The organism is Isoptericola halotolerans, assembly GCF_013149785.1.
In the GTDB taxonomy this organism is placed as follows: Bacteria; Actinomycetota; Actinomycetes; order Actinomycetales; family Cellulomonadaceae; genus Isoptericola; species Isoptericola halotolerans.
This window is the reverse complement of record NZ_JABEZU010000004.1, coordinates 1-56,727: the sequence shown is the minus strand read 5'-3', so window position 1 is coordinate 56,727 and position 56,727 is coordinate 1. Positions and strand designations below refer to the sequence as shown.

Below are 56,727 nucleotides of genomic sequence, written 5' to 3'. Positions count from 1 at the left end.
CCGAACGCCGCCAGCGCCGCGTCGAAGGCCAGCACGTAGCCGAGCGACATGATGAGGTTGCCGCCGACGCCGAGGACCAGCCGCTGCGGCTGACCGAGCATCTGCGACAGACGGGGCCACACCTGTTCCAGGGTCGGGCGGGTCTTCTCCCACGCCCATCGCCGGGCCGCCGGGATCAGCAGGGTCGTCACCACGGCCACGGCGACCCCGGCGATGGCGAGCAGCACGGTGATCGACGGCAGCTCGATGAGACCGCCCGACCCGGTGAAGATCGACAGCACCACGAGCAGGACGACGGTCACCACGAACTGCGACGCCTGGACCAGGGCCACGGTCGCCACCGCCATCGGCACCGCGACCCCGCGCCGCGTGAGCATCCGCAGGTTCAGCGCCGCGGGACCGATCCCCGCGGGCGCGGCGAGCGCGACGAACGAGCCCGCCATCTGCGTCAGCGTCGCCCGCCACAGCGGAAGCCGCTTCGGTGAGAACGCCACGAACGTCAGCGCCGCACCGAACCAGGTCACCGCACCGAGGCAGAACGCCACCACGATCCACCACGGGTTCGCCTGGCCGACGGCCTCGGTGATCTCGTCGAGGTTCATCGTGGTGACCAGCGCGGTGATCACCACGAGGAACAGGGTGACCATCACGACCGTGCGGGTCCCGAACCGCGTGATGTTCTGCGGCTGGACGTCGACCTGGGGGAGGCGCTCGACGAGCGCCTGGCGCAGCGCGTCCAGCAGCCCCTTGTGCTGGCGGACGGCCACCCGGGTGGGCGGCGGCAGGGCGACGGACTGCAGCAACGGTCCGACGGCGGTCACGTCGGCGTCGGGCAGCGCGCGCACCGCGGAGGCCACGGCGCGGGCGGGTCCGACGTGCAGCGCGAGCAGGGCGAGCATCTGGGTGAGGTCCAGGCGACGACCCAGCGCGGTGGAGGCGATCTCGCCCTGCTCCCAGCCGGTGAGCCAGACCTGCACGGTCCCGTCGTCGGCCCGTCCCACCAGCAGCACGTCGGGGGTGAGCGCGTGGTGCGTGAGCCCGGCGGTGTGGGCGCGGCGGAGCTGTTCCCAGGCCGCGGCGAGGACCTCGTCGCCGGCGGGGCCCTCGAGGTCCTCGTCGGTCAGGTCGCGCCAGGAGACGGCGCCCTCGGCGTGCTCGGTGACGAGGACGATCGAGTCGGCGGCCTCCCCGACGCCCAGCAGGCGGGGCGTGCGCACGCCGGCGGCGGTCGCCGCGTAGGTCAGCAGCGCGGTGCGCTCGGCCACGGCCTTCAGCGACACCTGGGCGCGGCCCTCCAGCCCTCGCAGCCGCAGCGCCCGCCAGGCACGGGTCAGCATCCCCACCACGTGCCGGTCGCCGTCGAGGACGACGACGTCGCGGCGGTCGGCGCCGGGCGCGAACATGGCGTAGACCCGCGTGTCGCCGGCGCGGGTGAGCGCGACGGTGGCGGGGTCGGCCAGGGCGCCCGACGAGGGGAGCTCCGGGTCGTTGCGCCAGCCTCCCCGCGAGCCGGGTCGCGACCGGTGGCGCAGCATCGCCCGCAGCGTGGTGCGCCCGGTGACCTCGCCGGCGGCGTCGACGTGGGTGACGGTGTCGTCGGGCAGCGACCCGCCACGGGTGTCCGGCACGCTCGTGCCGTCGCCGGTGCCGTCGTCGTCGACCTGTGCGGAGACTCCCCGGACCCGGACGAGGGCCGTGGGACGGAAGCCGGCGTGCCGGACCGCGGTGACGAGGTCGCCGCCGTAGGCGCGTTCCGAGCGCACGCCGGAGGCGTACTGGACGGTCTGGCCGGCGATACGGCCCAGGAGGAGGGCCACGAGCACGCCCGGCAGCGCCGCCTGCCCGGTGATGAGGGCGACGACGAGGGCCACGTAGAGCAGGTTCCAGGACCAGCGGACCGTCCGACGGCGGGTGCGCGGCCCGGCGGTGGTGAGCAGGCCGGCGATGGCGGCCACGTAGCCCGGGATCGTGATCGTCCACGACCCGTCGCGGAAGACGGAGAGGGTGCGGACGAGCTCGTCGCTACCGAGCCAGGAGAGGGTCAGGAGGGCCGCCACGCCGAGGACGAGCCCGAGCATCGCCGCCAGGATCGACTCGACGACCTGCCGACCGAGCCGCCGCATGCCGAGCTCGAGGAGCACCGCGACCGGCACGATGAGGGTGACGAGACCCTCGAGCACCGCCACGGGGAAGACGAGCAGCTCGCCGAGCAGCGTGTTGAAGGCGCGCACGTCCTGCGTGACCCCTTCGGTGGTGCCGTGCGCGACCACCGAGAGCACCAGCACCAGGGCGACACCGAGCGCGCTGAGCACGAGTCCGAGCAGGTCGGAGGGGTTGCGGACCCGTTGCTCGGGGTTGTCGACGACGCGGACGAGCCCGGCGTCGCGGTCGGTCGCGCTCTCGACGGAGAACAGGGCCCGCAGGGCACCGGTCGGCGGGTTCGGCTCGTCCGCGGCGAAGGTGCCGACCTCGTGCACCACGGGGCGTGGTGCGCCGTGACCCGCAGGGGCCTCCTCTCGCGCTCGGGACATGCTCGCGAGTCTAGGTCGCGGAGCCTCGCTGAGCCGGTCGAAACGCTCGGGTGCCGGACGCCGCCACCCTCGGGGCCAGGGGGTGTGGCTGACGTCACGATGCGGTCACGGTCTCGCCCGGTACGTCGATATGTGATCTGGGCGACTTATTGCCGTGCTAGAAACGTCCACACTGTGGACAGGCCGGGGTCGACCCGCTGGCCGAATCGAGAAGGGAACCACCATGAGGACGAATCGCTCCTCCCGACGGCTCGCGGCCGTCGCATCGACGGCGGGCCTCGCGCTCGTGCTGACGGCCTGCTCCGGCGGGTCCGGCAGCTCGGAGAACGGCTCGGGCAACGGCGGTGGGGGCGGTGACGCCGGCTCGGTCACCGTCGGCACCACCGAGCAGATCACCTCGATCGACCCGGCCGGCTCGTACGACAACGGGTCGTTCGCCGTGATGAACCAGGTCTACCCGTTCCTCCTCAACTCTCCCTACGGGACCTCCGACGTCGAGCCCGACATCGCCGAGTCCGCGGAGTTCACCGCGCCGACCGAGTACACCGTCGTGCTGAAGGAGGGCCTGACGTTCGCCAACGGCAACGACCTCACGGCCTCCGACGTGAAGTTCTCCTTCGACCGCCAGGTCGAGATCGCCCACCCGGACGGTCCGTCGAGCCTGCTGTACAACCTCGACTCCGTCGAGGCCGTCGACGACCGCACCGTCGTCTTCAACCTGCTGGAGGAGAACGACCAGATCTTCCCGCAGATCCTGTCCTCGCCCGCCGGCGTCATCGTCGACGAGGAGGTGTTCTCGGCCGACGACGTCACCGCGGACTCGGACATCGTGGACGGCAACGCCTTCGCCGGGCAGTACACGATCACGCAGTACTCGATCAACGACCTGATCCAGTACCAGGCCAACCCGGACTACGCCGGCGTGCTCGAGGCGCCGCGCACCGAGACGGTGAACGTCCGCTACTACACCGACTCCTCCAACCTCAAGCTGGACGTGGAGCAGGGCAACATCGACGTCGCCTTCCGCACGCTGTCCGCGACGGACGTCGAGGACCTGCGCGGCAAGGACACCGTCCAGGTCGTCGACGGGCCCGGCGGCGAGATCCGCTACCTCGTCTTCAACTTCGACACCATGCCCTTCGGTGCCACGACCGACGACGCCGACGAGGACAAGGCGCTCGCCGTCCGGCAGGCGGTGGCGCACCTCATCGACCGCGACGCGATCTCCGAGGACGTCTACAAGGGGACCTTCACGCCGCTGTACTCCTACGTCCCCGAGGGCGTGACCGGCGCGACCGAGTCCCTCAAGGAGATGTACGGCGACGGCGCCGGGGCCCCCGACGCGGCCGCGGCCGCCGACGTGCTCGACGCCGCGGGCGTCGAGACCCCGGTCGACCTCAGCATCCAGTACGTGGCCGAGCGGTACGGCCCGTCGTCGGGTGACGAGTACGCCGTGATCCAGGAGGCGCTGCAGGCCGACGGGCTGTTCGAGGTGGACCTGCAGTCCACCGAGTGGGTCACCTACGCCTCGGACTTCTCGGCGGACGCCTACCCGATCTTCCAGCTCGGCTGGTTCCCGGACTACTCGGACGCGGAGAACTACCTGTCGCCGTTCTTCCTGACCGACAACTTCCTCGCCAACCACTACTCGAAGCCTGAGGTGGACGAGAAGCTGCTCGCCCAGGCCACCGAGACCGACCCGGACGCGCGCACCGCGCTGCTCGAGGAGATCCAGGACCTCGTCGCGGCCGACCTGTCGACCATCCCGTACATGCAGGGTGCGCAGGTCGCGGTCACCGGGCTGGACGTCTCCGGGGCCGAGGACACCCTCGACGGCTCGTTCAAGTTCCGCTACGGCGCGCTGAGCAAGGGCTGAGCGCAGCACTCGTGGCCGCAACACCCACGGCAGGAAGCGCACTGGGACGCTACATCCTGGTGCGCTTCCTGCTCATCATCCCGACCGTGTTCATCCTGGTCACCACCGTGTTCGTGCTCATGCGAGCCACCGGTGACCCCATCACCGCCTCGCAGGGAGGTCGCCTCTCCGCCGACGAGCTGCAGCGCCGGATCACGGAGGCCGGGTACGACCGGCCCGTGCTGGTCCAGTACTGGGAGTACCTGACCGGCATCGTCCGCGGCGACTTCGGCACCACCATCAGCGACAACCAGCCCGTCATCGAGGTGCTCGGCCTGTACGGCGGGGCGACGCTCGAGCTCACCGCGTACGCCGTGGCGATCGCCGTGGTGCTCGGGCTGCCGCTGGGCATGCTCGCCGCCTACTTCCGCGACAGGTGGCCCGACGCCGGGCTGCGCGTGCTCGCCATCCTGGCCTACGCCACCCCGGTGTTCTTCGCCGGCCTGCTGCTCAAGCTGATCTTCGCGGTCGGGCTGGGCTGGTTCCCCGTGGCCGGCCGGGCCTCGACCGCCGCGCAGATCGAGATGCGGTTCGCCGGGGAGTCCTCCGGGTTCTACCTGGTGGACGCGATCCGCACCGGCCAGTGGTGGGTGGTGCAGGACGTGCTCTCCCACGCCGTGCTGCCCTCCGTCGCGCTCGGTCTGCTCACGGCCGGGGTGTTCCTGCGGCTCGTGCGGACCAACATGATCGCCACCCTCGGCACCGACTACGTCGACGCCGCCCGTTCGCGCGGGGTGCGCGAACGCCGGCTCGTCACCGCCCACGCCACCCGGCCCGCGCTCATCCCGGTCATCACCGTGGCCGGGATGCAGGTGGCGATGCTGCTGGTGGGAGCCGTGCTGACCGAGACGACCTTCGAGTGGCGCGGTCTGGGCTTCCAGCTCGCCCAGTACCTCACCGTGCGGGACTTCGTCGCGGTGCAGGGCATCGTCGTGCTGATGGCGGTGATCGTGGCGGTGACGAACTTCCTGGTGGACGTGATCGCCGCGCTGATCGACCCGAGAGTGAGGTACTGATGAGCGTCCCCATCTCGTCCGTCGGCACCGCCGGCGCGGCGCCCGAGCACCTGGGGGGCCGGTGGGCCTGGCTGCGGCGGGCGCCGGTGGTGCGCCAGGTGCGCCAGAGCGTCGGCCTGCAGCGCGGCATGCTCCTGGCGGGCATCGGCCTCACCACGGCGTTCGTCCTGCTCGCCGCGCTCGCACCGCTGCTCGCGCCGTACGGACCGTCGCAGCGTTCCGACGCGGCCGGCAGCTTCGGCACGCAGCAGCCCCCCAGCGCCGAGCACTGGTTCGGCACGACCGTGGGTGGGTACGACGTGCTCTCCCGGGTGATCTGGGGTGCGCAGACCGCCGTCCTCGTCGTCGTCGTGGCGGTGGCGGCCTCGCTGGTCATCGGTGTGCTCCTGGGACTGGTCTCCGGGTACTTCGGCGGGTGGCTGGACCGGGTGCTGGTGCTGGTGGCCGACGCGATCTACGCGTTCCCCTCGCTGCTGCTGGCGATCCTGCTGGCGATCGTGATCTCCGGGGGGCAGTCGAGCATGTGGGGCGGCATCCTGGCCGCCGCGCTGTCGATCACCGTGGTGTTCATCCCGCAGTACTTCCGCGTGGTGCGGTCCGAGGTGGTGCGGGTCAAGTCCGAGGCGTTCGTCGACGCCGCCCGGGTGCTGGGCACCCCGCACCGGCGGATCATGACCCGCCACGTGCTGCGCAACTCGGTGCGCACGCTGCCCCTCATCGTCACGCTCAACGCCTCGGAGGCGATCCTCACCCTGGCGGGCCTCGGCTTCCTCGGGTTCGGCATCGAGCCGACGGCGGCCGCGGAGTGGGGCTACGACCTGCAGCGTGCGGTCGCGGACGTCACCTCCGGCATCTGGTGGACGGCGATGTTCCCGGGGCTGGCGATCGTGATCGCCGCGATGGGCATGACGCTCATGGGCGAGTCGTTGAACGACCTCGCCGACCCGCGGCTGCGGTCCCGTACCGCGTCCGCGGAGGTGGCGGGGGACGTCGCCGAGACGTCGGTGCAGGCCGACACGACGAAGGAGGACGAGCGATGAGCGAGCCGGTCGCACAGATCACCGACCTGGCCGTGTCGTTCGCCACCGACCAGGGGTCGGTGCGCGCGGTGGACGGCGTCAGCCTGCAGGTGGCGCCGGGCGAGGTGCTCGCCGTCGTCGGCGAGTCCGGGTCCGGCAAGACGGTCACGGCCAAGACGCTGCTCGGTCTGCTGCCGGAGACGGCCACGGCGCGGGGCGCCGTGGTGCTGACGTCGCCCCAGGGTGTCCGCACGGACGTGGTGCAGGTCTCCGCGGCCCGGATGCGGCAGCTGCGCGGCACCGAGGTGGCGATGGTCTTCCAGGAGCCGTCCACCGTCCTCAACCCGGTGTACACGGTCGGCTGGCAGATCGCCGAGAGCGTCCGCGCGCACGAGAGGATCTCGCGCCGCGCGGCCCGGTCCCGGGCGGTCGAGGCGTTGCGGCAGGTGGGGATCCCGGATCCCGAGGAGCGGGTGGACCACTACCCGCACCAGTTCTCCGGGGGCCAGAAGCAGCGGGTCGTCATCGCGATGGCGCTGGTGCTGGGGCCGGACCTCATCGTCGCGGACGAGCCGACCACCGCCCTCGACGTCACCGTCCAGGCGGAGATCCTGGACCTGCTGCGCCGGTTGCGGGACGAGACCGGCACCGCGATCGTCCTCATCACCCACAACATGGGCGTCGTCGCCGACCTCGCGGACCGCGTCGCGGTGATGTACCAGGGGCGTCTCGTGGAGCAGGCTCCGGTCACCGAGCTGTTCGCGGACCCGCAGGCCGAGTACACGCGCGCCCTGCTCGGGTCGGTGCCGCGGCTGGGCGAGGGGCGGGTACGGGCGGAGGCCCGGGCGGCCGGCCGACCTGACGGGTGGGCCGAGAGCGCCCCCGTGGTCAGTGCGACGGACCTGACGATCACCTACCCGGGCCGGTTCCGTCGCCCGGGCTTCACCGCTGTCGACCAGGTCTCGTTGAGCATCCGTCCTGGCGAGGTGCTGGGGCTGGTGGGGGAGTCGGGATCGGGCAAGACGACGATCGCGCGGGCCATCGCCGGCCTGCAGCCCGTCTCCGACGGGTCGCTGAGGGTCTTCGGCACCGAGATGCGCGGGGCGCGCGGCAAGGCCCTCGCCGGGGTGCGGCCGCGCCTCGGGTTCGTCTTCCAGGACCCGGCCGCGTCGTTCAACCCCCTGCTGACGATTGCGGAGTGCGTGGCGGAGCCGCTCGTCGTGCACGGTCGGGCGCGCAGCCCGGAGGCTGCGCGCGGGCGGGTGGACGAGCTGCTCGAGGCCGTCCAGCTCCCGCGCTCGTACGGCAGCCGGTACCCGCACGAGCTCTCGGGCGGTCAGCGCCAGCGCGCGTCGCTGGCGCGGGCGCTCGCCCTCGACCCGGAGCTGCTGGTGGCCGACGAGCCGACGTCGGCGCTCGACGTCTCGGTGCAGGCGCGCGTCCTGGAGCTGTTCGCCGAGCTGCAGGCCGAGCTCGGGTTCGCCTGCCTGTTCGTCTCCCACGACCTGGCGGTGGTGGACCTGCTCGCCGACCGGATCGCGGTGCTCTACCGCGGGCGGCTCGTCGAGGAGGGGCCGGGCAGCGAGGTGCTGGACCAGCCGCGGGACGCGTACACCCGCCGGCTGCTGGCCTCCCTGCCGGTGCCGGACCCCGAGCTGCAGGCCGAGCGGCGCGAGGCCCTGCGCAGTCTGTGACCCGCAGGGGGCGCGGGGCGGGGGTGAACGTCAGGTGATCCCCAGGCCCGCGCGCCACTCGGCGGGCACCAGCGCGTACCCGACGAAGGCGACGACGTCGAGCACCGTGTGCGCGACGACGAGCGGCAGGACGCGGTGGCGCCCCCAGCGCGAGGTGTAGAACCACGCGAAGAGGATGCCCATGACCACGTTGCCGAGGAACGGCCCGATGCCCTGGTACAGGTGGTACGAGCCGCGCAGCAGGGCGCTGGTGGCGATGATCTTGAGGCGTGTCCAGCCCAGGTCCGTGGTGCGCTCGGTGAGGTAGGCGACGGCGATCACCTCCTCGACCAGGCCGTTCTGCAGCGCGGCGAGGATCAGGACCGGCACGGTCCACCAGTGCGCGTCGAGCGCGCTCGCCTGCACGCTGACGGTGATGCCGAGGGCCCGGCCCAGGGCGTAGAACGCCAGCCCGGGGAGCCCGATCGCGGCCGCCAGCGCGACGCCCCACGCGGTGTCGCGACCGGGCCGGGCGGCGTCGAACCCGATGCGGCGCAGCGTCCCGGGGCCGCGGGCGCTGAGCAGGTAGATCGCCAGGACGACGGGGACGAGGGCGAACCCGATCCCGAGGAGCTGGTACGTCAGGTCGAGCCAGGGGCGCGGGGACCTCGAGGCGTTGAGGGTGGCGCTCTGGTCGGCGAGCGAGGTCTCGGCGGTCAGGCGCGCCACGATGTTCACCAGGGCGTAGACGGCGCTCTGACCGAGGCTCAGGCCGAGGACGATCCAGATCTCTGCGCCGGTGCGACGCCGTTCGCGCGGCGTGCGCGCCGGTGCGGCGGGTGCGGGCGGGCTCCACGGGGTGGCGGGCCGGGATGGTGCGGTGTCGGGCACGGCGTCCAGCGTAGGGGTTGTGCGCGAGGTGCGGACGTGGCACGCTACAAACTAGTTTGTATTGCAAACCTGAATGCCACCGGAGGAACCACGATGTCGAGCTCCCCACGCGACCACCCGGAGCCCAGGAAACCGGAGGTTCTCGACCCTGCCGAGACGCTCCGACTGATCGAGGAGTCGCAGCGCCGTGCCCGTGCGGGGACCGAACCGGACGGGCGCCTGCTCTACCTGGTGTGGGGGATCGCCTGGGGGGTCGGCTACCTCGTGCTGTGGACGAACGCGCGCGACCAGGGTGGACCCCCCACGGGACCCGCCTTCCCGATCTTCGGCACCCTGCTGATCGCGGCGATCGTCATCACGATCGTGCACAGCGTCCGCCGGGGCTCAGGGACCAGGGGGCCGAGCCGCCGCGTCGGTGCGCTGTACGGGTGGTCCTGGATGCTGGGCTTCCTCGCCTATCCGTTCATCATCGCCGGCATCGCTCGCGCCGGGGCCTCCGACGACGTCATCGCGCTGGTCGCCAACGCCCTCGCCTGCGTCGTCGTCGGTCTGATGTACCTCGCGGGCGGCACGTTCTTCCCGGACAACCGCCTCTTCGTCCTCGGGCTGTGGATCCTGCTCACCGGAGGTGTCGCGACGATCGCCGGGATGCCCGGCACCTACCTCGTGATGGCGATCGCGGGCGGTGGCGGCTTCCTCGTCATGTGCGGGATCGAGGCGGTGCTGACCGCCCGACGACGACGCACCGCAGCCTGCGAACCCGGCGGGCGCGGCGCCGTCGGCCAGGAGCCCGTCGATGGATGAGCTCGACACCGTCATCCACGCCCCGGCGCGGCTGCGGGTCGTGTCCACGCTGGCCACGCTCGCCCCCGCCGAGGAGATCGCGTTCCCCAAGCTGCAGCAGCTTCTGGAGATGACGGCGGGCAACCTGTCCACCCACCTGCGCAAGCTCGAGGACGCGGGCTACGTGCGCGTGTCCAAGACGCACACCGGCCGCAAGCCGGTCACCTACCTCGCGCTGACCACGGCCGGCCGGCGCGCCTTCGAGGACTACACGGCCACCCTGACCGCTCTGCTGAAGGGAGCAGGAACATGAGTGTCATCGAGGTCGACGGGGTGACGCGTCGCTTCGGCGAGGTCGTCGCGCTCGACGACGTCTCCCTCGACGTGGGGGCCGGTGAGCTCGTCGGGCTGCTCGGCCCCAACGGCGCCGGGAAGTCCACGCTGCTGTCGCTGATCAGCGGCCAGCGCAGGCCCGACGTCGGGACGGTCCGTCTGATGGGCGGCGACCCGCGGGACGCGCTCAGCCGGATCAGTCTCGGCATCACGCCGCAGGAGACCGGTCTGCCCGCCACGCTGAAGGTGCGGGAGGTCGTCGACTTCGTCGCCGGGCACTTCCCCCGCCCGGTCCCGACCGGGGAGCTGCTGGACCAGTTCGGGCTCACCGAGATGGCGCGCAAGCAGACCGGGGCGCTCTCCGGCGGGCAGAAGCGGCGGCTCGCGGTCGCCCTGTCGCTCGTCGGCAACCCGCGCGTCGTCCTGCTCGACGAGCCCACCACGGGCCTCGACGTCGGCGCTCGGCAGGCCCTGTGGGACGCGATCCGCCGGTACCACGCGGGCGGCGGCACGGTGCTGCTGACGAGCCACTACCTGGAGGAGGTCCAGGCGCTCGCCGAGCGCGTCGTCGTCATCGACCACGGCGTGGTGCGTGCCGACGACTCGCTGGACGCGATCCTGCGCCGGGTGGCGCTGCGCCGGGTCGTCCTGACCGTCGCGGACGACCTGTCCACCTGGCCGGGCGTCGTGCGCGTCGAGCAGGTCGGCGGCACGGGGGCCGACGGCGGCACGCGCCAGGAGCTGTTCACCCCCGACGCCGACGCGCTGGTCCGCGACCTGGTGCGCGCCGACGTCGACTTCCGTGACCTCGAGATCCGGGGCGCGAGCCTCGAGGAGGCGTTCGCCGAGATGGTCGCGGCCGAGAGCCCCCTGGAAGGAGCGACCCGATGACCGCCGCACGCCCGACCACCCGACCGCCCGTGCCGCCGTCGGGCACCACCGGGACCACCGTCAGCCCGGTCCGCCTGGCGTGGCTGCACCTGCGCTACCAGTTCCTCGAGACCGTCCGGGTCCCGATCGCGGTCATCGGGAACGCGGTGTTCCCCTCGCTGGCGATGCTCTTCTTCGTCGTGCCGCAGTCCGAGGTGGCCGGTGACTCGCAGATCGCCACGATGGCGGTGGCCGGTCTCGGGCTGTTCGCCGTCTGCTCGGCGAGCCTGTTCACGTACGGACTCGGGGTCGCCGAGGACCGGGCACTGCCCTTCGACCCGTTCCTGCGCTCGCTGCCGGCGGGGCCAGGGCCGCGCATGGTGGCGCGGGTGGGCAACGGCGCGGCCTTCGCGCTGATCGGGCTGATCCCGCTCATCGTCGTGGCGTGGCTGTTCACCGCAGCCTCGGTCACCGTCCCGGAGCTGGTCGCGGGCATCGGGACGATCCTGCTGACGTCGGTGCCGTTCGTTCTCCTGGGCATGGGCATCGGCTACTCGTTGACGGCCAAGGCCGCGTTGCCGGTCGTGCAGGTGATCCTGTTCCCGCTGGCGTTCGCGGGCGGGCTGTTCCTGCCGCCGATGATGTTCCCCGACTGGATGGACACCCTGTCCCAGGCGACCCCGACGCGTGCCGGCCGGGACCTGCTGGTCCAGGCGCTCACGGGTATGGAGGCGAACCCGTGGGCGTGGCCGGTGCTGCTCGGATGGACGGTGCTCTTCGCGGGCCTCGCCGTCTGGGCGTACCGCCGCGACGAGGGCCGCCGCTTCCGCTGAGCAAGCGTTGTGGGCGCGAATTCTGTGCTTTCGTATCCCCACAAAAGGGATTGAACGGGCCAGAATTCGCGCCCACGACGTGGGTCAGGCGGCGCGGCGCAGGCGCAGGGAGTTGGTCACCACGATCACCGACGACGCCGCCATCGCCGCGCCCGCGATCATCGGGTTGAGCAGCCCGGCGGCCGCCAGCGGGATCGCCGCCACGTTGTAGGCGAACGCCCAGAACAGGTTCTGCTTGATCACCCGCAGGGTGTGCCGGGACAGCCGCACCGCGGTGGCAGCCGCTCGCAGGTCACCGCGCACGAGGGTGATGTCGCTCGCCTCGATCGCCACGTCCGTCCCGGTGCCCATCGCGAGCCCCAGGTCCGCGGTGGCCAGCGCCGCGGCGTCGTTCACACCGTCGCCGACCATCGCGACCGTCCGGCCCTCGCCCTGCAGGCGCGAGATCGTCGCCGCCTTGTCCGCCGGCAGGACGCGGGCGATCACGTCGTCGATCCCGACCTCGGCGGCCGCGGCACGCGCCGCGCCCTCGGAGTCCCCCGTGAGCAGCACGGGGCGCAGCCCGAGGGACTTCAGCTCGGCGACGGCCTCGGCGGAGGTCGGCTTCACCGGGTCGCGCAGCACGAGCGCGGCCCGGGCGGAGCCGTCCCAGGCGACGACGACGGCGGTCGCTCCGTCGTCCTCGGCCCGCCCGACGGCGTCGCGCACCTCGTCCGGCACGTGCACCCCGGCCTCGTCGAGCCAGCTCGTCCTGCCGACCATGACCCGGCGTGCGCCCAGGCCGCCGGACCCGCCGGAGCCGGAGCCGCCGTCGGACGAGCCGCCCAGCCCGGAGTGCGCCGTGCGCACGACGGCCTCGACTCCGCCGCCCGCCGTGGAGCGGAAGTCGAAGACCTGGAGCGTCCCGATCGTGACGCCGTCGGCCCCCGTGGACGCCGGGCCGGGGGCGTCGGTGGCCGGTCGCCCGCGTCCGTCGGCGATCGCCCGCGCGACGGGGTGCTCGCTGCGGTCCTCGACCGCTGCCGCGAGGCGCAGCGCCTCGTCCGCGTCGACGCCGGGCGCCGGCACCACGCTCTCGAGCGCCATCGCTCCGGCGGTCACCGTGCCGGTCTTGTCCAGCACGACGGTGTCGATGCGGCGGGTGGACTCCAGGATCTCGGGTCCCTTGATGAGGATGCCGAGCTGCGCTCCGCGGCCGGTCCCCACGAGCAGGGCGGTCGGTGTGGCGAGCCCGAGCGCGCAGGGGCAGGCGATGATCAGCACCGCGACGGCCGCGGTGAACGCGAACTGCACCCCGGCCCCCGCGACCAGCCAGCCGGCCAGCGCCAGGACGGCGATCGCGAAGGCGATGGGAACGAAGACCGCCGAGATGCGGTCCGCGAGACGTTGCACCGGAGCCTTGCCGGTCTGCGCCCGCGAGACCAGGCGCCCGATCTGGGCCAGCGTGGTCTCCTCGCCCACCCGGGTGGCGCGCACCAGCAGGTGGCCGGAGGTGTTCACCGTGGCTCCGGTGACGGCATCACCCGGGGCCACGTCCACGGGGACGGGCTCGCCGGTCAGGAGCGAGGTGTCGATGGCGGAAGCACCCTCGACGACCTCGCCGTCGGTGGCGACCTTCTCGCCCGGGCGCACGGTGAACAGGTCGCCGGCGCGCAGCGCGGACACCGGGACCGTCTCCGTCACGCGACCGCCGTCCTGCCTGGTCAGGGGACTGCCGTCCGGACCGGTGACGACACGTTCCGCCTCCTTGGCGCTGAGCTCCAGCAGCGAGCGCAGCGCGTCGCCCGCCCGCCGCTTGGACCGGTGCTCGGCGTAGCGACCGGCCAGCAGGAAGGTCGCCACCACGGCGGCGACCTCGAAGTACAGCTCCGGCATCCCGGCGTGGTCGCGGCTGGGCACCAGCGAGGCGCGCATCGTCATGCCGATCTCGCCGGCACCCCCGAGCAGCAGCGCCCACAGCGACCAGAGCGTCGCCGCGGTCACACCGGTGGAGACCAGCGTGTCCATGGTGGAGGCGCCGTGGCGTGCGGCCCGAGCTGCCGCGACGTGGAACGGCCACGCCCCCCACGTGACCACGGGCAGCGACAGGGCCGCCACGACCCACTGCCAGCCGGGGAACTGCCAGGCCGGGATCATCGACAGCAGCACGACGGGCACGGTGAGGACGGCGGCGACGCGCAGGCGCCGGCGCAGGTCGTCGCCGCGATACTCGGTGTGGACGTGGCCGCCGGCGTGCTCTGGTTGCCCGGAGTGCTCTGCGTGCTTCGCGTGGTCGTCCGTGTGCCCGGCGTGCGGGTCGGGGGCCGTGGGGGAACCGCCGCCGTCCGGTGCCGCCGCCCGCGACCGGGTGACGGTCGCGGTGTAGCCGGCGGTGGCGACGGCCTGCACGAGGTCGGCGTCGGTCACGCCCTCGGGGAGCCGCACGTGGGCGCTCTCCAGGGGAAGGTTCACGGTGGCGTCGACGCCGGGGAGCCGGGTCAGCTTCTTCTCGACGCGGGCGACGCACGAGGCGCAGGTCATGCCCTGGATCGCGAGGTCGACCTCGCGATCGGGGGTGGGGGTGGTCATGGGTGACTCCTGGGACGGTGCGGGGTGGAGATCACCGGCGACGGACCGTGGCGGCGGTCGTCGGAGGTCGGGGCGTCGGGCGGGCTGCCGTGCGGCGCGGCGCGGAGGGCCTGCACGGACGACGGCGGTGCGTCGGGTCCGTGGGTCGGCAGGCGGTCCGCGGTGTGGTGCGGCGGGTCAGCGCCGCGGCGGGACCTGGGGGTCGTAGGTCTTCGTGGCGGGCTGTGCGTCGTGACCGCAGGCGCAGTCGTGGGCCTCCTGCCGCGCGGGGGCCTGTGCGGCCTGCTGAGCGGCGAGGGCGTCGGTCTGCAGGTCGTAGGAGGTGACGGCGTACCCGGCCTCGTCGACCGCGTGGCGCAATGCCTGCTCCTCGAGGGGCTCCTTCGAGAAGACGGTGGCCTCGGACTCGCCGCCGACGTTCAGCACGATGCTGACGTGCTCGACGCCGTCGACCTGCTGCAGGTCGTCGGTGACGTGGGCGACGCAGTTGGCGCACGTCATGCCGGTGACGCCCAGGGTGGTGACGGTGCTCATGGGTGCTCCTTCTCAGCTGCGGACGAGGCGCCCGATCGCAGCGGACGCCTCCTTGACCTTCGAGGCGCCGGCCTCGTCGGACTCGCGGGCCGCGTCGACGACGCAGTGGCCCAGGTGGTCCTCGACCAGTGCCAGGCTGACCGACTGCAGGGCCTTCGTCACGGCGGAGACCTGCGTGAGGATGTCGATGCAGTAGACGTCCTCGTCGATCATGCGGGCGATCCCTCGCACCTGACCCTCGATCCGGCGCATCCGCTTGAGGTAGGCGGCCTTGTCCGAGGCGTAGCCGTGGGGCCCGTCGTGCCCGGACTGCCCGGAGGCGGGGTCGGGGAGGGGTGCCGGGTGCTCGCTCATCTCTTCACCATACCCCCAGGGGGTATCTTGTCAACAGCGCTAGCCTGGGTGGTGGACGAGAGAACCGGACGAGAGGGGCCCACGATGGCCGAGGACGACGCCGGCCCCGTGTTCGACGGTGTGAAGATCGGTCGGCCCGCGACGGGCGCGCTGCTGCACGCCGGCTACCGCTCGCTCGACGAGCTTCCCGCCGAGCTCGCCGAGCTGCTGGCCCTGCACGGCGTCGGCCCGAAGGCCGTCCGGTTGCTGACCGAGGCGATCGCCGAGCGCTGACGGGCGGGCGTCACTTCTTCTTCGACTTCTTGCCCTTCTTGCTCTTCTTGGCGGAAGTCTTCGTGCCCGAGCCCTTCGTCGAGTCCTTCTTCTTCGAGCCGGACTTCGAGCCGGCGCCCGCGGACTTCTTGCCCTTCTTCGTCGCCGACCTGCCCGCAGGTTCGTTCTCGCTCGCCGTGGCCCGTGCCGGTGAGACCTTCGTGCTCGCCGACGGCGTCGCGTCGCCCTCGGTCACCCGAGCCTTGAACCCCGCGCCGACGCGGAACCGCGGGACCACGGCGGCGGGCACCTCGACGGCGGCACCCGTGCGCGGGTTGCGCGCGGTCCGGGCCGGTCGTGCCACCCCGGCGAACGTGCCGAACCCGAGCAGGGACACCCGCTCCCCGGCCGCCACGCCGTCGATGATCGAGGCCAGGACGGCGTCGACGTGCCGCCGGGCCTCGGCGGGCGTGCTGCCCGCCCGCTGAGCCACCGCTTCCACGAGCTGCGCCTTGTTCATGTGCACCCACTCCTCGTCGCCGGCGTCCCGGCGTCGTCGCGCGATCCGGTCGTGCTGCCGTGCTGCGGTCAGGACGGCACCGTGCCCGCCATTCAAGCGGTGACGGGCGCTCGCACCCGGCAGGAATCGCCGCCCGGCGGTCAGCCCGCCACCGAGATCCGCAGCGCGGCCACCAGGTCGCGGTAGAGCTCGTCGCTCGCGGTCAGCTCGTCGTGGGTTCCCGAGGCGCGCACCGTGCCGTTCTCCATGACGACGATCTGGTCGGCATCGAGCACCGTGGACAGCCGGTGCGCGACCGTGACCACGGCCCCGTGACGGGCCTGGGCGCGGATCGCGTCGTGGATGGCTGCCTCGGTGAGGCCGTCGACCTGCGAGGTCGCCTCGTCCAGGAGGAGCACGGCGGGGCGGCGCAGCAGGGCGCGGGCCAGGGCGATCCGCTGGCGCTGGCCGCCGGAGACGGCGCTGGAGACCAGCGAGGTGTCGAGCCCGTCGGGGAGCCGGTCGATCTCGCCGTCGAGCCGGACGGCGCGCAGGGCGTCGGCGAGGGCCTCGTCGGAGGCGTCGGGGTGGCTGAACAGCAGGTTCTCGCGGATGGTCCCGGGGACCACGGGTGTCTCCTGCTCCACGTAGGCGAACCGGCCCCGGACGGCGGCGTGGGACAGCTCGGGGTAGGGCGTGCCGTCCAGCAGGATCCGGCCGGACTCGGGCTCGAGGAACCGCAGCAGCAGCGACAGCAGCGTGGACTTCCCCGCCCCGGACGGCCCGACGACCGCCACGTGCCCGTGCCGGGGCACGGCGATGCTGACGTCCCGCACCGCGGGCTCGGCGGTGGGGGAGTAGCGGGCGGTGACGCCCTCGAGGAGCAGCACGGCAGGTGCGGTGGCTCCCACGGCGAGCGCGGGTGACGGCGTCGGCCGCTCGCCCGTCGCGGCCGTCGGGTCCTCCTCCTCGGACTCGACCTCCATGGCCTGGACCTCGCTGATCCGTGCGGCGGCGGCGATGCCGGACTGCAGGTTGGTGAAGGCCTGCGTGAGCTCGCCGATCGGCCCGACGATGTTGAACGCGTAGAGCAGGAACGCCACGAGGCTGGACACGGCGAGCAGGTCCTCGGACACCCGCCAGGCGCCGATGCCGAGGATGGCGATGATGGCGAGCTGGATGCCTCCCCACGAGATGGTCCAGGCGACGGCCTCGGTGCGCACGGCGGTGATGGCGTGGCGTCGGGCGGACCGGGCGTCGTCGAGGATGGCGGCGCTCTGGCGCGCCTCGGCGCGGCTGACCTTGACCGTGCGCACGGCGCGCACGGTGCCCTCCAGGGTGCCGCCGAGGCGGCCGACGGCGTCCTGGGTGCGCTTCTGGGCCGTCCCGATGCCCGGCAGGAGCAGGCCCATCGCGATCCCGACGACGATGATCGCCACGACGGTGGAGCCCAGCAGGACGACGTCGAGCACGGCCATGAGCACGAGGGTGCCGATGAGGCCGATCGCGCCGTTGACCAGGCTCACGAGGCTCGACGAGGTGGCCTCGCGCAGCAGCAGGGTGTCGGAGGTGACCCGGGTGACCAGCTCGCCGGGGGGCCGGGAGGTGATGGCGCCGATGCGGGCGCGGAGGTACCGCCGCACCAGCGACTCTCGCGCGTCGTAGACGACGTCCTCCGCGAGCGTGCCGAGCAGGATCCACTGGACGAGCCCGACGGCGGAGCCCACCAGCAGCAGTGCGAGCAGCCAGAGCACCGGGGCGGCCAGGGACTGCCCCGAGCCGAGGGAGTCGAGCACCCACTTGGTCACCATGGGGGTGGCCAGCCCCATGGCGGTGGCCGCGATGCCGAGCGCCATGCCGAGGACCAGGGTGCGGCGGTGCGGACGGATGAAGCCGAGCAGGATGCGCAGCCGCTCGAAACGAGGAGGGGACGTGGCGGTGGGGGTGTCGGGCATGACCACAGTGGAACATGCATGTTCCACTGTGGTCAATAGTTGATCCTTGACAGTGAAGCCAGGTACCGTGCACGCATGGTCGTCACGCAGGAACCTGCCCACCGCGGCGCGCGGGCCCGCACCCGCGCCGCCATCGTCGACGCCGCGTTCGCCCAGCTCGCGCTCGACCCCTCCGCGACCCTCGGCACGATCGCCGACGCCGCCGGGGTGGGGCGCACGACGCTGCACCGCTACTTCCCCGAGCGTTCCGACCTGCTCGACGCACTGCTGGAGCATGCCGGTCACCGGCTCGAGGAGGCGACGCGGTGCGCGCGGCCGGAGGACGGCACCGCCCGGTCCGCCGTCGTGCGGCTCTCGCAGGAGTACCTGGAGCTCGGGGACCTGCTGACCGTCATCTTCAGCGGGACCATCGACGCCACCTGCATCCCCGACCCGGACGGCCAGGACCCGATCCTGGCCCTCGTCCGGAAGGGGCACGCCGACGGATCCATCGACCCCGAGCTCACCGACGACTGGGTGCTGGGGATCGTGTGGTCCCAGCTCTACAACGCTTGGGAGATCCTGCGCGGCAGGCAGGTCTCCCGGCACGACGTCGTGCGGCAGCTCGTACGCACGATCGACAAGGCGATCGCGGCCTGAGGTCCACCCGGCCCAAGGCCCGCGGGAGCCGGGGCTACCCCGCCGTCGCCGCCGCAGCGGCCCGAGCGCCGGCCGGCAGCGCCTCGAGGATGCGGTGCACCGCGTCGTCGTCGTGGGCGGCCGAGCAGAACCACGCCTCGAAGACGGACGGCGGCAGGTTGACGCCGGCGTCGAGCATCGCGTGGAAGAACGGCCCGTGCCGGAACACGTCCTGCGCCTGCGCGTCGGCGTAGGAGGTCACGCCGTCGCGGGCCGCCGACTCCCCGAAGAACACCGAGAACAGCGACCCGGCACGCTGGATGCGGTGCGGCACCCCCTCGGCGTCGAGCGCCTCGCCCAGCCCGTGCGACACGGCGTCGGCCGCCTCGGCGACCCGCGCGTACACGGCGTCGTCCGCCAGGCGCAGCGTGGTCAGGCCCGCCGCCACCGCCACCGGGTTCCCGGAGAGGGTGCCCGCCTGGTACACCGGGCCGGTCGGTGCGAGCTGGTCCATGATCGCGGCCGGTCCGCCGAGCGCGGCCACCGGCATGCCTCCGCCGACCACCTTGCCGAAGGTGAACAGGTCCGGGGTCCAGACGTCCTCGGCTGCCTGGCCGGCGTTCTCGAAGCCCCAGTACCCGGCCTCGGACACCCGGAACCCGGTGAGGACCTCGTCGAGGACCAGCAGCGCCCCGTGCGCGGCGGTGATCCGGCGCAGCCCGGCGTTGAACCCGTCCGACGGCGGCACCACGCCCATGTTCGCGGGTGCGGCCTCGGTGATGACTGCGGCGATCCGCTCACCGTGGGTCGCGAAGGCCGCCTCGACGGCCTCCAGGTCGTTGTACGGCAGCACGAGCGTCTCCGCGGCGGAGGCCTCGGTCACGCCCGCGGTGCCCGGCATCGCGAGGGTCGCGAGCCCGGAGCCCGCCTCGGCGAGCAGGGCGTCGACGTGCCCGTGGTAGCAGCCGGCGAACTTGACGACCAGAGGTCGGCCGGTGACGCCGCGGGCGAGGCGGATCGCCGTCATCGTCGCCTCGGTGCCGGTGGAGACCAGGCGGACCCGCTCGGCGGCGGGGACGCGCCGGCGGACCTCCTCGGCGAGCTCCACCTCGGCGACGGTCGGTGCGCCGAAGGACAGCCCTCGTGCGGCAGCCTCCTGCACGGCCGCCACGACCTCGGGGTGCGCGTGCCCCAGCAGCGCCGGACCCCACGACCCGACGAGGTCCACGTACTCGCGCCCCGCCACGTCGGTGACGTAGGCGCCGCGCGCGCTCGCCAGGAACCGCGGGTCGCCGCCGACCGAGCCGTAGGCGCGGACCGGCGAGTTGACGCCGCCGGGGATGGCGCGCTGGGCGCGCACGAACGCCTCGTGGTTGTCGACCGGGGGCGTGCTGCTCACCAGTGCCGCCTCGAGGTGCCCGAAGCCTGCCGTGTCCGTCATCGTGGTCCTTCCGTGGGGGTTGCTGCCGCGTGCGGGGAGGGTCGCTCGAGCCACGCGGCGATCTCCTGGGCCCAGTAGGTGAGGATGACGTCGGCGCCGGCGCGCTTGATCGCGAGCACCGACTCCAGCACCGCGGACCTGCGGTCGATCCAGCCGTTCGCGGCCGCCGCCTCGATCATCGCGTACTCGCCGGACACCTGGTACGCGGCCACGGGCACGTCGGACCGGTCCGCGACGCCGCGCAGCACGTCGAGCGAGGACCCGGCGGGCTTGACCATGACCATGTCCGCGCCCTCGGCGATGTCGAGGTCGGCCTCGCGCAGCCCCTCGCGGGCGTTGGCCGCGTCCATCTGGTAGGTCCGCCGGTCGCCCTGCAGGGCTGAGTCGACGGCCTCGCGGAACGGGCCGTAGAAGGCGCTGGCGTACTTCGCGCTGTACGCGAGGATGCTCACCGACTCGAACCCGGCGTCGTCCAGGGCGTCGCGGATCATCGCGACCTGGCCGTCCATCATGCCCGACGGCGCGACCACCTCCGCCCCGGCCCGCGCCTGGGCGACGGCCATGGCGGCGTACCGGTCCAGGGTGAGGTCGTTGTCGACCGTGCCGTCGGACGCGAGCACACCGCAGTGCCCGTGGTCGGTGAACTCGTCCAGGCAGGTGTCGACCATGACGACCGGCCCGGGGCGTCCGCCCGGCCGCTCGGCCTCGACCGCAGCGACGGCCTCGCGGGCGATGCGCGTACCGCGCTGCAGGATCCCCTCGGGGGCCGCGGCCTGGGTGCCCAGGGCGTCCCGCACCGACGGGATGCCGAAGAGCATGACGCCGCCCAGACCGGCGCGCGCGGCCGCGGCGACGGCGTCGTGCAGCGTGGCCTCGGTGTGCTGCACCTGGCCGGGCATGGAGGAGATGGCGACGGGCTCGTCGATGCCCTCCTTGACGAACAGCGGCAGCACGAGGTCGCCGGGGTGCAGCCGGTGCTCGGCCACGAGGCGGCGCATCCGCGGGGTGGTGCGCAGTCGGCGCGGGCGGTACACGATGCCCGAGGTGCTCATGGGCGCTCCTTGAGGACGGTGGTGACGGTGGCCGCGAGCGCGGCGTCGGTGGGTCGGTCGGCGACGGCGGCGACGCTCAGCCCGGCTTCGCGCGCGGCGTCGGCGGAGGGGCGGCCGATGGCGACGACGGGTGACGTGGCGCCGTACTGCGCGGCGATCTCGCGGGCGACGGAGCCCGACGTGACCACGATGACGTCGTAGCGGGCGTGCACGACGTCGGCCGGCAGCTCGGAGCGGACGGTGCGGTAGGCGGTCACGACGTCGGGGGTCCAGCCGAGCGCGGTGAGGCCGTCGCGCAGGGTCGGGCGGGCGAGGTCGCCGAGCGGGAGGAGGACGGTCGTCGTGTCGGTCGAGGGTGCGGACGCCTCCGCGACGTCCTGCCGGCTCGGTGCCGGCGGGAAAGCAGCGACGATGCCGTCGGCCGTGGCGTCGTCGGGGACCAGTGCCGGCTCGATGCCGATGGAGTGCAGGGCGCGGACGGTCGCGGGGCCGACGGCGGCCCACCGGACGGGTGCGTCGGCGAGAGTCGTGGGGCGCCCGGCGCCGACGAGCGCGTCGACGGCGTTGACGCTGGTGATGACGGCCCACGCGTAGCGGCCGGCGTCCAGCCCTGCGACGGCGGCCGCGAGCGCACCGGCGTCCTCCGCGGGCGCCCGCTCGATGACGGGGGCGACCGTCACCGCGACGCCGGCGGCGCGCAGCCGCTCCGCCAGCCCGGCGGCGCGGGCGGGGGAGCGCGGCAGCAGGACGGTGCTCCCGGTCAGGTCGGTCACGCGCCCTCCGGGTCGTCCGTCCCCGTCGGGACGCGGACGGGCTCGGGCGGGGCGGGCTCGGCCGGGGACAGGGGTGCGAGGCGGGCGGCGCCGTCGGCGAGCAGCCGCTCGGCGACCCGCACACCCAGGGCGTACGCGTCGTCGTCGGCGGCGAGGGCCGTGGTCGGGGCGACCTCGACGCGCGCGGTGTGCTTGAGCTGCTCGGTGCCGTCGATCGACGCCACGGCGGCGGACAGCACGAGCGCGCTGTCGTCGAGGCGGGCGTGGGCGCCGATCGGGGCGGCGCACCCGGCCTCGAGGCGCGCGAGCACGGCACGCTCGGCGGTGACGGCGAGCCGGGTGGGACGGTGGTCCAGGGCGGCGAACGCCTCGACCAGCGCCCCGGCGGCCAGGTCGGTGCTGCGGGCCTCGACCGCGAGCGCACCCTGGCCGGGCGCGGGGGCGACGACCTGAGGGTCGAGCACCTCGCTGACGACCTCGGTGCGGCCCAGGCGCCTCAGCCCGGCGAAGGCGAGCACGACGGCGTCGAGGTCGGCGTCCGGGCCGAGCGCGCGTGCGAGCCGGGTCTCCACGTTGCCGCGGATGTCCACGACGTCGAGGTCGGGTCGGGTGGCGCGCAGCTGGGCGGCCCGGCGGGGCGAGCCGGTCCCGACGCGGCCCCCGCGAGGTAGGGTCTCGAGGGTGAGCCCGTCGCGGGCGCACAGCGCGTCGCGGGGGTCCTCGCGCTCCGGGGTGACGTACGTCAGGCCGGGAGCCGGCGTCGTCGGCAGGTCCTTGAGCGAGTGCACCGCGACGTCGCAGCGGTCGCCGGCGAGGGCGTCGCGCAGCGCGGTGACGAACACGCCGGTGCCGCCCAGGGACGCCAGCGAGCCCGTCTTCACGTCGCCCTCGGTCTTGATGCGGACGAGCTCGACCGGCCGCTCGAGGAGCTCCTCGAGCCGGCGCGCGACCAGGCCGGACTGGGTGGTCGCCAGGGCGCTGCCGCGGGTGCCGAGGCGCAACGGTGCGGTTCCGGGGGTGCTCACCGTCCCAGTGTCTCGCGAAGACCAGGGGGCGGGACAACCCGCAGGGTGCCCGGAGCATGAGAGGTCTCTCACGCTGCTGCCACGGCGCCCTCATGGAGCGTCCGGAGAGTGAGGGGCACGGAGCCGCACCGCGCACCCTGCGCTCGCGGCACTCTCACCGGGAGAACCTGTGATGACGAAGAGGATCGTGGGAACGCTGGCGGCCGTGTGCCTGGCGCTGGCAGGTGTGGGGGCGGGCGCGACGGCGGCGCACGCCGACGACGACGACCGCGTGAGCTGCACGGGGCACGCCTCGAAGAACGCCCAGTACCGGGTCACGCTCGCCGAGCGCGACGACGACCGGGTGCGGACCGCGATGTCGGTCGACGCCAAGAAGCCCGGCCAGCGCTGGACGGTGACGGTGTACCGCAACGGCGACAAGGCGTTCCGGACCACCCAGCGCGCGAACGGCCAGGGCAACATCTCGGTCGCCCGCACCGTGCGCGGCGACGACGACGACCGCTTCCGGTTCGTGGCCGTCTCCAGCAGCGGGCAGCGCGCCGCCCGCACGATCGAGCTCGAGGACCTCGAGTGCCGCAGCGGCAAGGGGTCGAAGGGCAGCCGCTACGGCTACTCGGTCCAGGAGTCGGGCGACGACCGGGTGACGGCTCAGCTCCGGGTCAACGGCCCGAAGAAGAACGCCCGCTGGACGGCGACGTTCTACCGCGACGGCAAGAAGGTCGCCACGACGAGCAAGCGGGCGAACGGCAACGGCAACGTGACGCTCGGCCGGACGTTCGGTGCCGACGACGACCGGGTCAAGGTGGTGGCCACGTCCTCCACGGGTGAGCGGATCACGCGGACGATCGACCTCGACGACTGAGTGCCCACCGCGAAGTAGTACCTCCGGCGTCGGAGAAGTACCCGCGGGGTACTTCCGCAGCGCCGGAGGTACTACTTCGCGGCAGGGGACGGCGGGAAGGGGGTCACAGCCCGTTGACCGCCGCCTGGGCGTGGGCCACGATCGCGGCCAGCCCGGTACCGGCCACCCAGCCGCCCGTCACGGCGAGGCCCGGGATCTGTCCGACGGCGGCGCTCAGCGCGGTGACGTCCGCACGGTAGGCGGGGGTCGGCGGGGGCAGGGCCCCGTCCCAGCGCTGCCGCAGGTGGTCCTGCACGCGGTCCGCGACGGGCACGCCCAGCAGTGCCGACGCGTCCCGGGCGGCCTCGGCGACGTCCGGCGGCCGGGTCTCCTCACCGATCCGCCCGTACGAGAGCCGCACCACGTGCATCCCCTCGCCTGCGGCGGCCCGCACACGCGCGGCCAGCCACGGCCACTTGGCCGTGGAGTGCGTGAGCGCCTTGGCGCGGACCTGCTCGGTGCCGGCGGTCGCGCCCGGGGCCACGAGCACCCCCGAGCCGCGCGGGGCCTCGTCCAGCGCGGGGGCGTCCAGCAGCAGCGTCACGAGCCACACGTCCGCGCCCGGCTCGGGCGCGGGGACGACGCCGGTCCACGGCTCCAGCAGCGGCCCGACGCCGGGAGCGGTCACCACGAGGCGCGGCGCGGTGACCGTGTGCAGCGACCCTCGGCCCCCGGCGACCCCCGCCGCGGTGGCCCGGGAGCGCACGAGCCAGCCGCCGTCGTCGGACCGCTCGATGCCCACGACCTCCTGGCCGAGCCGCAGCGCGGTGTGGATGGGCCCGGTGGCGTCAGTGACGGGGGAGTCGGTCCAGAACTCGGCGCTCGCCGCGATCTGCCCGGCCAGGGCCTCGACGACGGCGTGCATCCCGCCGTCGATCCCGCGCACCGCGGAACCGGCCGGGGCGGCCGCGCGCAGCGCACCGACCGCCCGGGTGAGCGAGCCCTCGACGGCGAACCGGTCGCGCAGGCCGGGTGCCACGGCCGCGACGTCGAGCCGGTCCAGGGGGGCGGAGTGCACCCCGGTGGCGACGGGCGCGACGAGCCTCTCGGTGGTGCGCACCCCGAGCCGGGCACGGGCCAGCGAGCCGAGGTCCTCCGCCCCGGACCCGACGAACCGTGGCAGCACGCGGTCGAGGGAGGCCCGCAGCGCGCCCGCCCAGCCCACGGCCCGGCGCACGTCTGCCGCCCAGGGCACGGCGGGGATACCGAGCACGCCGGCCTTCGGCAGCGGGAACGCGCTCCCGGCGGCGTAGCCCCAGGCGGACAGCGGCGCGGGTGCGACGACGTCGAGCCCGAGCTCGTCGGCCAGCTCGCCGACGGCGGTGCCGCGGGCGGCGAAGGACTCGGCGCCCAGGTCGATCGGGACGCGGGGCACGGACTCGAACGCCCCGCCGCGCACGGGGCCGCCGAGCCGCGTGGAGGACTCCAGGACCACGGTGCGCAGGCCGCGCTCGATGAGCGTGCGGGCGGCGACCAGACCACCGATCCCGCCGCCGACCACGACGGCGTCGACCTGCTGGCTCACAGCGAGTGGACGAGCTCGACGACGCGCGTGAGCACGGCCGGGTCGGTGGTGGGCGGCACCCCGTGGCCGAGGTTCACCACGTGCCCCGGGGCCGCCCGGCCGCGCTCGACGACGTCGCGCACGTGGGCCTCCAGCACCTCCCACGGAGCGGCGAGCAACGCCGGGTCGATGTTGCCCTGGACGGGCACGTCGCCGCCCAGGACCTCCACCGCCTCGTCCAGCGGCGTGCGGTAGTCGACCCCCACCGTGGCGTGCGCCAGCCCGGCCTCGCGCAGCACGTCACGCATGGCGGGGAGCAGGTGGCCGGTCCCGGTGCCGAAGTGGATGCCCGGCATCGGCAGGTCCGCGACGTGCCGCAGCGCGCGGGTCGACGACGGCGCCACGTGCGCGAGGTAGTCGGCGAGGGACAGCGACCCGGCCCAGGAGTCGAACAGCTGGACGGCGCTCGCACCGGCCAGGACCTGGGTGCGCAGGAACCGCCCGGTCAGGTCCGCGGTCCACTCGGTGAGGCGGCGCCACGTCTCGGGCTCGGCGTGCATGAGGGTGCGTGCGGCGAGGTGGTCGCGCGAGGGGCGGCCCTCGACGAGGTAGGCCGCGAGGGTGAACGGTGCCCCGCCGAACCCGATGAGCGGTGTCGAGTCGGTCCCGTCGGACAGCCCCTCGACGGTGAGCCCGACGGCCTCGGCGATCGGTGCGAGGGCGTCGTCGTCGAGGTCGCGCTCCACGAGCCGCGCGACGTCGTCGGCCGTCCGGTACGGCTGGTCCATCACCGGTCCCACGCCCGAGACGATCTCGACGCCCACCCCGGCCACCTTGAGCGGCACGACGATGTCGCTGAAGAAGATCGCGGCGTCGACGCCGTGACGACGCACGGGCTGCAGGGTGATCTCGGCGGCCAGGTCCGGGCGCAGGCACGACTCGAGCATCCCGACACCCTGTCGCACCTCGCGGTACTCGGGCAGCGACCGGCCCGCCTGACGCATGAACCACACAGGGGTCCGTGCGGGCCGGGCACCTCGGAGTGCGCTGACCAGCGCGGACGTGGTCGTGCGTCCGTCGGCCAGGGGGTGGTGGGCGGGCAGGTTGCTGACGTTCACCGTGGGGGATGTCACGGTCAACGATTCTGCCCCGAGGGGGTGCAGATCATAAAGTGGGGGGCACTGTGGTTCTCCTCTCTCTCACCGCCTCCCACCACGAGCTGGACCTCGACGCCCTCGAACGGCTGTCCACCGGCTCGATGTCCGTGGGTCGCACGGTCGTGGGTACCTGCCGACCCGTGCAGGGCACCGTGGTGATCTCGACCTGCAACCGCTTCGAGCTCTACCTCGACGTCGACGCGCCGCTCGACGGCGACACCGTGCGTCACGCGACACGGCACGTCGCCGAGCTCGTCGCCGCGTCCTCGGGCGTGACCGCCGACGTCGCCGCCGACTCCTTCACGGTCCGCACCGGGACCGAGGTGGCCGAGCACCTGTTCGCCGTGGCCGCGGGCCTGGACTCGATGGTGGTGGGCGAGCGGGAGATCGCCGGCCAGGTGAAGCGGGCGCTCGCGGAGTCGCGGGCGGACGGCACCACGTCCAAGACGCTCGAGCTGCTGTTCCAGACGGCGTCGCGCACCTCCAAGCAGGTCGGGCGCTCCACGACGCTGGGTGCCGCCGGGCGGTCGCTGGTGTCGGTCGGCCTCGACCTGGCGGGGGAGTCGCTGCGGCCCTACCCCGTCGCCCGCGCCGTGATCATCGGTACGGGGGCGTACGCGGGGGCGTCGGTCGCGGCGCTGCGGGCCCGGGGTTGCGACGACGTGCGCGTCTACTCGCAGTCCGGACGGGCGGCCGACTTCGCGGCGTCGCACGCGATCGGTGCCGTCGGGCAGGACCAGGAGTCGCTGGTCGAGGCCCTCGGGGACGCGGACCTGGTGGTCTCGTGCTCCGGTGCGCGAGGGCGCCGGCCGGGCGCTGCGGCCGACACCGTGCCGGGAGCCGAGGCGTCGCTGGCCTACGTCCTCGACGCCGCGTCGGTGGCCCGTGCCCGCGACCGTGCGGCAGCCCGGGCCGGGGACGAGCCGGAGTCGGACGCCCTGGTGATCCTGGACCTGGCGCTGCACCGGGACGTCGACCCGTCGGTGGCGGACGTCGAGGGTGTCCTGCTGTACGACCTCGCCTCGCTGACCACGCACGCCCCGGCGACCGAGCGCGCCGTCGTCGACCAGGCGCGCGCGATGGTGCAGGGGGCGGCGTCGCGGTTCGAGGAGACACGCCTCGGGCGGGCCGCGGACGCGGCGGTGATCGCGTTGCTCGACGAGGCGGAGCGCGAGGTGGCCGTCCGGGTCGACGACGCGCTCGCCCGGCTGGCCGGTGAGCTGGTGCCGCACGGGCAGGTGCCGACCGACACCGACCGGGACGAGGTCGCCCGGTCGGTGCGTCGCCGGGTGCACGCCGCCCTGCACGACCGCATCGTCGCGGTCCGGGCGACGGCGTTGGCCGAGGCTCGGGCGGCGGAGGCCGCGGTCGTCGCCGGGGCCGAGCGCTCGTTGCGCGCGGTCCGTGTCGCCGACTGAAGAAAGGCATGTCGGCCTATATCGGGCCGTTCTGCGCTTTCGTGGATAGCGTGGGCGTCGGGGGTCGTACCTGCGGCCCCGGGTTGTTCTCAGCGGCCGCGAAAGGTTGTGCACGATGGACAGTTTCTGGAGCTATGTCTGGTTCCTCCTGTGGATCTTCCTGTTCATGGCGTACCTCATCGTCCTGTTCCAGATCCTCACGGATCTCTTCCGTGACCGGCACCTCAACGGATGGTGGAAGGCGCTGTGGGTGGTGGCACTGATCTTCGTCCCGATGATCACGGCCCTCGTCTACCTCATCGCGCGCGGACGCGGGATGGCCGAGCGCAACCTCGCCGCCGCCCAGGACGCCAAGGCAGCGACCGACGACTACATCAAGACCGTCGCCGGCTCGCCGGCCGAGCACATCGCCTCGGCCAAGAAGCTGCTCGACGACGGCACGATCACGCCGGAGGAGTTCGAGGCGCTGAAGGCCAAGGCACTCGCCTGACCTTCCGCGTCGAACAGGAGTCTGGTCCCGCAAAGGAGCGTCATTGCGGGACCAGACTCCTGTTCGGCGTCCGGGGCTCTAGGGTGACGCCATGCGACTCGGCGTGATCGACATCGGCTCCAACACCGTCCATCTGCTCGTCATGGACGCCCGGGCCGGTGCGCGGCCGGTGCCGCAGGCCAGCCACAAGACGACGGTGCGGCTCATGCGCTACGTCGAGCCGGACGGCTCGATCTCCAGGACCGGCGTCAAGGAGCTGCGACGTGCCGTCGAGGCGGCTGCCGCGGCGGGCCGTGAGCACGGCATCGAGCAGACGATGGCGCTGGCGACGTCCGCCCTGCGGGAGGCGACCAACGGTGCCGAGGTGCTCGCGGACCTGGAGGAGCGTGCCGGCGTGCCCATCGAGGTGCTCGCCGGCGACGAGGAGGCCCGGCTGACGTTCCTGGCCGCCCGCCGCTGGTACGGCTGGGGTGCCGGGAGGCTGCTGCTGCTCGACATCGGTGGTGGGTCCCTCGAGATCGCGACCGGGGTCGACGAGACCCCCGACGTCGCGCTCTCGGTCCCGCTCGGCGCGGGCCGGATGACGCGGCGCTTCCTGCTCGACGCCGACCCGCCGAAGCCCGGTGACGTCGAGAAGCTCCGCAAGCACGCACGGTCGGTGCTCCGCGACGCCGTCGGCCCGGTCGCGGGCGCCCCGGCCCCCGACCACGCGGTGGCGACGTCGAAGACGTTCCGCTCGCTCGCCCGCCTGGCCGGGATGCCGCGCCAGGTGATGGGCACCGGGGAGCGGTGGAGGATGCGGCACGACCACCTGGCCGACTGGGAGCCGCGCCTCGCCCGGCTGTCCTCGGTGGACCGCACGGTGCTGCCCGGCATCGGCCCCGGACGGGCGCTGCAGATCGTGGCGGGCGCCGTCGTCGCCCAGGAGGCGATGGCCGCGCTGGGCGTCGCCGAGGTCGAGGTCTGCCCGTGGGCGCTGCGCGAGGGCGCGATCCTGCAGCGCCTCGACCACCTCTGAGTCGCCGGCCCCTCGGTCACCAGAGAGGCGGGTCGGTGCCCCAGGGGCGGGCGGGTGCCGGGTAGTCGTCGACCGGGAGCGCCGGGCGGGCGTACCGCACCCGCCCGTGGGTCACGGTGGCGTCCGACGGCGGGGGCTCGGCCGGCGGGTGGTCCGGGGTGCGACCGGGGGCGTCGAGGAGCCAGGTGGCCGTCCGGGCGAGGCAGACTGCCACGTCCCGGCCGGCCCCGTCGTGCGACCGCGCGGTCAGGGCGTCGACGACCCCGGCGGCGAGCAGGTACCCCGTGGCATGGTCGAGCGCCTGCGCGGGCAGGGCGCCCGGGGTGACGCCGTCGGCGGACTCGATCAGCGCGATGCCGCCGGCCGCCTGCACGATCGAGTCGAACCCGCGCCGGTCCGCCCACGGGCCGCTGGTGCCCCAGGCGGAGACGCGCGCGTGCACCGTGCCGGGCGGCACCTGCAGACCGTGGGACTCGATCGCACCCGGCCGGTAGCCGGTGACCAGGACGTCCGCGGCGTCGAGCAGATCCTGGGCGCGTGCGTGGTCGTCGCGCCGGCGCAGGTCGAGCAGGGTCGAGCGCTTGCCCTGCCCGGTGTCGAGGTGCTGGGCACCGATCTCGGCCGGCTCCGGCGGGTCGACGCGCAGCACGTCGGCGCCGAGCAGCGCCAGCGTGCGGGTGCCGACCGGCCCGGCGATCACCCGCGTCAGGTCCAGCACCCGCGCGCCGGCCAGGGGCGGGGTCCCCGAGGCGGCCCGGCCGTCCGGTCGTGGCGCCGTGGTCACCAGGGGGCCGACGGCGGCGGCCCGGCCGGGCGCGCTCGCCCGCCACTCGCTCTCCGGGCGCACCCGCACGGCGATCGCCCCGCCGTCGGCCGCCGCATCCTCGACCTGCTGTGCCGGGAGCTCGGCGAGGCGTGCCGCGAGGTCGTCCCGCGTGCCGTCGTCGGGGAGCCCGAGCAGCCGCAGCAGCCGACGGCGGTGGTGCGGGTAGTTGGCATGGGTGCGGACCCAGCCGTCGGAGGTGGGGAAGAACCCGGAGTGCGGGGCGAACCCGGCCCAGGGCTCGCCGTCGACCCGCAGGAGACGGTCCGAGGCGAAGGACGCCGCGACCCGTGCCGGGTCGAGCGGGGCGTCCACGAGCGGCCCCACGACCCCGGCGCGACGGGCGGCGGACCGCAGCTCCTCGAGGGAGGTCGGCGACGGGGAGCGTCGCGGCGAGCCGGTTCATGGACCGACGGTATGCCATGCGGATTTCACCCGTCCGGACCGGTCCGGCGGGAGCATCCTGGGGGGAGGCGGAGCCCTCACCGTACGGGCCTCCGGCCCCCGGGTCCGCCCTGGCACGTGGAGGTGCCTCATGATCAGCACGCGGCGCGGGCTCGCGAGCTTCTCGGTCGACGACCTGGACGCGGCCCGGAGATTCTACGAGGACGTGCTGGGGGCGCGGGTGACGGTCGGCGAGCAGTTCCTGGTCCTGCACCTCGACGGTGGGAGCGCGTTCTTCGTCTACCCGAAGGAGGACCACGTCCCTGCGACGTTCACGATCTTCCACCTGGCGGTGGACGACGTCGACGCGGCGGTGGACGAGCTGGAGGCGAAGGGCGTGGAGATGCTCCGGTACGACAGCTTCGACCACGACGAACGAGGGATCGTCCGAGGATTCATGATGGGCGGGGACGGTGCCTGGTTCGCCGACCCGGCCGGCAACGTGATCGGGCTGATGGACGGCGAGGAGGCCCGGCGCTTCGACGAGATCATCACCTGACGCGCTCGGCCGTTAGGATCGGGCGCATGGCCAAGACCGCTGAGTTCGTGCTGCGTCCGTTCGAAGGTCTCCCGGGGGAGGCCGACTGGGTCTCGATGCGGGAGATCGTGCCCTCGGCGACCGCTCCGGCGCGCACCGTTGACACGCACGGTGGCCGCGACGTCGTCGTCGCCACCGTCCTGCCGGGCGGCTGGTCCGCGCTGCACCGCGAGGACGGCACCGTGCTGCTCGCCGTCCAGGGCGTGCTCAGCGCCGACGACGTGAGCCGGTCGCTGGCGGCGGCGCTGCTCGCGGCGATCGAGGCCGAGCCCGGCACCGGCATCCTGCCGGAGCAGCTCGACGTCACCTCCGACACCCCGCGCCTGCAGGACGTGCTGGACGTCTCGGTGCCGTTCGAGGTCACGGTCCACGAGGGGTACGACTACTGGATCGACTCGTCGGCGGAGATGACCGCCGAGATCAAGGAGGGCCTCGAGGAGGCCGCCGAGCAGACGATCCCCACGGTCAAGGTCGAGGGCGTCGAGTCCGCCTACTGGTGCCGGATGAGCCGTGAGTTCCTGCGGTGGGCCCGCACGGAGGACGAGGACCGTGTGGTGGACGCCATCGCCCGGTTGCACGCGAAGCGCGAGTCCGGTCTCGCCGGCGGGAAGTTCCTGGGGATGTTCCGGGCGTGCGGGCTCGTCGTGCCCGTCTGGGAGCTGCCGCGGGGCACCGAGGCGGCGGAGCTGACCGAGCCCGTCCAGGACCTGTCGCGGCGGTTCGAGGCGGCGCTGTCCGTCGACGAGCCGCTGGACGCCAACGAGCGTCGGGCGCGGGCCGGGATTGTCTCCCGCCAGGTCACTCTGCGCTGACCCCCACAGAAAATTCACCCGGCCATCGCCGACCTGCCCCGTGGATGCACAGAAAGTCGCCTACCGGGGGAGTACGATTCTGAGGGAAGTTCTTTGCACTTCCGATCCCGGCGGGTCACGCCGTGGATCACATCGACGATCGTGGCTGTGACGGCCGCACAGGCAGGGAGCTGTGAACGCGGAGCACGGGGCAACACGGACCGGCCGTGAGACGACACCCGGGGACGGACCGGTGAACGCGGGGGCCCGACGCCCGAGGATGCCGGTGGCCAAGACCCCGCGCCCGCCCACCGCCCGCGGTGGGCGCAGCGTGCAGCGGGTCGCCGTCGTCATCCCGGCGAAGGACGAGGCAGAGCGGATCGCGGCCACCGTGCGGTCGGCGCGCGCCATCCCGCACGTCGACCTCGTGCTCGTGGTGGACGACGGCTCCGAGGACGACACCCAGCACGTCGCGCGCGACGCCGGCGCCGTCGTCGTACGGCACTCCCACAACCGGGGCAAGGCCGCCGCCATGGAGACGGGCGCCGCCGTCGCCGCGATGCGCGACGCCGACGGCCGACCGCAGCGGCTGCTGCTCTTCATCGACGGCGACCTCGGTGACACCGCCGTGAACACCGCGCCGCTGGTCGGCCCGGTCCGCGAGGGCGTCGCCGACCTGGCCATCGCGTTGCTGCCCGCTCAGAAGGGCGCCGGCGGTCGGGGCATCGTGGTCGGCGCTGCACGCCGTGCGATCCAGCGGCTCACGGGCTGGAGCCCGACGCAGCCGCTGTCCGGCATGCGCTGCCTGACGCGGGAGGCGTTCGAGGCCGCCACACCGCTCGCGCACGGCTTCGGTGTGGAGACCGGCATGACGATCGACCTGCTGCGCGCGGGGTACGTCGCCGTCGAGGTCCCGTGCGACCTGCGCCACCGCCCGTCGTCGAACGACCTCGCGGGTCAGCTGCACCGCGCCGGGCAGTACCGCGACGTCATGGCCGCGGTGGGCACCCGCCAGGTGCGACGGGTCGTCGACAAGATCGGCCGACGCGGCGCCCGCACCTGACCACGCTGCGGGCCCGCCTCACCGTCGGTCGACCGGCTCGGCGTCGTCGGTCCGCAGCGTGATCAGCCCCACCAGGGGCACGGCGGCGAACAGCATGAGGGACACCACCCGGATGCCGTAGTCGTTGGCGACGGCGCCACCGACCCCGGCGATCAGCAGGGCGATGAGCACGGGTCGCAGCAGCGGCCACGCAGCCTCGGAGCGCACCAGCCAGCGTGGCCGCCACCGGTGCGGGCCCCACAGGGCCAGGACGAGCAGCAGCAGGACGGCGAGCGCCAACCAGGCGTCGAACCCGCCGGACAGCGACCGCCAGGCGTACCCGGCCTTGCGCCAGATCGTCTCGAGCGCCGTGCCGTCCACGGCGGACTGCACGAACGCCCCGAGGTGGGTCCGTTCGGCGACGGGTCGCAGCCAGTCCAGGTAGCCGATCACCGCGACCAGCAGCACACCGGCGCCACCGGCGACGGCGAGCCGTGACCACGTGATCCGGGCGCCGACGACGGCGAGCACCACCACGACCATGACGGGGAGCAGCACGAGCCCGCCGCCGACGTCGGCCCCGAGCGAGGGCAGGATGCTCACCGCCAGCGCCACCAGGCCGATGACGGACGCCACCACGCCCCCGGCGACCCGGCCGAGACGGCGGGCCAGCACGGCCCCGATCCCGGCCGCGCAGAACACCGCGGCGACGGCGTACACGGAGTAGGTGGGGTTGCCGAAGCCGTAGAACCTGCCGCCGAGGGTCGGCGCGGCGCCGAGCGGGCTCCCGCGGTGGAGCGGGGTGCCCAGGACGGCGTCCAGCGTCAGGACGGCGAACGTGATGGTCGCCAGCACGGTGGGCCCTGCCCAGACCGGCCGGCGAGGGGCGAGCGCCGCCACGAGGCAGACCAGGGCGGTGCTGACGCCGAGGGAGAGCCAGAGCGCCAGGGCAGGGCTGTCGCCCCGCCACCAGCCCCAGGTGCTCATGAGGAAGGTGGCGGCCGGCAGGGAGGCGCACGCCAGCAGCAGCACGTCCAGCGCGCGGGACCAGACCCGTGCCGGACGGGGGGAGCGGCGTCGCAGGCGGGGCAGCCACAGCACGACCAGGGCGAGCGCGGCCAGGGACACCAGGACGGGGATCCCCGTGATGGAGCCCGTGACCACGCGCAGCGCGTGGTCACGGGTGGTGAGCGAGTCGAGCTCGCGTGCGGTGGCGGTGACCGTGGTGGGGCGCTCGTCGGCGAGCGTGAGGGGCGCGCCGGAGAAGTCGGTCGGCCGCGGCAGGTCGTACGCCTCGACCAGGGTGACCGGCAGGTCCAGCAGCCGCACCACGCCCAGCCACCGGGTGGAGGACGTCGTGAGGTAGGCGGGTGACGTGTCCGTGTCGGTCCGCACGACACCGACCCCGAGCGCGGGTCGCACCGGTGCGGGGTTGCCGACGTCGAGCACCATGACGGTGGCGTCCTCCGGCACGACGGAGAGCACCCGGCGAACCGTGGTGTCGACGGCGCGCAGCGCGTCGGCGCGCGCCTCCGCGTCGGTCGTGGCGTCGTCGGGCACCGGCCGGGCCGTGCTGCCCTCGCCGGTGGGGTGGTAGGGCGCGGACCCGGCGTCGACCATGGTCACGGCGCAGGAGAACGCGTCGCCGGGCTCGGCGAGCGCCGCCTCGAGCGTGCGGTAGCGGTCCACGTCGCCGCCCGTCCCGGCGAGGGCGAGGGCGGCGCCGGGGCCGACGGCGGTGGAGCACACGTCGCCCTCGGCCAGCGCGTCCCCCAGGACCCCCAGCCGGGGCTGGAACTCGGAGGCCGACTGCAGCGTCGTCAGCCCTTCCCAGCCCTCGACCTGCGCGGAGCCCTGCGTGGCCGCGGTTCCCGACCCGGTCGCCGCGGTGACGTCCCACGGGGCGCAGGTCCACACGCCGTCGACGAACTCCCCCGTGACGGGACTGCGGCCGGACCCCAGGCCGAGCCAGCCGGCGGCGTGGCAGTCCGCCGAGGGTCCGGTGACGGCGGCCGTGACGCCGGTGGCGCTCGCCCCGTCGCGCAGCATGCCCCACAGCGTCGGGGTGGCGGCGGGGGCCACGTCGGCCCAGCGCAGCCCCTCGGTGCCGATGATGACGACGGGTTCGTCGTCGAGGACCTCGGTACCGGTCGCGGCGACGTCGCCGGCGCTCGCCAGGCCGCGGGCGGGCAGGGCCGCGGCGCCGAGCAGCAGGGCCACGAGCAGCCCGGCACAGACCCCGACGGCGACCGCGGGCGTGCGGGCGAGCAGCGGGCCGGAGGTCCGCCGGCCCGAGGGTGCCGTGGTGCCGTCGGCGCTCTCGGTGGGGCTCGTGCCGCCGGCGGAGCTGTCGGTGTGCTCGAGCGGACCGACGACGAGGAACGGCGTCGCGACGAGCAGCACGTAGACCGCGACGACGATCCCGGAGTCGTTCATCACCGTGCCGACGACGGCGACGGTCACGAGGGACACGACCGTCTTGCGCAGCAGCGGGTCGGCCCGGTAGGCCGCGGCGACGCCGTGCAGGCGGGCGCGGGCGGGGTCGAGCACCGCCCAGGCGGTGCCGGCGCAGACCACCACGGCGAACGCGCCGGCCGGGTTCGCGACCGTCGCCCACGCGCCGGCAGCCTTGCCGACGACCACGGCGAACGCGCCGCCGTCGAGCACCGACTGCACGAAGCCGCCCAGGTGCGTGGCGGGGCCGGGCATCGCCCAGTCGACCACCGCGACCACGGCCACGACGGCGACCGTCCCGATCGCCACGGCGAGCACCCGCCGCCAGGTCAGCCGCCATCCGGCCACGCCGGCGACGAGCACCGCGAACGCCGGGACGAGGGCGAGGATCCCGCCGAGGTCGGCGCCGAAGGGCGGCAGCCCGTCGATGGCGGTCGTCGCCAGCCCGACGGCGGCGGCCACCGCGACGCGGGTGCGTCGGCGTGCCCCGGCGTCGCGGAGCAGCGCCGCGAGCCCGGCGGCGAGCACCAGCCCGGCCACGGAGTACACGGCGAACACGGAGTTGGAGAACCCGTAGAACCGGGCTCCCAGCGAGGGGGCCGGGCCGAGCAGGGAGCCCTGCTGCAGGGTGGTCCCGGTGAGACCGTCGAGGGTCAGCACGCACCAGGTGACCGCGGCGAGGGCGGTCGGCAGGCGCCACGGACCGGGTGGCACGACGAGTCGCAGGGCCCACGCGACCAGCGCGGCCGTGAGCGCGATGGCGCTGAGGGCGGCGGCGAGCAGGGTGACCGGCGTGGCGCCCACCCACCAGCGCGTGAGGGTGGCGAGGGTGGCGGCGACGGGCAGGCTGGAGGCGACGAGCAGCACGCCGAGCGCCAGGCGGCGTCCCGTGGTGCCCGGCGCGCCCGGACCGTCGGGACCGGTGCTCCGGGTGCGGCGACGTGCGAGGAGCAGCCCGGCGACGACCAGGACGTCGGCGAGCGCCAGGACCCCGACCAGCACGGGGGTCATCAGGGGCAGCACCTCGGTGAGCACACCGAGGTACTGACGGTTCTCCACGGTGCGGCTCACGGACAGGCGGCGGTCGTCGCCGCGTTCCAGGGCGGAGCCGGTGAACGCCGACGCCTCGTGCTCGGCCGGCTCGTCGGTGGCGTCGTCGGTCGGTTCGTCCGGCTCCGGCGGGCGGGTGGCGCTGGAGGTGATCGCGTCGGCGACGGTGGCGGCGAGGTCGGCGCTGACGACGACGCCGGGCCAGCGTGCGGAGGTGGAGCTCAACCAGGTGGCGGCGCCGCCGGGAGCGGTCCAGTCCACCACGACCTGCAGGTCGGCCGGGCCGTTCGGGGTGTCGGAGATCCCGGCGACGACGAGCCGCCCGCCGTCGGGCAGCAGCGTGCTCAGCGAGCCGACGGTCTCGTCGAGGGTGCTGACGGCCTCCGTCCGGTCGACGGCGGCGTCGGGGAGCTCGCCCAGGTCGACGACGCCGACCGGGCAGTCGGCGACGTCCGTGGCGGTGAGGTCCGCGGCCCGGGACACGTAGCGTGGGACGTCGCCCGAGGCGTCGGCGAGCGCCACCGCGGCGCCCGGCCCCGCTGCCGTGGTGCACACGCCGGCCGCGGCGGCGAGGTCCCCCAGCGCGCCGGCCTCTGCGGTCGGGCCGGTCGTCTCGTCGTCGACGAGGCCGGACCACCCGGGCACGGTGACGGGCACGGGCTCGGCCGTGGCGGGCAGCAGCGGCATGTCCGCACAGCCGACGACGACGGCGTCCCCGGACAGGTCGCCGTCCGCGTCGTCGGTCAGGGCGTCCTCGTCGGTCGCGGCGGAGACCCTGCTGCCGGCGGACAGGGACAGCCAGGCGTCGAGCGGGCAGGTGGGCGTCAGGGTGCGGACCGACACGGAGGCGACCGAGGCGCCGTCGACGAGCCGCCACAGGTTCGGGGTGCGGGCGGCGTCGACGTCCGACCACTGCAGGCCGGCCACGCCGGCGAGGACCAGCGGTGTCTGCGTCGGGGACTCGGTCTCGTCCGCCTGGGCGGCCGTGGGGGTCAGGCTCAGCAGCAGGGCAGCCAGCAGGGCGGCGACGACGGAGGCTTGACGGACGAGGAGACGCACCCCGCCAGCCTATGCGGGCGCGCGCACCACCAGCGCCCCGGGCTCCACCCAGGACTCGAGGCTCGACGCCTTGCCGAGCACGTCGCCGTCGACCTGTGCCTGCTCGCCGCCGTCGACGTCGATCCGCACGCGGACGGCGCGCACGTGGTCGATCCGGCCGATCTTGATCTTCGCCTCGTTCTGCACGCCCATGCCCTGGGCGACGACCTCGCCGAAGAGCTGCGCCCAGCCGGCGAGCCCGCCACGGGTGTCGATCGCGGCGACGTCGAGGATGCCGTCGTCCATGACGGCGTCCGGCAGCAGGGTGATGCCACCGGGCAGCCGTCCGCAGTTGCCGACCAGGAACGTGCGCAGCCGGGCTGTGACGGGTGTCTCGTCGTCGAGGGCGATCTGTGCCTTCATGCGGCGGCCGTGCAGGTGCCGGGCCCCGGCGAGGAAGTAGGCGACCCAGCCCATGCGGGCCTTGAGCTGGTCGTCGGTGTCGGCGACCATCGCGGCGTCGAAGCCGAGGCCCGCGATGACGAGGAACAGGTGGGCAGGCCCCGGGGCGTCGTCGTCCCGGGATGCACCGCGGGGCAGGGCGGGGTCGGCGGCGGCGTCGTCCGGGGTGCCGTCGCCGGGGACGGGGGTGATCCGGGCGCGGCCGACGTCGATGCGTCGGTCGCGCCCGCCGATCACCACGGCCATCGCCTCGCCGACGTCGGCCAGGGGGATGTCGAGGTTGCGGGCCAGCAGGTTCCCGGTGCCGGCGGGGATGATGCCCATCGGGGTGTCGGTGCCGGCCAGCGCCTCGGCGACGGCGCGGACGGTGCCGTCCCCGCCGGCCGCGACGACGATGTCGGCTCCCTCGGACACGGCAGCGCGCGCCTGGCCCGTGCCGGGGTCGTCGACGGTGGTCTCGTAGAAGCGGGGCTCCGGCAGCGCCGCCTCCGTGCAGACGCGCCGGGCGACGTCCACGATGCGGTCGGTGTTCTCCTTCGAGGGGTTGACCACGACGGCGATCCGTGGCCCGGTCGGGGACGTGGCGGCCCGTCGGCCCGCCGCAGGGGTGGCGGCGGTCCGACGGCGGTTGCGCCGGACGGCGACCAGCGCCACGACGAGCGCGACGACACCGACGACCAGCGCGGCGATTCCGACTGTGAGCTCCCAGGGCATGAGGGCAACATAAGGGGAACGGGGGCGTGGTGCGCGAGGTGGGGCGCGACGCGCCGAGGCGGCCCGGAGCGCCGCGGGGCTGCGCGACGTCGACCGTTAGGCTGGCGCCGTGATCGACATCCGCTTCCTGCGTGACCACTCCGACGTCGTCCGCGCGAGCCAGCAGGCCCGTGGTGCGGACCCGACCCTGGTCGACGCCGCGCTGGCCGCGGACGCCCGACGCCGCAGCTCCCTGGTGGCCTTCGAGTCGCTGCGCGCCGAGCAGAAGTCCCTGGGCAAGCAGGTCGCGCAGGCGTCCGGCGAGGAGAAGACGGCCCTGCTGACACGCACCAAGGAGCTGTCGGCGCAGGTCAAGGAGCACCAGGCGACGGCGAACGACGCCGAGGCGGAGCTCGACGCGCTGCTCTTCCGCATCCCCAACGTGGTCGAGGGCGCTCCCGCGGGCGGCGAGGAGGACTTCGTCACGCTGCGCACGGTCGGCACCCCGCGCGACTTCGCCGCCGAGGGGTTCGCCCCGCGCGACCACCTCGACCTCGGCGAGGGTCTGCGCGCCATCGACACGATGCGGGGCGCCAAGGTGTCGGGCTCGCGGTTCTACTTCCTCACCGGTGTCGGCGCACGCCTGGAGCTCGCCATCCTGCAGGCCGCGATGGACAAGGCGCTGGCGGAGGGGTTCACCCCGATGATCACGCCGACGCTCGTCACCCCGGAGACGATGCGAGGCACCGGGTTCCTCGGCGAGCACGCCGACGAGATCTACCGCCTGGAGCGCGACGACCTCTACCTCGTGGGCACGAGCGAGGTGGCGCTCGCGGGCTACCACGGCGACGAGATCCTCGACCTGTCCGACGGGCCGAAGCGCTACGCGGGCTGGAGCGCCTGCTACCGTCGCGAGGCAGGCTCGCACGGCAAGGACGTGCGGGGCATCATCCGCGTCCACCAGTTCCACAAGGTGGAGATGTTCAGCTACTGCTCGGTGGACGACGCCGCGGCCGAGCACGAGCGGCTCCTCGCGTGGGAGGAGGCCATGATGGCGGCGGTCGAGCTGCCCTACCGGGTCATCGACACCGCGGCGGGCGACCTGGGCACGAGCGCGGCGCGCAAGTTCGACTGCGAGGCGTGGCTGCCGAGCCAGGAGCGCTACCTCGAGCTGACCTCGACGTCGAACTGCACGACGTTCCAGGCCCGGCGGATGAACGTCCGCGAGCGTACCGACAGCGGGACGCGCACGGTGGCGACGCTCAACGGGACGCTGGGCACCACCCGGTGGATCGTGGCGATCCTGGAGAACCACCAGCAGCCCGACGGTTCGGTCCGGGTGCCGGAGGGTCTGCGTCCGTACCTGGGCGGGCTCGAGGTCTTCGAGCCGGTGCGCTGAGGTGGCGGCCCCGACGATGGACCGGATGCTGGTCGCGCTCGACATCGACGGCACGCTGCTGTCCTACGACGGCGACATGACGGACGCGGTCCACGACGCCGTGACGGCGGTCCGCGACACCGGCCACGAGGTGGTGCTCGCCTCGGGGCGGTCGCTCATCGCGATGCTGCCGGTGGCCGCGCACCTGGGGATCACGACGGGGTGGATGGTCTGCTCCAACGGCGCGGTGACCGTCCGGCTCGACCCGTCCCTGCCGCACGGCTGGGTCGCGGAGGACGTCGTGACGTTCGACCCGGAGCCGGTGCTGAGCCTGCTGCGGCACGAGCTGCCCGACGCCCGCTACGCCGTCGAGGACCTCGGCGTCGGCTTCCGCATGACCGAGCACTTCCCGGAGGGCGAGCTGGAGGGCGTGCACGTCGTCGTGCCGCTCGAGGAGCTGTGGGCCAGCGAGGTCACGCGTGTGATCGTGCGCAGCCCGGAGTCCACCTCCGAGCGGTTCCACGAGCTCGTGGAGCACCTGGGGCTCGACGACGTCACGTACGCGGTGGGGTGGAGCGCCTGGATGGACCTCGCGCCGTTGGGGGTCTCCAAGGCGACGGCGCTGGAGCAGGTCCGACGGCGCACGCACGTCCAGCCGCACCGGACGGTCGCGGTGGGGGACGGGCGCAACGACGTGGAGATGCTGCGCTGGGCGGCGCGCGGCGTGGCGATGGGCCACGCCGACGACGTGGTCCGCGGCGCTGCCGACGAGGTCACCGGCACCATCGAGGACGACGGCGCCGCCCAGCTGCTGAAGTCGCTGCTGTAGGCGTCAGTCGCGGGCGGTGAAGACGATCGGGCCGTCCTCGGTGATGGCGATGGTGTGCTCGCTGTGCGCGCCGCGGGACCCGTCGGCCGAGCGCAGGGTCCAGCCGTCGTCGTCGGTGTAGATCTCGTCGGTGGTCTCGAGGAACCACGGCTCGATGGCGATGACCAGGCCGGGGCGCAGGGGGAAGCCGCGGCCGGCCCGCCCGTCGTTGGGCACGTGCGGGTCGCCGTGCATGGTGCGGCCCACGCCGTGCCCGCCGAAGTCCGTGTTGATGGCGTAGCCGGCCTCGCGGGCGACGGCGGCGATGGCCGCGGAGATGTCGCCGACCTTCTTGCCGGGCTGCGCGGCCTCGATGCCGGCGGCGAGCGCGACCTCGGTGGTGCGGATGAGCTTCGCGTCGGCCTCGGCGCGCTCGGGGGAGGGCGACTCGCCCACGACGAACGACAGGGCGGAGTCGGACACCCACCCCTCCACGGCGACCGCGAAGTCGAGGGTGAGCAGGTCACCGTCGGCGAGCGCGTAGTCGTGCGGGAGACCATGGAGCACCGCGTCGTTGACGGAGGTGCAGATGACCTTCCCGAACGGGCTGGCGCCGAACGAGGGGTGGTAGTCGATGTAGCAGGACTCGGCGCCACGCTCCTTGATCCGGCGGTGCGCCAGCTCGTCGAGCTCGAGCAGGTTGACCCCGGGCTTCGCGGCCTCGCGGACGGCCTGCAGCGTCTCGGCGACGAAGCGACCCGCGGGCCGCATCTCCTCGATCTCCCGCGGGGTCCTCAGCTCGATCATGGGTGGTCCTTCCGGTCTGGTCCGACGGTGCTTGTCCGCCGCCAAGGGTGCCACGTCCGGCGCAGTCCTCGTCGTTCGGGGGACGCGGCCGGATCGTCACCGCATCGTAACCGCGCGCGACCGCTGTCTCAGTTGCGGGACGTGAAAACTTGCGCTCAACTTTACAAAGAGGTCGGTTGTGCCGAAGACGGGACAAAGCCGACCTGCGGAGTCCGACGGCGGACCACGCCGCCGGACCGACCACACGACGCAGTGGAGGGTTGGACATGACCAGAAGGACGACGGCGTCACGACGCCGTAGCCTGGCAGCGGTCGCGGGTGGCGCGAGCCTTGCGCTCCTCCTGGCGGCCTGCGGCGATCCCGACGGTGAGGGCGGTGTCGCCGAGCCCGACGACATGGGTGGCGACATGGAGTCGTCGATCGACTGTGCCGCCTACGACGAGTTCGGTGACCTCGAGGGCACCACCGTCAACATCTACACCTCGATCGTCGAGCCGGAGCAGCAGACGCAGGAGGACTCCTACGACGCGTTCGAGGAGTGCACCGGTGTCGAGGTCGTCTACGAGGGGTCTCGCGAGTTCGAGGCGCAGCTCCTCGTCCGTATCCAGGCCGGCAACGCGCCCGACATCGCGTACCTGCCGCAGCCCGGCCTGCTCAACACCATCGTCAGCGACTACCCGGATGCCATCGTCCCGGCCCCGGACGCGACCGTGGCCAACGTCGACGAGTTCTTCTCCGAGACGTGGAAGGACTACGGCACTGTCGACGGCACCTTCTACAGCGCACCGCTCGGTGCGAACGCGAAGTCGTTCGTCTGGTACTCGCCGTCGATGTTCGCCGACGCCGGGTACGAGGTCCCCCAGACGTGGACCGAGATGCTGGACCTCACCGAGACCATCGCCTCGGAGCAGGAGACCCTGCCGTGGTGCGTGGGCGTCGAGTCCGGTGACGCCACCGGCTGGGCGGGCACCGACTGGATCGAGGACGTCGTGCTCCGCACCGCCGGACCGGACGTCTACGAGCAGTGGTACACCCACGAGATCCCGTTCAACGACCCGCAGATCGTCGAGGCCTTCGACGCCGCCGGGGAGATCCTCAAGAACCCGGACTACGTCAACGCGGGCCTGGGTGGGGTCGACTCCATCGCCACCACCCCGTGGACGGACGCGGGCTTCCCGATCCTGGACGGCAACTGCTGGATGCACCGTGCCGCGAACTTCTACCAGACGCAGTGGCCGTCCGGTACCGAGGTGAGCGAGAGCGGCGACGTGTTCGCCTTCTACCTGCCGACCGACCAGACCGACGTCAAGCCGGTCCTCGGTGGCGGCGAGTTCGTCGCGGCCTTCGACGAGCGCCCGGAGGTCCAGGCCTTCCAGACGTACCTGTCGAGCGCGGACTGGGCGAACGAGAAGGCGCTGGCGACCCCCGAGGGCGGCTGGGTCAGCGCGAACACCGGGCTCGACCCGGCGAACCTGCAGACCGAGTTCGACCAGCTCGCCTACGAGACCATCTCGGACGAGGCCGCCGTGGTGGCGTTCGACGCCTCGGACCTGATGCCCGGTGAGGTCGGTGCCGGCACCTTCTGGACCGGCATCGTCAACTGGGTCACCGGATCCTCCACGCAGGAGGTCGTCGACCGCATCGAGAACAGCTGGCCATGACGGTGTGCGGACCGGGTCCGTCGGCGTCCGTGCCGACGGACCCGGTCCGCCGTACTCCCGGAGGAGATGTTCTGTGGACTGGTTGCTGACACCCGGCACGACCGGCGAGAAGTTCGCCGTCATGGTCGTCGCCATCGTGCTCTTCGTCGCCGTCATGAGTCTGATCCTGTTCGCCGTCGACCGACCCAAGCGGGTCCCCAGCTGGGTGGTGGCCCTGGGGTTCGTCGGCCTGCCGCTCGGGTTCCTGGCCTTCGGGCTGCTGCGCCCGGCCGGCATCACGCTGTGGAACTCGTTCTTCAACCGCAACACGACCGAGTTCGTCGGCGTCGACAACTATGTGCGGGCGTTCACCGAGCCGCAGTTCCAGAAGGTCCTGATCGTCACGGCTGCCTGGGTGATCCTCGCTCCGCTGCTCAGCACGCTCATCGGCCTGGTCTACGCCGTCCTGGTGGACCGTACCCGGTTCGAGAAGCTCGCCAAGGCCCTGGTCTTCATCCCCATGGCGATCTCCATGGTCGGCGCCTCGATCATCTGGAAGTTCGTCTACGAGTTCCGGCCCGACCAGGGCGGGATCCAGCAGATCGGTCTGCTGAACCAGGTGCTCGTCTGGCTCGGGCTGCCGCCTCAGCAGTTCCTCATCGGGCAGCCGTGGAACACCGCGTTCCTCATCGTGGTGATGATCTGGATCCAGACCGGTTTCGCCATGACGGTGCTGTCCGCGGCGATCAAGGCCATCCCGGACGACATCACCGAGGCCGCACGCCTCGACGGGCTCCAGGGGACGCAGATGTTCCGCTACATCACGGTGCCCAGCATCCGGCCCGCCCTGGTGGTCGTGCTGACCACCATCGCCATGGCCACGCTCAAGGCGTTCGACATCGTCCGCACCATGACCGGCGGTCAGTTCGGCACCCAGGTCGTGGCCAACGAGTTCTACACCCAGGCCTTCCGGCAGAACAACCAAGGGCTCGCCGCAGCGCTCGCCGTGATGCTGTTCGTGCTCGTGATCCCGATCATCGCGTACAACGTGCGTCAGATGCGGATGGCGGAGGAGATCCGATGACCAGCACCCCCACCCCGCTCCCGTCGCACGCCGTCGACAAGGAGACCGCGCCGGAGAAGCCGCGCAAGATGTCCCGGGCCGAGCGGCGGGCCATCGCGGCCAGGGGAAAGCTCAGCTCCCCGTGGGCCTCCGGCATCGCGATCCTCATCGCCATCCTGTGGACCATCCCGTCGGTCGGCCTGCTCATCACGTCGTTCCGTCCCGAGACGGTCATCCGCAACAGCGGCTGGTGGACGGTCTTCGGGAACATCGCCTCCGGCGAGGCCGAGTTCACGGTCGACAACTACAACCAGGCGCTCTACGGCAACAGCTCGAACCTGTCGACGTTCTTCGTCAACTCGTTCGTCATCACCATCCCGGCCGTGATCATCCCGATCACGCTGGCTCTCCTGGCGGCCTACGCGTTCGCGTGGATCCCGTTCAAGGGCCGGAACTTCCTGTTCGTCGCGGTGTTCTCGCTCCAGGTCGTCCCGCTGCAGGTGGCGCTCGTGCCGCTGCTGAGCAACTACAACGACTGGGGCATCGGGGGTTCGTTCTGGACCGTGTGGTTCTCCCACTCGATCTTCGCGCTGCCCCTGGCGATCTTCCTGCTGCACAACTTCATGAAGGACATCCCGCCGTCGCTCGTCGAGGCGGCCCGCGTCGACGGTGCCGGGCACGTGAAGATCTTCTTCCGGGTGCTCTTCCCGCTCCTGGTGCCGGCGATCGCGTCGTTCGGCATCTTCCAGTTCCTGTGGGTCTGGAACGACCTGCTGGTCGGCCTGACGTTCGCCGCGCGGCCGTACCAGCCGATGACGGTGGCGGTGGCCGAGCTCGCCGGTTCCCGCGGCGGTGACTGGCACCTGCTCACCGCCGGAGCGTTCATCTCGATGGTGGTGCCGCTGGTCGTCTTCATCGCCCTGCAGCGCTACTTCGTCCGCGGGATGCTGGCGGGGGCGGTCAAGGGGTAGACGAGTCGGTCCGGGCAGACGAGAGGCCCGCACGGTCGCGTTCACGGGCGCTGCGCGCCCTCCACTTCGGGAGTGACGACCGTGCGGGCCTCTCGTCTGCCCGGACCGCGCTCCGTGCGGGCGGGTAGCCGGAGCGGGGTGCGTCAGGTCAGACCTGGGGGACCTGGGGGGCGGCGTCGACGGCCTTCGGGTCGGGGCCGAACTGGTTCGGGCCGCGCGTGCCCTCGAGGAACATGAAGACCAGCAGGATGATCGGACCGACGAACGGCACGAAGACGATGAAGTACCAGAAGCCGGACTTGTCCTGGTCGTGGAGGCGTCGGACCGTGACGGCGATGGTGGGCAGCAGGAGCGCGAGGTTCACGAGCGTCGCCACGAAGTAGGTGGCGCCGAAGACCGGCGTCATCGTCGCGGTGTCGATCTCGAGGCCGCCCGTGGCGCTGACGAAGATCGAGAGCACGATGGCGACGAGCACCATGAACAGCGCCCAGAACCAGTACTCGGAACGGCGGGCGCGACCCGAGAAGGTGGCGTACTTGCTGAACACGGTCTTGATGGCTTCGCCGAAGGACATGCTTCCCCCTGGGGACTCGATGGGGTCGTCACGGGCGTGTCGACCGCAGGCGAACCTAGAGGATGCGATCACGCCGCGTCCAGGTTCTCGCCGCGATTCCTCCACATCTCCCGCGATGTGGACGGCCCGCGCAAGGACTCGGGCGTAGGCTCCCCGAGTGCCCGACGCCACCTCGCCCGTCCCGCCCGGAGCACCCGGCCCGCCGTCGTCCCCGGCGTCGCGGGGCGCCGTGGACAAGGTTCCGGCCCCGGCCCTGTTCGTCGTCTCGGGCCTGACGCTCTACCTGGGTGCGGCGGTCGCCGTCGGGCTGTTCGACAGTCTGGGCGCTCCCACCGTGAGCTGGTGGCGGATCGTGCTGGCCGCCGTCGTCCTGCTGGCCTGGCGCCGGCCGTGGCGCCGTCGCTGGACGCGGCACGACGTCGTGGTGGCAGGGTTCTTCGGCACCGCGCTGGCCGCGATGAACATCGTCTTCTACGTCGGGATCGACCACCTGCCGCTGGGGGTGGCGGTCGCGATCGAGTTCGTCGGCCCGATCGCCGTCGCGGCGGTCACGGGGCGCGGCTGGCGTGAGCGCGGCGCGATCGTGGTCGCCGCGACGGGCGTCGTGCTGCTCGCGGGCGTGACGCTGGAGAGCGACCTGCCGCGGGAGGACGTCGTCGTCGGGCTGGTGGCGGTGCTCGCCGCGGCCGGGTGCTGGGCCGGGTACATCGTGCTCGGCAAGCGGGTCGCCGGGGGCGGCGCCGGGATCGACGGGCTCGCGATCGGCATGGCCGTCGGCGCGGTGGTCTTCGCGCCGTTCTTCGGGGCGTCGGTCGCGACGGTCGTCCCGGACCTGCGCCTCCTCGGCTTCCTGCTCGTGGTCGCGGTGTGCTCGTCCGTCGTGCCGTACGTGCTGGACCAGGTCGTGCTGCGGCGGGTGGGCACCGCGACGTTCTCGGTGCTGCTGGCGATGCTGCCGGCCACGGCGGCCGTGGTCGGTGCCGTCGTCCTGCAGCAGGTGCCGTCGTGGCCCGAGCTCGCGGGCCTGGTCCTGGTGTCCGGGGCGATCGTCATGACGGCCTCCGGCAGGGAGTAGCCCGGCGTCAGGGGACCAGCAGGACCTTGCCGAACACCTCGCCGGACTCGAGCAGGTCGTGGGCGGTCTGCGCCTCGTCGAGCGGTACGCGGGCGTGGACGACGGGGCGCAGCCGCCCGTCGGCGACCATCGGCCAGACGTGGCGGCCGACGGCGGCCACGATCTCCGCCTTCTCCTGGGCCGTGCGCGAGCGCAGCGTCGTGCCGGTCACGGTTGCCCGCTTCGCCATCAGCCGGGCGAGGTCCAGCTCGCCGGTGCGGCCCTGCTGGAGGCCGATGACGACGAGCCGCCCCCCGGGGGCGAGCAGCCGGACGTTGTCCTGGAGCCCGCCCCCACCGAGCACGTCGAGCACGATGTCGGCCCCCCGGCCGTCCGTGGCCTGCCGGACCGCGGCGACGACGTCCTCGCTGCGGTGGTCGACGACGACGCCCGCCCCCAGCTCGCGGCAGCGGGCGGCGCGCTCGGGGCCGCCGGCCGTGGCGACGACCCGTGCGCCGAGCGCGGCGCCGAGCTGGACGGCGAGGCTGCCGACCCCGCCGGAACCTCCCTGCACGAGCAGCGTCTCCCCGCGGCGCAGCCGGCCGGTGTCGACGAGGTTCGTCCACGCTGTGCACGCGGCCTCGGGGAGCGCGGCGGCCTCGACGAGCCCGACGCCGTCCGGGACCGGGAGCGTCTGGGTCTCGCGGACCACCACCTGGTCCGCGTAGCCGCCCCCTTCGAGCAGTGCGACCACGCGATCGCCGACACGCCGGGACGACACGCCTGCGCCGAGGCGGCGGACCATACCGGATATCTCGAGTCCCGGCCACTCGGGAGCACCCTTCGGCGGAGGGTAGAGTCCGGTGCGTTGTAGCAGGTCAGCACGGTTGACGCCACTTGAGACGACGTCGATCAGCACCTCCCCGCTGTCCGGTTGCGGTAGGTTGACGGCAGTTGTGGTGAGTTTCCCTGCAGGGCCTTCGCCCGATATCGTGACGGCTCGCACAGTCATGGAGGCTACTCGCGCGCGGTGCCGAGCGACGAGAGCGTTCCCATCGGTGCGTTGAACATCGGAGCCGGGAGGCTGGACGTCTCCCGGGCGCTCCGAACGATCAGTGATGGAGAGAGGTCCCCATGCTCCGCAGGTTGGGCGTTCGCGGGAAGATCCTTGCGACACTCGCCGTGCCGATCTTCGTCCTACTGCTGGCCGCCACGTACATCTCGTGGGGCGCGTTGCAGGACGCGATCGAGGCCGACCAGACGTCGGGCCTGGTGGACAGCCTCGAGCTGCAGGACCGGGCCGGCACCGCGATGGCGGCCGAGCGTGCGCTGTCGGTCGCGGCGCTCAACGAGGTCGAGGGCGCTGTGGAACAGCTGGCCGAGGCCCAGGAGCAGACCGACGAGGCGATCGACGCCCGCAACGACGCGCTGCGCGCCCTGGACACCGACCTGCTGAGCACCAACGTCCGCGACGCCATCAACTCGACCATCGAGGACCGTCGGGCCGTCGACGCCTTGCAGACGGACGTGTTCTCCGGGCAGATCACGGCGGCGTCCGCGATGGCGCAGTACGACGAGCTGATCGACCGGGCGCTGGACGTGCCGCGGGCACTGTCCGCGGCCTCCACGGACTCGTCGCTCGCGGAGCACCTCAACGCCTACGTGGCGATGGACGAGGTCATGCTCGCGAACACCTTCGAGCGGCCTGTCGTGGCGCTGGCGCTGGCCGACGCGGCACGTGCCGACGCCGAGGACGACGACCGCAACGCGGACCTGATGGCCCAGATGGTCACGGCCCTGAACACCACCGACGACCTGCGTGCGGCCGCCCAGGACCGGGTCGACCGCCTCGGCCTGGGCATCCAGCTGCCCGACTACAGCGAGGAGCTGCAGGAGCTGCGGTTCCAGCTCCAGTTCGTCAACTTCTCGAACCTCAACCAGCGGTCCGCCGCGAACTGGGCCGAGCTGTCGCAGGCCTGGATCGACGAGATGCAGCCGGTGCGCGACGACGTCCGCGCCGAGACGGTCGACTACGCGCAGGACGAGTCGTCCGCCGCCCGGACCCAGGCGCTCGGAACGCTGGCCGTCACGTTCGGCGTCGTGCTCCTGTCGCTGCTCATCGCCCTCGTCATCGCCCGCCGCATCGTCACGCCGCTGCGCCGTCTCACGACGGCCACGGCGGACGTGCGTGAGCGCCTGCCCCAGATGGTCGAGCAGATGGCCGTCCCCGGTCAGTCCCCGGACATCGACCTGGTGCAGATCCCCGTCGAGTCGGACGACGAGATCGGTCGCCTGGCGAACGCGTTCAACCAGGTGAACGAGACCACGATGGAGGTCGCTCGAGAGCAGGCCGCGCTCCGTGGCTCGATCGCCGAGATGTTCGTCAACGTGGCGCGTCGCGACCAGGTGCTCCTGAACCGTCAGCTCGCGTTCCTCGACGAGCTCGAGCGCTCCGAGGAGGACGCCGGCACGCTGTCGAACCTCTTCCGCCTCGACCACCTCGCCACCCGGATGCGCCGCAACGCCGAGTCCCTGCTGGTCCTCGCGGGCATCGACTCCGGTCGTCGGGTGCGCAACCCGATGCCGGTCTCCGACGTCGTCCGCACGGCGTCCTCCGAGATCGAGCTCTACGACCGGGTGCGCCTCAGCCTCCACACCGATCCGCACATGCTCGGTCACAACGCCCTCAACGCGGCGCACCTCATCGCCGAGCTGCTCGAGAACGCGACGATGTTCTCCGAGCCGCACACGCCGGTCGAGGTGTCGACCACCCGCGACGAGCGTGGTGTGGTCGTCACGGTGCGTGACCACGGCCTCGGAATGTCGGCGGACGAGCTCGCCGAGGCGAACTCCAAGGTCGCCTCGACCACCGCCTCCGACGCGGTGGGCGCCCAGCGGCTCGGCCTGTTCGTGGTCGGTCGTCTTGCCGCCCGTCTGCGCGCCGCGGTGGAGTTCCGCGCCGGCGCGGACGGCAAGGGCACGACGGCGACGGTGGTGTTCCCGCCGGAGCTGTTCCTGTCCGACGACGCCATGCCGCTCCCGCAGCCGACGGACCCGCTGGCGACGTCGACGCAGCAGGCCGTCGCCCAGTTCGGCCAGGAGCCCGCACCGACCGGCTTCGCCGACGCCGTGCCTGCCACCGTGCCCGCCGACCCGCGCGGTGCCTCCAGCCCGGCCGGTGCGTCGAGCCCGGCCGGTGCGTCGCACCGCCACGAGCCGGACGCTCGGTTCCCCGACGAGACCACGGCGGTCTCGGACCGCACGTCCTCGATGGCGATGCCGGACGCGCGACCGCGGGCGACCGACAACACCCCTGCGCGCTCCGCCTTCGGCCTGCGCGAGCCGGAGCCTCCGACGGCTGCCCCGGTCGACCTCGACGCGCTCACCGACGGCACGACGGCGACGGGCATGCCCCGCAGACGTCGCGCCGACGAGGGGTCGCCGACGGAGTCGATCGTGCTCCCGCCCCTCTCGACGCCGCACATGGACGAGTCCGCTCAGGCTGCCGCGGACGACGGGTCGTGGAGCCCTCCGGCCGAGGTCTCGGCCTCGGGTGGCTCGCTGCCCAGCCGGCAGCGGTCGGCGGGAGGTTCTTCGGAACCGAGCGCCCACTCCGGCGCCCTGCCCCTGCTGGAAGAGCCCACGTCCGAGCCGATCGAGCCCGAGCAGCGCACCGGGCTGTTCTCGAGCTTCCGCTCCATGGAGCGACTCGAGGAGTCGGCCACCGAGGGCACGATCCAGCTCGATGCCGTCACGGACGACCCTGCCGACGTCCCGGCGGGCCTGAGCCCGTCCGAAGCGGACCCGGAGCCTGTCCAGGTGCCGTCCGTCGCCGACGCCTGGGCGCCGGTGCCGGCCGCCGAGCCGGTGCCGGCTGCCGAGCCGGTGCAGCACTTCCCGTCCGCTGCGGAGGCTGCCCGGCCGACGGTGCCCTACGCCGAGCCTGCCCGTCCCGCGGCTGCCGATGCCGAGCCGCGCACCGAGGTCCCGACGAACGCCGCTCACGCGCCCGAGGACGAGGGCTTCACCAGCCTGCCGGCCTTCGAGGACCTGATGTCGGACCTCCCCACACGGCGGGCGGAGACCCCGCAGCAGGGTTCGCGCAAGCGTGGTCTGTTCGGACGCAAGCCGGCGGTCGACCAGACCGCCGCCGCCGCGGTGGACTCGGTGACGAACGGTTCTCCTGCGCAGGGCGCACCGCTCGTCGGTTCGGCCGGTGGCGTCGACCCGCTCACGGCCCCGACCCTCTCCGTCGGGTCGGAGTCCGCCTCGTCAGCGCCGGAGTCGCCGGCGGTGCGGCGGACCGCCGACGTCGACGAGTGGTCGGCCTCTCCCGCAACGGCCGGCCCGCGACCGTTCGCCCCGGAGCCCGAGGCGCCTCGGGCTCCGGTGGCCTACCGGCCGCCGGTGGTCGAGGACGTCCCTTATGACCTCCCGCAGCCGGTCGAGCCGTCTCCCGTCGCCGCGCCTCCTGCGGAGCAGCGGCCGACGGCGGCCCCGTCCTTCGCCGCCACGGCGGACGACGGTCGGTCGGTCGGGCGGACCTACGGGGAGTCGGTGCTGCCGCTGCGTTCCACCGGCGACGCCAAGGCCGACCCCCTCGACCCCCAGTACGTGCCTGACACCGTCGAGGCGCGCTCCGAGTGGATGGCCTCGGCCGTCCTGTACGAGGAGATGTCCACGCTCATGCAGCGTGGGGTCTTCCAGGAAGAGAACGTGACGACCAGCAACGAGGAGCAGACGTACCGACCGACCGCGGTGGCTCCGGAGGCCGCGAACGGCCTGACACGGCGGAGCCGGACCGCTGATCGACCCGCCTCGGCGGATCGCTTCACGGCCCGTATCGACCGTGATCCGGAACAGTTGCGCGCGCGGTTGTCGGCATTCCAGTCGGCGACAGCCCGCGGGCGATCCGAGGCAACCGGGTGACGGGCCTCGACGGATGACCCCCTGACCGTGAATGATGTCCCTGGATCGTCTCCGCAGCAGCGGTGACCTGCGCACTCAGCGCACCTGACGAGGAGGAAGCGTGACCCTCAGTACTGAAGCGACCAACTTCGGGTGGCTTCTCGACAACTTCGTCCGGACCGTCCCCGGCAGCCGCCACACGCTGGTGGTCTCGGCGGACGGCCTGCTCATGGCCATGTCGGACCACCTCGACCGCACCAGCGGCGACCAGCTCGCCGCCATCGTCTCGGGCATGTCGAGCCTCACCCGTGGCGCCGCGCGTCAGCTCAACGGTGGCAACGTGCGGCAGTCCATCGTCGAGATGGACAACGGCTACCTCTTCTTGATGAACGTCTCGAACGGGTCGGTCCTCGCTGTGGTCGCCGAGGCGAACTGCGACATCGGGCTGATCGGCTACGAGATGGCGCTGCTCGTCTCGCGCACCGAGACGACGCTCACGCCGCAGCTCATCTCCGAGATGCGGGGCAGCCTTCCCGTCGACGGCACGACGCGCTCAGCGCAGGTTGGATGAGGTAGACGATGACGCACGCACCGTTCGGTTCCCTGGGCTCGCACTCCGCGGATGGCTACGAGGCTTCCACGGTGCGTCCCTACGCGGTCACGGGTGGCCGCGTCCGTTCCTCCATGTCCGACCTGCCTCTCGAGGCGCTGGTCGAGGTCATGCCAGGAGCAGTCAGCAGCTTCGGCCTCACCCCCGAGAAGCGCGCGATCCTGCAGCACGCAGCACACACCTACGTGTCGATCGCCGAGCTCTCGGCCCTTCTGAAGCTTCCGCTCGGGGTTGTCCGCATCCTCGTGGCGGACATGCAGGAGGAGGGCCACATCACCGTGCACACCTCGGCCCCGGTCAACGTCCACACGGGCCACGGCAGCAACCACTCGGGGCTTTCCCTGAGCGTCTTGGAGAGTGTTCTCAATGGCATTTCCACCCTCTGACAGCCCGTCGCCCGGCGGGTCCGGCAGCCTGTCCCCGAGCTGGGCGCCCGTCTCCGGGCCCGCCGGCGGGCTGAGCGCCCCGGCCGGTGGTCCCTCTCCGTTCCGCGGTGCGGGCGACGGCAGACCGGTCCGGCAGAGCGTGCTCGGCGGTGCCGCGCGTACCGAGGCAGGTGTGACGGCGGCGTCGCACACCGCCGGCGCTCCGCAGTCCGCGGCGGCCCAGGCACCCTCGTCCCATGCCGCTCCGGCGCAGGCTCACGGCGTCAGCGCGTCCGCCGCTCCGAGCTCCTCGGTGGGACAGCAGACAGCTCCGGTCGACCACACCTCGCAGCAGGCCGATCAGGGTGGCCGTCAGGCGCCGGCTCCGGCCGCGCGCCCCGCTGCCGAGTCCGGGAGCACCGCACCCACGGTGACGAAGATCGTCGTGGCGGGCGGGTTCGCCGTCGGCAAGACGACCTTCATCGGATCCATCTCCGACGTCGAGCCGCTCAACACGGAGGCGGCGATGACGGAGCACTCCGTCGGGGTCGACGACGCCGGCGGCGTGACCGATCGCAAGACGACGACGACCGTCGCGATGGACTTCGGCCGGGTGTCCCTGCCCGGCAACCTGTGGTTGTACCTGTTCGGCACCCCTGGTCAGGACCGCTTCCTGTTCATGTGGGACGACCTGGTGCGCGGAGCGATCGGTGCCGTGGTGCTGGTCGACACGGATCGTCTCGAGCAGTGCTTCCCGGCGATCGACTACTTCGAGCAGCGGGGCGTGCCGTTCGTGGTGGGGGTCAACTGCTTCGACGGCGTGGCCAAGCACCGGCTCGAGGACGTGCGCGAGGCACTTCAGATCCCGGCCCACGTGCCGATGCTCTACACGGACGCTCGATCGAGGGCGGCGACCAAGCAGACGCTCATCTCGCTGGTGCAGCTGGCGATGCGACAGTTGCGCACGGGCGGCGGGCCCAGCTGACCTCGGTGGTCGACGGTCGGTCGGTGCTTGCCCATCGACCGACCGCGCCGTCGTCGGTGATGTTCCGTCCGGCTAGACTGCCGGGCCTGGGAGGGCTGACAGAGCGGCCGAATGTGACGGTCTTGAAAACCGTTGTGCGGCAACCCCGCACCGGGGGTTCGAATCCCCCGCCCTCCGCCGTACCGGGTCGGTGGCCCACCGGGCCGACCGGGTAGACCTCGAGACCAGCGCCGTGTCCCCGAGGGCTTTTGCCCCGCGGGCCGTCCGGCAGGTACTGTGGTCGGCGCAGCACAGGTTCGCTCCTGCCGCTGCGAGGAGACGTCGCATAGTCTGGTCTAGTGCGCCACCCTGCTAAGGTGGTAACGGGGCAACCCGTTCGGGGGTTCAAATCCCCCCGTCTCCGCCAGGAAGGCTCCGGTGTTCGACGCCCGGGGCCTTTTCTGTGTCGCGGGTGGACACCACCGTCGTGGTGTCGGTCACGATCGTCGATCCCGGTTTGGGGATCGGCAGCCAGCACGGTAATGTTCTCGTCGGCCGGTGCGACAGCATCGGACGGTATGCGCCCGTAGCTCAACGGATAGAGCATCTGACTACGGATCAGAAGGTTGGGGGTTCGAATCCCTCCGGGCGCACTTCCCAGAACGGCCCGATCCTGTCGAGGATCGGGCCGTTTCTCGTGGGAAACTCCGTAGGGCGACACCGCAGCGAGGATGTCCGGTGCCAGGATCTCTGTGACCGGACGAGACAGGCCTGGCCCCGGTCCGGCGCGAGCGATGCGGCGGACGACCCGCACTGCGAGGATGCAGAGCGGGTCAGACGCTGCACGACGGACGAGAGGTGCGTGATCGCATGAGCGATCAGACCTGGACGACGATCGCGATCGTGGCCTACCTGGCCCTGATGCTGGGCATCGGCTACGCCGCGTTCCGGCGGACGAACGACCTCGACGACTACATGCTCGGCGGACGTCGGCTCAGACCGGGTGTCGCGGCCCTGAGCGCCGGCGCCTCAGACATGTCCGGCTGGCTGCTGATGGGCCTGCCCGGCGCCATCTACGTCGCGGGCCTGGTGGAGGCGTGGATCGCGATCGGACTGACGATCGGCGCCTGGCTCAACTGGAAGTTCGTGGCACCGCGGCTGCGCGCCTACACGGAGGTCTCGAACAACTCGATCACGATCCCGAGCTTCTTCGAGAACCGGCTCAAGGACACGTCACGGCTGCTGCGGATCGCCGCCGGCGCGATCGTGCTCGTGTTCTTCACGTTCTACGTCTCCTCCGGCATGGTCGCGGGCGGGACGTTCTTCGAGAGCTCGTTCGGGATGAGCTACCTGACGGGGCTCCTGGTCGTCGGCGGCGTGACGCTGGCCTACACGCTGTTCGGGGGGTTCCTGGGCGCCACGTGGACAGACGTGGCGCAGGGCATCCTCATGCTCCTGGCGCTGGTCGCCGTGCCGATCGTGGCCGTGGTCGACCTGGGTGGCTGGAGCGTCGTGCGTGACGGGATCCTCGCAGCCGACACCTCGGCCGCGGCCGACCACCTGTCCTTCGTCGCCGGCGCGTCGGTGACGGGTGTGATCTCGGCACTGGCGTGGGGCCTCGGATACTTCGGGCAGCCGCACATCATCGTGAGGTTCATGGCGATGCGTTCGCCGAGCGACGCCAAGGTGGGGCGGCGGATCGGTATCTCGTGGATGATCGTCACCGCGGTCGGGGCCGTCATGACGGGGCTGATCGGCGTGGGCTACATGAACGTCAACGGGCTGACGCTGGAGAACCCGGAGACGGTCTTCCTGTTCCTGGCGCAGACCTTGTTCCACCCGGTCGTGGCCGGCCTCGTCCTGGCTGCCGTGCTGGCGGCGATCATGTCCACGATCTCCTCCCAGCTGATCGTCTCGTCGTCCGCCCTGGTGGAGGACCTCGTGAAGATGACCACCAAGCGAGAGCTGTCGATGACCACGCAGGTGATGCTCGGCCGAGCGGGGGTACTCGCCGTGGCGCTCATCGCCGGTCTCATCGCGACGGACCGCACGACGACGATCCTCGACCTGGTCGGGTTCGCCTGGGCCGGGTTCGGCGCCGCGTTCGGCCCGATCGTCCTCCTGAGCCTCTACTGGCGCCGGTTGAACCGGTGGGGAGCGCTCGCAGGGATGGTCGGTGGTGCCGTCGTCGCCTTCGTCTGGGGGCAGAGCTTCCTGACGGACATGCTGTACGAGATCGTGCCCGGGTTCGCGGTGGGTCTGGTCGCAGCCGTCGTCGTGAGCCTGGTGACGCGGCCGCCCGGGCAGGACATCGAGGCCGAGTTCGAGGACGCTCGGCGGCTGGCTGTCGGCGCTGCTCCTACCGGCTCCGTCTGAGGACGTGGGGCGCGCGGCTGCTCCGGCGCTTCTCCGGACGGGGAGGTCAGGAGAGTGGCGCGCGCCACGTCGCTCCGCGTTGACGCGCGGGGACCGACCTCTGTAATGTTCTCTGAGTCAGCCCGACGGGCCGACGGACACCGAGGAGACAGCCGCGAGGCTGGGTACCGGTGGCCGGGCCGGAGCTGAAAACCACATCCTTCTGGATCAGGACGCCGAGCGCGTTCTGATAGTGTGGGGCGGGTTCGGAATCAACCGAAATCATACGGATCAAACAGATCCGGACGATTTGCAGGGAGATATCGGAACTGCTAAGTTAGAGGGGTTGCCCCGGATGGGGCCGGAGCGGTTGTTCTGGTGCTGGATGGTGTGCGTCGGTTGTTTGAGAACTCAACAGTGTGCTTGATAGTCAATGCCAAATTTTGAACCTTTTTGGTTCCTTTGGACTGGA

47 protein-coding genes and 3 tRNA genes (1 of these 50 only partly in view) are annotated in these 56,727 nt (G+C 72.8%); 31 read left to right on the top strand and 19 right to left on the bottom strand.

The features are described from left to right. A protein-coding gene (locus HDG69_RS14980; protein WP_171784651.1) for a lysylphosphatidylglycerol synthase transmembrane domain-containing protein crosses the window boundary here: on the bottom strand, positions 1-2,531 show its 5' portion. It extends 247 nt beyond the left edge of the window; the window shows 2,531 of its 2,778 coding nt (coding positions 1-2,531); it begins with the start codon at positions 2,529-2,531; the stop codon falls past the left edge of the window. Positions 2,532-2,754: 223 nt separating this feature from the next. Here HDG69_RS14980 and HDG69_RS14975 point away from each other — a divergent pair, with 223 nt between their 5' ends. Genes HDG69_RS14975 through HDG69_RS14960 form a run of 4 tightly spaced genes read left to right on the top strand, consistent with a single transcriptional unit; the run spans position 2,755 to position 8,175 of the window. Further along, entirely contained in the window at positions 2,755-4,407 is a 1,653-nt protein-coding gene (locus tag HDG69_RS14975; protein WP_171784650.1) for an ABC transporter substrate-binding protein, read from the top strand. An 11-nt stretch (positions 4,408-4,418) separates the two neighbouring features. Next, positions 4,419-5,462, top strand: a complete 1,044-nt coding sequence (locus HDG69_RS14970; RefSeq protein WP_171784649.1) for an ABC transporter permease subunit — start codon at positions 4,419-4,421, stop codon at positions 5,460-5,462. Next, positions 5,462-6,502, top strand: a complete 1,041-nt coding sequence (locus HDG69_RS14965) for an ABC transporter permease (RefSeq protein WP_171784648.1) — start codon at positions 5,462-5,464, stop codon at positions 6,500-6,502. Before HDG69_RS14970 ends, HDG69_RS14965 begins: the two co-directional genes overlap by 1 nt. Beyond that, positions 6,499-8,175 carry a dipeptide ABC transporter ATP-binding protein gene (locus HDG69_RS14960; RefSeq protein WP_171784647.1) on the top strand — a complete coding sequence of 559 codons (1,677 nt, stop codon included), beginning with the start codon at positions 6,499-6,501 and terminating at the stop codon, positions 8,173-8,175. The genes HDG69_RS14965 and HDG69_RS14960 overlap by 4 nt, the downstream gene beginning before the upstream one ends. A 30-nt stretch (positions 8,176-8,205) precedes the next feature. Here the strand turns inward: HDG69_RS14960 and HDG69_RS14955 are convergent, their stop codons facing one another. Beyond that, entirely contained in the window at positions 8,206-9,045 is an 840-nt protein-coding gene (locus tag HDG69_RS14955) for a CPBP family intramembrane glutamic endopeptidase (protein WP_171784646.1), read from the bottom strand. A gap of 93 nt (positions 9,046-9,138) precedes the next feature. Between HDG69_RS14955 and HDG69_RS14950 the strand changes: the two genes are divergently transcribed. The 4 genes from HDG69_RS14950 to HDG69_RS14935 are packed head-to-tail and all read left to right on the top strand — an operon-like array spanning position 9,139 to position 11,864. Then, positions 9,139-9,849 (top strand): hypothetical protein, encoded by a 711-nt coding sequence (locus HDG69_RS14950; protein WP_171784645.1) that lies wholly within the window; start codon positions 9,139-9,141, stop codon positions 9,847-9,849. Beyond that, entirely contained in the window at positions 9,842-10,141 is a 300-nt protein-coding gene (locus tag HDG69_RS14945; RefSeq protein WP_171784644.1) for a transcriptional regulator, read from the top strand. Before HDG69_RS14950 ends, HDG69_RS14945 begins: the two co-directional genes overlap by 8 nt. Then, on the top strand, positions 10,138-11,052 hold the full coding sequence (locus tag HDG69_RS14940; protein ID WP_171784643.1) for an ABC transporter ATP-binding protein: 915 nt from the start codon (positions 10,138-10,140) through the stop codon (positions 11,050-11,052). Before HDG69_RS14945 ends, HDG69_RS14940 begins: the two co-directional genes overlap by 4 nt. After that, on the top strand, positions 11,049-11,864 hold the full coding sequence (locus HDG69_RS14935) for an ABC transporter permease (protein WP_171784642.1): 816 nt from the start codon (positions 11,049-11,051) through the stop codon (positions 11,862-11,864). Before HDG69_RS14940 ends, HDG69_RS14935 begins: the two co-directional genes overlap by 4 nt. An 84-nt stretch (positions 11,865-11,948) precedes the next feature. Here HDG69_RS14935 and HDG69_RS14930 read toward each other — a convergent pair whose 3' ends face one another. The 3 genes from HDG69_RS14930 to HDG69_RS14920 all read right to left on the bottom strand — a co-directional run bounded on the left by HDG69_RS14930 (position 11,949) and on the right by HDG69_RS14920 (position 15,320). Next, entirely contained in the window at positions 11,949-14,432 is a 2,484-nt protein-coding gene (locus tag HDG69_RS14930) for a heavy metal translocating P-type ATPase (RefSeq protein ID WP_171784641.1), read from the bottom strand. A gap of 177 nt (positions 14,433-14,609) precedes the next feature. Continuing rightward, on the bottom strand, positions 14,610-14,966 hold the full coding sequence (locus HDG69_RS14925; protein ID WP_171784640.1) for a heavy-metal-associated domain-containing protein: 357 nt from the start codon (positions 14,964-14,966) through the stop codon (positions 14,610-14,612). Between the two features lie 12 nt (positions 14,967-14,978). Further along, complete coding sequence (locus HDG69_RS14920; RefSeq protein WP_171784639.1) at positions 14,979-15,320, bottom strand: metal-sensitive transcriptional regulator; 342 nt, start codon at positions 15,318-15,320, stop codon at positions 14,979-14,981. An 84-nt stretch (positions 15,321-15,404) separates the two neighbouring features. Between HDG69_RS14920 and HDG69_RS14915 the strand changes: the two genes are divergently transcribed. Further along, positions 15,405-15,593 carry a helix-hairpin-helix domain-containing protein gene (locus HDG69_RS14915; protein WP_171784638.1) on the top strand — a complete coding sequence of 63 codons (189 nt, stop codon included), beginning with the start codon at positions 15,405-15,407 and terminating at the stop codon, positions 15,591-15,593. Between the two features lie 10 nt (positions 15,594-15,603). On the opposite strand, the gene HDG69_RS19430 is transcribed toward HDG69_RS14915, so the two are convergent. Next, positions 15,604-16,188, bottom strand: coding sequence for an HU family DNA-binding protein (locus HDG69_RS19430; RefSeq protein WP_171784637.1), 585 nt, complete (start codon positions 16,186-16,188; stop codon positions 15,604-15,606). Between the two features lie 44 nt (positions 16,189-16,232). Further along, entirely contained in the window at positions 16,233-18,026 is a 1,794-nt protein-coding gene (locus tag HDG69_RS14905; RefSeq protein WP_171784636.1) for an ABC transporter ATP-binding protein, read from the bottom strand. Between the two features lie 75 nt (positions 18,027-18,101). On the opposite strand from HDG69_RS14905, the gene HDG69_RS14900 reads away from it, so the two are divergent. Then, on the top strand, positions 18,102-18,665 hold the full coding sequence (locus HDG69_RS14900) for a TetR/AcrR family transcriptional regulator (protein ID WP_171784635.1): 564 nt from the start codon (positions 18,102-18,104) through the stop codon (positions 18,663-18,665). Between the two features lie 34 nt (positions 18,666-18,699). Here HDG69_RS14900 and hemL read toward each other — a convergent pair whose 3' ends face one another. From hemL to hemC, 4 genes are read right to left on the bottom strand one after another with little or no spacing between them, the layout of a single operon-like run. Next, positions 18,700-20,085: a glutamate-1-semialdehyde 2,1-aminomutase gene (hemL, locus tag HDG69_RS14895; protein ID WP_171784634.1), complete on the bottom strand. Its 1,386-nt coding sequence runs from the start codon at positions 20,083-20,085 to the stop codon at positions 18,700-18,702. Further along, on the bottom strand, positions 20,082-21,137 hold the full coding sequence (gene hemB, locus HDG69_RS14890; RefSeq protein WP_171784633.1) for a porphobilinogen synthase: 1,056 nt from the start codon (positions 21,135-21,137) through the stop codon (positions 20,082-20,084). The genes hemL and hemB overlap by 4 nt, the downstream gene beginning before the upstream one ends. Beyond that, complete coding sequence (locus HDG69_RS14885) at positions 21,134-21,910, bottom strand: uroporphyrinogen-III synthase (RefSeq protein WP_171784632.1); 777 nt, start codon at positions 21,908-21,910, stop codon at positions 21,134-21,136. Before HDG69_RS14885 ends, hemB begins: the two co-directional genes overlap by 4 nt. Continuing rightward, positions 21,907-22,935: a hydroxymethylbilane synthase gene (gene hemC / locus HDG69_RS14880; RefSeq protein WP_171784631.1), complete on the bottom strand. Its 1,029-nt coding sequence runs from the start codon at positions 22,933-22,935 to the stop codon at positions 21,907-21,909. The genes HDG69_RS14885 and hemC overlap by 4 nt, the downstream gene beginning before the upstream one ends. Before the next feature lie 172 nt (positions 22,936-23,107). Here hemC and HDG69_RS14875 point away from each other — a divergent pair, with 172 nt between their 5' ends. Further along, positions 23,108-23,797, top strand: coding sequence for a hypothetical protein (locus tag HDG69_RS14875; protein WP_171784630.1), 690 nt, complete (start codon positions 23,108-23,110; stop codon positions 23,795-23,797). 103 nt (positions 23,798-23,900) lie between these two features. On the opposite strand, the gene HDG69_RS14870 is transcribed toward HDG69_RS14875, so the two are convergent. Together HDG69_RS14870 and hemE are read right to left on the bottom strand one after the other, a co-directional pair. Beyond that, positions 23,901-25,361 (bottom strand): FAD-dependent oxidoreductase, encoded by a 1,461-nt coding sequence (locus HDG69_RS14870; RefSeq protein WP_171784629.1) that lies wholly within the window; start codon positions 25,359-25,361, stop codon positions 23,901-23,903. Continuing rightward, a complete protein-coding gene (gene hemE / locus HDG69_RS14865; RefSeq protein ID WP_171784628.1) occupies positions 25,358-26,473 on the bottom strand; it encodes a uroporphyrinogen decarboxylase in 1,116 nt (371 codons plus the stop codon). The genes HDG69_RS14870 and hemE overlap by 4 nt, the downstream gene beginning before the upstream one ends. A 50-nt stretch (positions 26,474-26,523) precedes the next feature. Here hemE and HDG69_RS14860 point away from each other — a divergent pair, with 50 nt between their 5' ends. The 3 genes from HDG69_RS14860 to HDG69_RS14850 all read left to right on the top strand — a co-directional run bounded on the left by HDG69_RS14860 (position 26,524) and on the right by HDG69_RS14850 (position 29,423). Beyond that, complete coding sequence (locus tag HDG69_RS14860; RefSeq protein ID WP_171784627.1) at positions 26,524-27,915, top strand: glutamyl-tRNA reductase; 1,392 nt, start codon at positions 26,524-26,526, stop codon at positions 27,913-27,915. Positions 27,916-28,030: 115 nt separating this feature from the next. Continuing rightward, complete coding sequence (locus HDG69_RS14855; RefSeq protein ID WP_171784626.1) at positions 28,031-28,405, top strand: SHOCT domain-containing protein; 375 nt, start codon at positions 28,031-28,033, stop codon at positions 28,403-28,405. A gap of 91 nt (positions 28,406-28,496) precedes the next feature. Continuing rightward, positions 28,497-29,423, top strand: a complete 927-nt coding sequence (locus HDG69_RS14850) for a Ppx/GppA phosphatase family protein (protein ID WP_171784625.1) — start codon at positions 28,497-28,499, stop codon at positions 29,421-29,423. 16 nt (positions 29,424-29,439) lie between these two features. Here HDG69_RS14850 and HDG69_RS14845 read toward each other — a convergent pair whose 3' ends face one another. Further along, positions 29,440-30,561 (bottom strand): CoA transferase, encoded by a 1,122-nt coding sequence (locus HDG69_RS14845; RefSeq protein ID WP_343036458.1) that lies wholly within the window; start codon positions 30,559-30,561, stop codon positions 29,440-29,442. A 220-nt stretch (positions 30,562-30,781) separates the two neighbouring features. Here HDG69_RS14845 and HDG69_RS14840 point away from each other — a divergent pair, with 220 nt between their 5' ends. The 3 genes from HDG69_RS14840 to HDG69_RS14830 all read left to right on the top strand — a co-directional run bounded on the left by HDG69_RS14840 (position 30,782) and on the right by HDG69_RS14830 (position 33,082). After that, positions 30,782-31,189, top strand: a complete 408-nt coding sequence (locus HDG69_RS14840; protein ID WP_171784624.1) for a VOC family protein — start codon at positions 30,782-30,784, stop codon at positions 31,187-31,189. 26 nt (positions 31,190-31,215) lie between these two features. Beyond that, on the top strand, positions 31,216-32,040 hold the full coding sequence (locus HDG69_RS14835) for a DUF5926 family protein (RefSeq protein WP_171784623.1): 825 nt from the start codon (positions 31,216-31,218) through the stop codon (positions 32,038-32,040). A gap of 259 nt (positions 32,041-32,299) precedes the next feature. Next, positions 32,300-33,082 carry a glycosyltransferase family 2 protein gene (locus HDG69_RS14830; RefSeq protein ID WP_171784975.1) on the top strand — a complete coding sequence of 261 codons (783 nt, stop codon included), beginning with the start codon at positions 32,300-32,302 and terminating at the stop codon, positions 33,080-33,082. An 18-nt stretch (positions 33,083-33,100) separates the two neighbouring features. Here HDG69_RS14830 and HDG69_RS14825 read toward each other — a convergent pair whose 3' ends face one another. Then, a complete protein-coding gene (locus HDG69_RS14825) occupies positions 33,101-37,624 on the bottom strand; it encodes a hypothetical protein (protein ID WP_171784622.1) in 4,524 nt (1,507 codons plus the stop codon). A gap of 9 nt (positions 37,625-37,633) precedes the next feature. Beyond that, entirely contained in the window at positions 37,634-38,779 is a 1,146-nt protein-coding gene (locus HDG69_RS14820; RefSeq protein WP_171784621.1) for a diacylglycerol/lipid kinase family protein, read from the bottom strand. Between the two features lie 109 nt (positions 38,780-38,888). Between HDG69_RS14820 and serS the strand changes: the two genes are divergently transcribed. Further along, positions 38,889-40,157: a serine--tRNA ligase gene (serS, locus tag HDG69_RS14815; RefSeq protein WP_171784620.1), complete on the top strand. Its 1,269-nt coding sequence runs from the start codon at positions 38,889-38,891 to the stop codon at positions 40,155-40,157. Between the two features lie 16 nt (positions 40,158-40,173). Then, positions 40,174-40,965: an HAD family hydrolase gene (locus HDG69_RS14810; protein WP_171784974.1), complete on the top strand. Its 792-nt coding sequence runs from the start codon at positions 40,174-40,176 to the stop codon at positions 40,963-40,965. 3 nt (positions 40,966-40,968) lie between these two features. On the opposite strand, the gene map is transcribed toward HDG69_RS14810, so the two are convergent. Continuing rightward, positions 40,969-41,751, bottom strand: a complete 783-nt coding sequence (map, locus tag HDG69_RS14805; protein ID WP_171784619.1) for a type I methionyl aminopeptidase — start codon at positions 41,749-41,751, stop codon at positions 40,969-40,971. A 266-nt stretch (positions 41,752-42,017) separates the two neighbouring features. Here map and HDG69_RS14800 point away from each other — a divergent pair, with 266 nt between their 5' ends. The 3 genes from HDG69_RS14800 to HDG69_RS14790 all read left to right on the top strand — a co-directional run bounded on the left by HDG69_RS14800 (position 42,018) and on the right by HDG69_RS14790 (position 45,425). Continuing rightward, the gene (locus tag HDG69_RS14800) at positions 42,018-43,412 is read left to right on the top strand and encodes an ABC transporter substrate-binding protein (protein ID WP_171784618.1); all 1,395 of its coding nucleotides are present in this window, start codon (positions 42,018-42,020) and stop codon (positions 43,410-43,412) included. Between the two features lie 73 nt (positions 43,413-43,485). Beyond that, positions 43,486-44,475: an ABC transporter permease subunit gene (locus tag HDG69_RS14795; RefSeq protein ID WP_171784617.1), complete on the top strand. Its 990-nt coding sequence runs from the start codon at positions 43,486-43,488 to the stop codon at positions 44,473-44,475. Beyond that, positions 44,472-45,425 carry a carbohydrate ABC transporter permease gene (locus tag HDG69_RS14790; protein ID WP_171784616.1) on the top strand — a complete coding sequence of 318 codons (954 nt, stop codon included), beginning with the start codon at positions 44,472-44,474 and terminating at the stop codon, positions 45,423-45,425. Before HDG69_RS14795 ends, HDG69_RS14790 begins: the two co-directional genes overlap by 4 nt. 148 nt (positions 45,426-45,573) lie before the next feature. Here the strand turns inward: HDG69_RS14790 and HDG69_RS14785 are convergent, their stop codons facing one another. Continuing rightward, on the bottom strand, positions 45,574-45,999 hold the full coding sequence (locus HDG69_RS14785; RefSeq protein ID WP_171784615.1) for a DUF805 domain-containing protein: 426 nt from the start codon (positions 45,997-45,999) through the stop codon (positions 45,574-45,576). Positions 46,000-46,228: 229 nt separating this feature from the next. Here HDG69_RS14785 and HDG69_RS14780 point away from each other — a divergent pair, with 229 nt between their 5' ends. Next, entirely contained in the window at positions 46,229-47,074 is an 846-nt protein-coding gene (locus HDG69_RS14780; protein WP_171784973.1) for an EamA family transporter, read from the top strand. A gap of 7 nt (positions 47,075-47,081) precedes the next feature. Here HDG69_RS14780 and HDG69_RS14775 read toward each other — a convergent pair whose 3' ends face one another. Further along, positions 47,082-48,065, bottom strand: coding sequence for an NAD(P)H-quinone oxidoreductase (locus HDG69_RS14775; protein WP_171784614.1), 984 nt, complete (start codon positions 48,063-48,065; stop codon positions 47,082-47,084). A gap of 122 nt (positions 48,066-48,187) precedes the next feature. Here HDG69_RS14775 and HDG69_RS14770 point away from each other — a divergent pair, with 122 nt between their 5' ends. The 8 genes from HDG69_RS14770 (at position 48,188) to putP (ending at position 56,276) form a co-directional block, all read left to right on the top strand. Then, entirely contained in the window at positions 48,188-51,982 is a 3,795-nt protein-coding gene (locus HDG69_RS14770) for an ATP-binding protein (RefSeq protein WP_171784613.1), read from the top strand. Positions 51,983-52,082: 100 nt separating this feature from the next. Beyond that, positions 52,083-52,532 carry a roadblock/LC7 domain-containing protein gene (locus HDG69_RS14765; RefSeq protein ID WP_171784612.1) on the top strand — a complete coding sequence of 150 codons (450 nt, stop codon included), beginning with the start codon at positions 52,083-52,085 and terminating at the stop codon, positions 52,530-52,532. Between the two features lie 8 nt (positions 52,533-52,540). Next, the gene (locus tag HDG69_RS14760; protein WP_171784611.1) at positions 52,541-52,957 is read left to right on the top strand and encodes a DUF742 domain-containing protein; all 417 of its coding nucleotides are present in this window, start codon (positions 52,541-52,543) and stop codon (positions 52,955-52,957) included. A gap of 409 nt (positions 52,958-53,366) precedes the next feature. Next, a complete protein-coding gene (locus HDG69_RS19135; protein ID WP_343036487.1) occupies positions 53,367-53,921 on the top strand; it encodes a GTP-binding protein in 555 nt (184 codons plus the stop codon). 89 nt (positions 53,922-54,010) lie between these two features. Beyond that, positions 54,011-54,098: transfer RNA gene (locus HDG69_RS14750), tRNA-Ser, on the top strand. Between the two features lie 137 nt (positions 54,099-54,235). Continuing rightward, a tRNA-Ser gene (locus HDG69_RS14745) sits at positions 54,236-54,327 on the top strand. Between the two features lie 153 nt (positions 54,328-54,480). Then, positions 54,481-54,553: transfer RNA gene (locus tag HDG69_RS14740), tRNA-Arg, on the top strand. 217 nt (positions 54,554-54,770) lie between these two features. Beyond that, entirely contained in the window at positions 54,771-56,276 is a 1,506-nt protein-coding gene (gene putP, locus HDG69_RS14735; protein WP_171784609.1) for a sodium/proline symporter PutP, read from the top strand. Positions 56,277-56,727 lie beyond the last annotated feature (451 nt).

Excerpts from the sequence above, each read along its gene's own strand:
- HDG69_RS14975 (WP_171784650.1), top strand. The coding sequence starts at position 2,755 with ATGAGGACGAATCGCTCCTCCCGACGGCTCGCGGCCGTCGCATCGACG.
- HDG69_RS14965 (WP_171784648.1), top strand. The coding sequence starts at position 5,462 with ATGAGCGTCCCCATCTCGTCCGTCGGCACCGCCGGCGCGGCGCCCGAG.
- HDG69_RS14960 (WP_171784647.1), top strand. The coding sequence starts at position 6,499 with ATGAGCGAGCCGGTCGCACAGATCACCGACCTGGCCGTGTCGTTCGCC.
- HDG69_RS14950 (WP_171784645.1), top strand. The coding sequence starts at position 9,139 with ATGTCGAGCTCCCCACGCGACCACCCGGAGCCCAGGAAACCGGAGGTT.
- HDG69_RS14945 (WP_171784644.1), top strand. The coding sequence starts at position 9,842 with ATGGATGAGCTCGACACCGTCATCCACGCCCCGGCGCGGCTGCGGGTC.
- HDG69_RS14940 (WP_171784643.1), top strand. The coding sequence starts at position 10,138 with ATGAGTGTCATCGAGGTCGACGGGGTGACGCGTCGCTTCGGCGAGGTC.
- HDG69_RS14935 (WP_171784642.1), top strand. The coding sequence starts at position 11,049 with ATGACCGCCGCACGCCCGACCACCCGACCGCCCGTGCCGCCGTCGGGC.
- HDG69_RS14930 (WP_171784641.1), bottom strand. The coding sequence starts at position 14,432 with ATGACCACCCCCACCCCCGATCGCGAGGTCGACCTCGCGATCCAGGGC.
- HDG69_RS14925 (WP_171784640.1), bottom strand. The coding sequence starts at position 14,966 with ATGAGCACCGTCACCACCCTGGGCGTCACCGGCATGACGTGCGCCAAC.
- HDG69_RS14920 (WP_171784639.1), bottom strand. The coding sequence starts at position 15,320 with ATGAGCGAGCACCCGGCACCCCTCCCCGACCCCGCCTCCGGGCAGTCC.
- HDG69_RS14915 (WP_171784638.1), top strand. The coding sequence starts at position 15,405 with ATGGCCGAGGACGACGCCGGCCCCGTGTTCGACGGTGTGAAGATCGGT.
- HDG69_RS14905 (WP_171784636.1), bottom strand. The coding sequence starts at position 18,026 with ATGCCCGACACCCCCACCGCCACGTCCCCTCCTCGTTTCGAGCGGCTG.
- HDG69_RS14900 (WP_171784635.1), top strand. The coding sequence starts at position 18,102 with ATGGTCGTCACGCAGGAACCTGCCCACCGCGGCGCGCGGGCCCGCACC.
- hemL (WP_171784634.1), bottom strand. The coding sequence starts at position 20,085 with ATGACGGACACGGCAGGCTTCGGGCACCTCGAGGCGGCACTGGTGAGC.
- hemB (WP_171784633.1), bottom strand. The coding sequence starts at position 21,137 with ATGAGCACCTCGGGCATCGTGTACCGCCCGCGCCGACTGCGCACCACC.
- HDG69_RS14875 (WP_171784630.1), top strand. The coding sequence starts at position 23,108 with ATGACGAAGAGGATCGTGGGAACGCTGGCGGCCGTGTGCCTGGCGCTG.
- HDG69_RS14855 (WP_171784626.1), top strand. The coding sequence starts at position 28,031 with ATGGACAGTTTCTGGAGCTATGTCTGGTTCCTCCTGTGGATCTTCCTG.
- HDG69_RS14850 (WP_171784625.1), top strand. The coding sequence starts at position 28,497 with ATGCGACTCGGCGTGATCGACATCGGCTCCAACACCGTCCATCTGCTC.
- HDG69_RS14840 (WP_171784624.1), top strand. The coding sequence starts at position 30,782 with ATGATCAGCACGCGGCGCGGGCTCGCGAGCTTCTCGGTCGACGACCTG.
- HDG69_RS14835 (WP_171784623.1), top strand. The coding sequence starts at position 31,216 with ATGGCCAAGACCGCTGAGTTCGTGCTGCGTCCGTTCGAAGGTCTCCCG.
- HDG69_RS14830 (WP_171784975.1), top strand. The coding sequence starts at position 32,300 with ATGCCGGTGGCCAAGACCCCGCGCCCGCCCACCGCCCGCGGTGGGCGC.
- HDG69_RS14820 (WP_171784621.1), bottom strand. The coding sequence starts at position 38,779 with ATGCCCTGGGAGCTCACAGTCGGAATCGCCGCGCTGGTCGTCGGTGTC.
- HDG69_RS14810 (WP_171784974.1), top strand. The coding sequence starts at position 40,174 with ATGGACCGGATGCTGGTCGCGCTCGACATCGACGGCACGCTGCTGTCC.
- map (WP_171784619.1), bottom strand. The coding sequence starts at position 41,751 with ATGATCGAGCTGAGGACCCCGCGGGAGATCGAGGAGATGCGGCCCGCG.
- HDG69_RS14800 (WP_171784618.1), top strand. The coding sequence starts at position 42,018 with ATGACCAGAAGGACGACGGCGTCACGACGCCGTAGCCTGGCAGCGGTC.
- HDG69_RS14790 (WP_171784616.1), top strand. The coding sequence starts at position 44,472 with ATGACCAGCACCCCCACCCCGCTCCCGTCGCACGCCGTCGACAAGGAG.
- HDG69_RS14785 (WP_171784615.1), bottom strand. The coding sequence starts at position 45,999 with ATGTCCTTCGGCGAAGCCATCAAGACCGTGTTCAGCAAGTACGCCACC.
- HDG69_RS14775 (WP_171784614.1), bottom strand. The coding sequence starts at position 48,065 with ATGACTGTGCGAGCCGTCACGATATCGGGCGAAGGCCCTGCAGGGAAA.
- HDG69_RS14770 (WP_171784613.1), top strand. The coding sequence starts at position 48,188 with ATGCTCCGCAGGTTGGGCGTTCGCGGGAAGATCCTTGCGACACTCGCC.
- HDG69_RS14760 (WP_171784611.1), top strand. The coding sequence starts at position 52,541 with ATGACGCACGCACCGTTCGGTTCCCTGGGCTCGCACTCCGCGGATGGC.
- putP (WP_171784609.1), top strand. The coding sequence starts at position 54,771 with ATGAGCGATCAGACCTGGACGACGATCGCGATCGTGGCCTACCTGGCC.